A 57,176-nucleotide genomic window follows, 5' to 3' on the forward strand; every position below is an offset into this window, starting at 1 on the left:
AAGGATGATGAATAAATACAAGGCGCGGGACGCCTTTAGATGGACCAGAAAAGAGTCACAGGAGGAATTATAAATGGCTGAAATTGCTCCATTACACGGGCTGAGATACGTTGAAAAAAAAGCCGGAGACATTGAGGACCTGGTAACACCACCCTATGATGTGATTGATCCCAAGGCACAGGAACAATATTACGAGCGAAACCCGTATAATATCATCCGCCTGGAGTACGGCTTAAAATATCCTGAGGACGATGAAGCAAATAACCGTTATACCAGGGCCGCCAAGTTTTTTAGCCAGTGGCAGGAGGAAGGGATCCTTCAGGCGGAGGAAAAACCAGCCATCTACCTGTACCGGCAGGAGTTTGGCGTCGATGGTAAAACCCTTATCCGCAGCGGCATTATCTGCAGAGTCAAACTGGAACCATACGAAAAGGGAGTTGTTTTACCTCACGAGGAAACCATGCCCAAACATAAAGCCGACCGTTATGCTCTAATGACAGCCTGCGGCGCCAATTTCAGCCCTGTTTTCGGCATTTACAGCGACCGCCGGCGGTCAATCGACCTAATGCTTGACGAGTTCACCAGGGGTACCCCGCCAAGCGTGAGATTTACTGATGAATGGGGGCACGGCCACAGCCTTTGGGTAATAGACAGCCCTGATGCAGTGCAAAAAGTTCAAAAACAAATGGAACCCCGGCAGATATTCATTGCTGATGGACACCACCGCTATGAAACAGCCCTAAAGTTTGCCCGGGATAATCCCAATATTGCCGGGGCGGGTTTTTTGATGATGACCCTGGTAAACCTGTACGATCCGGGCCTGGTTATCCTGCCGACACACAGGCTGGTAACTAAAAGTAATTTGGATCAGAGTCAATTAATTGCCGCCCTGCAGGAAGATTTTTTGGTTGATAAAGTTCAAACGAAGGATGCGGCGTTTATTGCCGGGCTGTTGTCAGAAATGGCCAATCTTAATGAGGATGAGGGCACCAAGGGAGGCCAGGTTTTCGGGCTTTACCTGGGAAACGGATTGCTGTACAGTTTAAAACTACGCGATTCGAGTATAATCGACAGCAAAATGCCCGCCGGGCGTTCCAAAGCCTGGCGGGCACTGGATGTATCGGTTTTGCAAAAATTAATCTTTGAAAACATATTGGGCATTGGCATGGAAGAGCTGGCCGGAGGGGAAATTATCCATTATACCCGCGACGCCGCTGAAGCAATGTCAAAAGTTGATGGAGGCTCCCATGAACTGGCATTTATAATGAATCCGACCTTGATTTCAGAAGTCATCGAAGTTGCCACCAACGGAGAAAAGATGCCGCAAAAATCAACTTTCTTTTACCCCAAGCTGATCACCGGTCTGGTAATCAACAAATTTATGTAGGAGCGGACATGGTCGTCCGCCCCTACGGGCCCCCCCGGCAACTCCTTATTCATCCCCTGCTGGTGCCTCTTCCAGCGACATTGTGGTCTATACGCAGTATTTATAATGCTGTATTTATATTAAGGAAGCATTCCTTGCTTCCCTTATTTCAAAGTATTAATCCTTTCCCGCTGTGATACTATGCTGGTAATTTTTACTCCAAAGTTTTCATTTACAACTACAACTTCCCCCTTGGCCACCAGTTTTCCGTTCACCAGCACATCCACAGGTTCATCAACCAGTGTTTCCAATTCCGCTATAGCTCCAGGCGTCATTGAAAGCACGTCTTTAATGCTTTTCTTAGTCCGCCCCAGTACCACTGAAACCCTCAACGGTATATCCAGCAGCAGATTTAATTTTTCCGGATCCACCTTCTCCAGCTCCGGGTAGCGCGGCGGCACAGGCTGAGAGTAAGTATCGGACTGGGGCGGCGTTGGTGCAGCCGGCGCCTTCTGTTGGGCATATTGATCATATTTTTGATCAAGAATTGAATCAAGACCAGTACCAGTGTCACCAGAGAAAATATTTTGTTCAGAGTTCGTATCTTTAACAAACTGATCTACCGGTTCAGGAATGAAACCCTGATCATAGTGTCCCTCTTCTTCTACCACAGGTTCTTCGGAAATCATCCCAAAACTTTGCAACAGCAGCCTGGCTTGTTCCTTGGCCCCCTGCAAGTCCATAATTTGCATTATCCTGGTATCAAGCAAACCTTCTATATTCATTTTAAAGGATGTAATTACAATGGGGTCACTAAAAGGAAGTTTTACATCCATTTTTTCCGACTCTTGAACAACAATAGCCTCCGGGGGGGCTATATTTACACTTTTGTTCATTAAATCGGCCAGTGAAGTTGATGCCGTACCGATCATTTGGTTCATGGCTTCAGCAGCGGCGCTGATTTCTATTTCAGAAATTTCGTCCGTTAGGTCTGTGCCGTCTCCTCCCATCATTAAATTAGCCATCACTATGGCATCATGGAGTTTAATTACCAGTACATTATGGCCGCTGATACCCTGAATAAATTCTACTTTTATAATCAAAAACGGTACATTAAACCCGCCTAAAAACTCATGTAAACTGGTAACAACTACTTCCGGGCTGGTAATGATTACCCGTTTGTTCAACAGTTGAGACAAAGTGGTTGCTGCCGAACCCATTGAGATATTACCTATTTCCCCAAGCGCATCTTTTTCCTCGGGCTTTAGGTCCTCATATACCACAGCACCAGCACCCACACCTTCACCAGGGGCTTCCGGCTCATTTAAAGGGGTATCTTTATTGCCGGGCTGAGCAAGGTCAAAAGGATTATCACCACCGACAACATTTTTTGCGATGTCTTCCTCCTGAGAGCTCGGCCCGCTATCCGGGCTGCCGCCGGCGCTCTTTAACAAAGCATCAATTTCATCCTGCTGAAGCAGTTTATTATCTGTCATCATTACCTTCCCCTTCAAAAAGTGAAACGACCTGGATGGCTAACTTATCGCCCACGGAGCCAACCTGGGCGCCGAATTTTAATTTATCCCCTATATATACATCCAGGTCACTGTTGACATTCCGATCAAGGACCACAACATCCCCCACCTGGATCTGCAGGAAATCCTCCACCTGTATTTCAGCCTCACCGATAACTGCAGTAATTTCAACCGTACAATAGCCCAGCCAGTGCAGCAGCTTATCATAATCATCCTTGCTTGCAGAAGAAAACTGCCGGACAAACTGCTGCCTGACCGACAACATGGAAACAACTTCATCCAAAACCATATAGGGTAGGCAAAGATTCATCATTCCCTGGTCATTTTCCCCCATGGTAATGGTAAAAGTCAATAAGGCAACCACTTCGTTGGGGGAGTACAGCTGTTGCAAACGGGGATTTGTTTCAACGGAACGAACCTCCGGTTTAATTTCGATAACGTCTTTCCAGGTAGGCTCCAGGTGATCAAGGATGCGGCTCATGATTTTTTTCGTCACCTGGATTTCAATATCCGTCAGTTCCCTGTTTAACTCGGTAACCGACCCTTTCCCACCAAACATCAGGTCTATAACGGGAAATATGAAATTAGTATTGGCCTCTAAAATTGCCGGCCCTTTTAACGGCTGTAGTTCAAAAATAGTCAGTATGGTCGGTGTGGGAATCGACCTGATAAACTCATCAAAGATAATCTGTCCTACGGAAGCAAGCTCAATATTAATATTAGTGCTGAGGTAACCGGACAGAAAGCTGGATAAATGCCGGGCATAATGCTGGTGCAGCATCTCCAGGGTCCGCAGGTGCTCTTTGGAAAACTTGTTCGGCCTGCGAAAATCATAACTTTTTAATTTTGTAGATGTATCTTCAGAATGCCTTAACTCCTGCACGGGAATATTGCCCGTATTTAACGCCTGCAGCAGCGAGTCTATTTCACTTTGTGATAAGACTTCTTGCATATTTGCCTCCCGGTTATCTGCTCATTACCCTTTCAATAGCCTGAAGTATTCTTTCCTGCTTAAAAGGTTTGACTATGAAATCCATGGCCCCGGCTTGAATAGCCTCCATGACCATGGCCTGCTGGCCCATAGCGCTGCACATGATTATTCTGGCGCCGGGGTCGATTTGTTTAATGGCCTTAACACTCTCAATCCCGTCCATTTCCGGCATGGTTATATCCATAGTAACCAGGTCTGGTTTTAATTCAGAATACAATTTAACTGCTTCACTACCGTTTTCAGCTTCTCCCACAACCTCAAACCCGCTTTTGGTAACAATATTTTTAATCATCATGCGCATAAAAGTTGCGTCGTCAACAATTAATATTCTAATTGACATATTCTCCCTCCGTTCTGTTTATGCTTCTATTCCTAAAGCGGAAAATAGTCTATGTATTGATTCCGGTTCTGCGAGCAGGAAAAAGTGCCCGTTAACTTGTTTATCCTCCCGGAAAAAATTTGTTTCAATAGACATTACACTGTCATCATCCGGCCTGCCCATGGCAACAACCAGCGTGGTAAAAATAGCTGCCAGCATGTCAAAGGCAAAAATGGGGACCGAGGTATTTATACGCAGCTGGGTAAAATCACTTATAGCCGAAACAAAAGCGCCCGTTAAAATATTACCTATTTCGTTGATTATAGAGGTTGCCATTTCATCCAGTTCCACAGTTGTACCTTCTTCAAGGCCCATTAACATGTCCACCAGGCGGTAAGTGCTTGATTCATTAAATATATAAAAAACCAGTCCGTTAATATCACCATCCAGTTCGAGACTAACACAGGACACCAGTTCCTCGTATCCTCCAATGAGTTCGATTACTTTCTCTAAGGATACAAAGTCGGCATGTGGAACACCCATATCAATTTTCCTGTCCAGCATTTCAGCCAGTGAGGTTGCAGCATGGCCCAATCCGATATTGCTGATTTCCTGTAAGGCATCGATTTGCAATTCGGAAAAACTCTTATCTTTCATTTAATCAACCCTTTCATAGACCAACCTCTTTCAATTTGTTTTTTTGTAAAAACATGGTGAAAGCTTTTCGTAACCCAATTCCTTATAGTTAAATATCATCTCACTGCCTCCAATGAATAATATCCCGTTGGGATTCAACGACAGGTGAAATTTTTTATAGATCAAGTCCTGTGCTTCTCTTGTAAAATATATGGTTACATTACGGCAGACAATCAAATCATAATTTTTTGGATACTCATCATGTAGCAAATCATGGTAACGGAAAGAAACCTTCTTTTTAATTATGTCCTTTAACGCATATAAATCACCTTGCGCATCAAAAAAACGCAGCAGTCTTTCAGGACTGACATTTTTTAAACCGTCGCGGTTATATTTTGCCTGCATAGCTTTGTTTAGAATTTGCCGGTCAATATCTGTGGCATCGATGCTGCTCTTTCCTGAAAGCCCCATCTCTTCAAGCATAATGGCAATGGAATAGGGCTCGGAACCGTTGGAACAGGCGGCGCTCCATATTCTAACCAGTTGCCGGTCTTTAAACAAATCTTTGAGATGCTGCTGCAGTTCGATAAAACGGTGGGGGTCCCTGAAAAATTCAGAAACGTTTATCGTCAAGTGATCCAAAAGTTTTTCGTATTCATCACGCTTTTGGGTAATTTGGCGAAACAGTTCTTCGTAATCTTTTAATTTAAGCTTGACTATGTAGGCATCCAGCCTTCGTTTTAGTTGTTTTTCCTTATAGCTGTTCAAGTCCAACCGAAAAGCCGCCATAACTTTTGCTTTAAATTCCTCAAAATGCAATCAGATCACCTTAATGTCCTTTCCTATTGTCCGGATCAAAACTTCGCCAGTTGCCGTATTCAGGTACATCGTTCTACCTTTATTGCCGCCGACCTCTTCAGCTGCAATCCTAATGGTTATTTCCTTTAAAATTTTACGGGACATTTCGATATTCCTTTCCCCAATGTTAAATAACTGTTTTTTATCAGCACCGGTGAACATCTGTGCCCCTCCCACCAGTTTGGCGATTAACCTGCTTTGTCCCGCCCCCTGTCTGACCAGGTCCTTGATGATTAAAGGTATCCCCAGGTCGGCATACTTTTCCGGTTTGACCACCTTGGTAAATTCCCTGCTGTTGGGCAGCATTATATGCAAGAGGCCGCCTATTTTAGTTATTGGATCCCAAAGGCTCACTCCGACGCAGGATCCCAATCCAAGTGTCACCAAACGGTAGGGACTTAAAGCGATTTTGTACTCTCCAATTCCCACATGTATGTCGCTGACACTTCTTGATAAATCCATTCGATCACCTAACTTCGCTTACTTTTGCAAATTGTTGGCAATACTCCACATTTGATCGGCTGTATTAATAGATTTGGCGTTTAGCTGAAAAGACCTTTGTCCCTCGATCAGAGATTGCACTTCCAAGACAAGGTCGACATTGGAACCTTCCAGGTAGCTCTGCAAAATTCTATTTGGATTATTGTCGCCAGGCGTTATAGTTTCCGGTTCCCCGCTGGCATCAGATTGTTTAAACATATTATTGCCAGATGCTTCCAGCAGTTCAGGTCTGGGAAACACCGCCAGTTCAATTTGGCCTATTTCCTGCTTGTTTCCTTCCCTGTCCTTGCAAGTAACCAGACCTGTTTCGTCGATGACAAGGTCCGTAAATCCCGCCGGCAGTTCATTATCCAGCAGCACATAGCCCTCGCTGCTTTTGATTTTGCCATCCGAGTCAAGCTTAAAACTTCCGTCCCGGGTATAAAATACTTCCCCGTCTGCACGGGTCAACTTAAAAAAGCCGTCACCTTCTATAGCCAGGTCTAAATCTCTTCCCGTACTAATCATATTACCCTGGGAAAAACTGCGATTTATTGAGCTAATTTTGGCTCCGCCGCCCTGGTTTGATTGTGCTGCAGCATCCGGCACAACAGGCATACCCTGCGCCGTCACCTGCTGTCTTAATAATTCATTAAAGCTGGCGGTTTGACACTTGTAACCTATAGTGTCGAGGTTGGCGATATTGTTTCCGGTAACATCCATTTTCTGCATCTGGGCGGCCATCCCGGTCATTCCGTTGTACAGTGCTTTAATCAACAACTATCCCTCCCAATGGGCTTATAATTCTTAATGTTAGGTAACTATTCAGCTAAACGGGCGGACAGGGTCGTCCGCCCCTATGATCTCACCAATCTTCCAAAGCAAGTATGTTTACTGAGTGACCTTCGACCTTAGACTGAATAGCTACAATGCTATTTTACAACGCCGACTTTGCTGATAGCCATTCCCAACATGCTGTCCTGGGCCTGGATAATTTTCTGCCCGGTTTCGTATGCCCTGGCCGCGGTAACCATATCAACAGTTTCTTGAACCGGATCCACGTTGGCACTTTCCAAAGAACGCTGTACCAACCCCGGATTAACATCTATTGCCGGCTCTATATCATTAGCCTGATAAAGGTTTCCACCCACCCGGTCAAGTTTTGACCGGTCACTAAATGTAGCTATCGAAAAATTATCGATCACTTGCCCATTCTCAGTAATTGCCCCAAGCTCGTCAACACTCATTTTATCAATGGAATTTATCTGAATTGGACCACCCTCGCCCATAACCCTGTACCCTTCACCGGTGACAAGGTAGCCTTCTTGATCCAGCTTAAAATTACCGTTCCTGGTATAATAAATCTTGCTTTCATCATTTGGATCCACTACAGTGAAAAAGCCGTCACCCTTTAAGGCAAAATCCGTTGGAGTTCCGGTTTCGCGAATCGTACCTGCTGTAAAGTCTTTTACCACCTGTTGAACAGCCACTCCCTGGTTGGATTCCCCCAATACCGACCTCCCGGACATGCCGGGTAAAGGACCGTCCTGCCGGGTACTTAGCTGAATTAAGCTGGGAAAGGGTACCGCTAAAACTTTATCTTTTTTATATCCGGGCACACTGATATTAGCAAGGTTATTAGAGGTGGTATCCAAGCGGAGCATTTGCAGATTCATACCTGCCGCAGTAGAGTATATCCCCCTGATCATACCCTAACTCCTTTCTTGTTTATGGCATCGCCATTAATTTTTAAAAGTGTATCCCTTAATTTTTGCAGGGCCTTGGCATGTAACTGGCAAACCCTTGATTCCGTAACATCTAAAACACAGCCGATTTCCTTTAAAGTCATTTCTTCCTGGTAATAAAGGGCAAGCACCAGGCGGTCTCTTTCCGGCAGCTGCTTAATTGCTTCAACCAGTGTTTCTTGCTCATTTCTTTCAGTTATAACAGCCAGCGGGTCGGGGCTGTTGGGGTCGCTGATAGTATCAGCCAAAACCGACTCATTTTCTTTTCCGGCAGGATCGTCAAGTGAAACAGGGAATGCACTGTAATATTCCGCAGCAAGTTTTCGGATGTCCGCGTGCTCCATTCCCATTACCCGGGCTAAGTCACCTTCATCGTTGTTAGTGCCATTTTGCTGCAGTTTTTCCCTGGCCTGGTTCAACTTGCTGAACTTTTGCCACTTACTCCTGGGTACCCAGTTTTGTTTTCTAATTTCATCCAAGATAGCCCCCCGGATCCTGGTGTAAGCATAATTCTTAAAAGCAGTCCCCAGCTTTTGATCAAATTTATCAATAGCGTCAAGCAAGCCGATAACCCCGTATCCTTCCAGGTCCTCCTGGGTCATGAACGGCGGCGCTGCCATAATCAGCCTACCGGCGAGATATTTTACCAAGCCCAGGTGTTTAATGATCAGTTTATCTCTGTCTGCGGGATCACGCGTTTTGTTATAACGTTCCCATAAATCCTGGCCTGCCAATTGATCACCCCGCTAACGAAGGCGTTTTTGCCGGGCCATTTTTTCAAAAACAAAGCGTACTATTTTATCTTCCTGGCTGAGGCTGATATCTTCAAATTTAATCCCTAAATGATAAACCTCTCGGTTAGGATCTACTTTAACACACCTGACCACCACTGATTTAATCTCCAACAACTCCGGCCGGTTTTTTAAAGGTAAAGAAATCACCAGCAAAATCTTGGTGCCCGGCTCAATTTTCTCGCGCGTCAGCAGCTTCATCCCACCGCCACTTAAATCCACGGTAGTTGTTTTTTTATATGCGGCCTTTTTATTTTTTTCTTTCTCTTCCTCTTCAAGTACAGCGTACTCAACATCAATGATCACCGGCAGGCGAACGTGGCTCCGCTGTTGCACCCTGTTTATTTTTTGCGGGTAATCAAGCCGGTAAAGCTTGATGTTGTCATTTATTTCACCTACCACGTTTGTATCAAAGATAAAACTTGAGTTTTCTGAAAAAAAACGGACAGCAACTTGTTCATTTCTACGTAGCACCAGCGGGATTTCTTTTAAAAAAGGCATAATTATATGTATATAACCGGCGCGAATATCCTGAATGCCCGAATTATACCACTCTTTGCCGTCTTTTCTTCTAACCTGAATCTTTTGGCCTATCTTTAGAGGTATTTTTTCAGCCAACAATACACCCTCCCAAATTATCTAAACAACCTGCTCAACTTGCTGATAAAACCCCGCAATCCTCTTTCCTCCGCAGCCGGCAGTTCCCTGTTCAACAGTGATAAAGCTATTTTCTTAACTGCTTCCGACGCGGGGGAATAAGGATTGGCCAGTATAAAAGGCTTTTGGTTTTTAACTGATTTAATGACAAATTTATCATAAACTATATCACCCAAATAATTGGCCTTAATATTTAAATACTTATCCACAACAGTCTTTAACCTGTAAGCAGTATCAGATGTCTCACTTTCGTTATTTGACTGGTTGACCACAAAATAAACATCCCTATGTAAATTAAACTTATCCAGCACTTTGATCAGCCCATAAGCATCAGTCAACGAGGTCGGCTCCGGGGTAACCACGACCAAAACATCATCGGCGGAAGCGCAGAAAGCAAGCACTTCTTTGGCTATACCAGCCCCGGTATCGATAATGACAAAATCGGCCATCCGGTCCAATTGTTCAAGTCCGTTTACCAACCTGGAATGCTGTTCAGCGGTAAGATTAGCCAGCTCAAGAAAGCCTGACCCGCCCGGTATAATTTTTATCCCACCCGGCCCGGGAAAAAGTATCTTTTCCATGGCCCGATTGTTAAATATGTGGTCATAAAGGGTTACCGCCGGTGCTATTCCCAGCAAAATTTCCACATTGGCCAGGCCCAGGTCGGCATCAAAAACAATTACCCGCTGCCCCAGCTGAGCCAGAGCAATAGCTAAGTTAACCGATATATTAGTTTTGCCCACACCGCCTTTACCGCTGGTTACGGCAATTATCCGAGCTCCGGGCCCGGCACTTGGCGTTGGAGCCTCAAACGGCGGGTCTCCGAACTGTTTGAAAGTATTACGCTTGAAAATCCTCATCAAGTACAACGCTCCCAAGGATTATTTCCGCAAAACGCCTGGGGTTTATGCGCTCAATGTCGTCTGGAACATTTTGCCCGTTGCTTGTAAAAGCGACAGGTACGCCGGTGTTGCAAACAATATTTAACATGGATCCATAGGAATCGGTTTCATCAATTTTGGTCATGATAATTTTGTTGTAACCCAAGGTTTTAAAATCACTGGCTATTCTAATAAGATCACGATTCTTTGTTGCCGAGCTCAGTACTAAATATATATTCTGTAGCTCCTTTACAGCGCCAAGAAATGTTTGCAGCTCCAGAACCTGGCTTCTCACTCTTGAAGGGCGGCCTTCCGTATCTATAAAAATGTAATCCTTATCTTTATGTGACTCTACTGCACGAGCCAACTCAGCCGGAGTCATCACTACATCAACCGGCACATTTAAAATATTACCATAAAAATTTAATTTTTCCATAGCTCCAAATCGTTGATTAAAACCAGCTATTAAGGCGACTTCTTTTTTCTCTATAATTTTGTATCTGGTTGCCAGCTTGACCAAAGAAAGCGTTTTTCCCACTCCTGTCGGTCCGATAAATGAAAAAACTTTAGCTCTGTTTTCTGTGTTATATGCCGGCTTTAACAAATCAATTAATTTTGCTTTTAAGTGGACTTTAAAAATTTCTTCGTTAGTAACCTCATCGCTTTTTAGATCAAAATCCTCAAAAATCAACTCGGTGATAGTATCATTAATTTCCATCCGGCGAAATATCTTTTTCCATTTTCCAATTAAACCGTTATCCAATTCCTCGCCCCCCTTTTCCAGTTCCTGACGCAGGATAATTTTAAACCATGCATTATCTTCTTCATTATATACAGGCAAAATCGGCTCCGGTAATTTGGAGGGAACAATATTGCCGGGAATCACTCTTTGGGGCATAGTACTTTCATTTTGTGGTTTAAAGGAAATTGTTCGCACCGTGCTATCAGATATAAATTTTGGCTGGCTATCTTCTATTTCGTTTTTATATTCAGTAAAGTTTACCGGTATATCATCAACTGCCGCGGTAACTTCAACTTTCCGGTGGCCAAACAACTGCTTAACATTTCTTATCGGTTCCTTGGCGGCATTAATGATTACAGCATCCTCACCAAATTCCAACCTGATTTGCTCCATTGCCTGCTGCATATCATCGGCTAAAAATTTCTTAACTTTCATCCATGACCACCGTCCCCACCGCTTCAATTTCTATCTCGGGAATAATTTCGTTTAAGGACAAAACAGCAGTTGAAGGCATTTGCCTGGCTAGAAACCGCTTGAGCGGCAGCCGCAAGCGTGGTGAGCATAATAATACCGGTGTGTAACCTTTACCAACCGCCTTATCCACGGTATCTGCGATTTTTTCCAGCACCCGCCGGGCCAACTGCGGTTCCAGCACAGGGTAAGGTCCCAACTGGGTGGGCTGAACTGAGTCGGCCATCATCTTTTCCAGCTTTGGGTGCAGGGTTATTACCTGAAGCTTGTTATCTGCATTGAGCAAGCTCCGGCAAATGCTCCTGGCCAGTGCTGCCCGCACATGTTCGATTAAGAAGTCGGGGTCTTTGTTAATCCGGGCTCCGTCGCCCAAAGCTTCAAGGATGGATATAATATCCCGGATATTGACATTCTCTTTTAGTAAACTTTGTAAAACCTTCTGCACTTCACCCACCGACATCAAATCCGGCACCAGTTCTTCCACCACAGCGGGGTTGCTTTGCTTAACCACGTCCAGCAGTTCTTTAACGTCTTGGCGGCCAAGCAATTCGTGGGAATATTTTTTTATAAACTCGGTCAGGTGGGTAACCAGAACCGTTGAGCAATCAACCACAGTCAGCCCGTCCATTTCCGCCTGCTCCCGTTTATCCTCGGTAATCCACCAGGCGGGGAGTCCGAAGGTGGGTTCGGTGGTTGGTATACCTGATATAACCACATCCTGACCGGTTGGATTTAACGCCAATAAGTGGGAAGGCATTAATTCTCCACCGTCGATTTCCTCACCACGTATTTTAAACACATACCTGTTCGGCGGCAGCTGCAGGTTATCCCTGATGCGTATTGGTCTTACATACAAGCCCAATTCTGATGCTGTTTGACGGCGAACAACAGTCAGCCTCTGTAAAAGGTCACCGCCTGATTTATCATCAGCCATAGTAATTAAGTTGTAGCCGATTTCTATCTGCAGCGGGTCCGTCTCCAGCAGTTGCAGCACATTTTCAGGTTCGCGCTGCTCCTGGACTTGTTTTTTGGCTTCTTCTTCCCGGGACTGAATTATCTTTTGTTGTTGCTCTTTCAATAAACTGTAACCAAGAAAACCGGCGCAACCGGACAGGGTAAAAAACACCAAACCGGGCATTGCCGGAATGAAACCAATAATTAACAAGATGCCGGCTACGATAAACAATATCTTGGGGAAATTCAAAAATTGCCTGGTCAGGTCGGTACCGAAGCTTGCATCGGTGGTGGCCCTGGTTACAAGAATACCTGATGCAGTGGATATGAGTACCGCCGGGATTTGCGAAACCAAACCGTCCCCAATCGTCAGGATAGTGTAGGTTTGCAGGGATTCGGTAACTCCCATGCCTTTTTGCAGCACCCCGATGGTTATCCCGCCGATGATATTGATAACGCAAATAACAATGCCGGCAATGGCATCCCCCCGCACGAACTTGCTGGCACCGTCCATGGCTCCGAAAAAATCAGCTTCCCGCTGCAGTTTACGGCGCCGTTCCCGGGCCTCTTCCTCGCTGATCAGACCACTGTTAAATTCGGCATCGATACTCATCTGCTTACCCGGCATAGCGTCCAAGGTAAAGCGGGCACTCACTTCCGAAACCCTGCCGGAACCGCTGGTAATAACTACGAATTGGATAACCGTAATAATAATAAAAACAATCGCGCCGACAACATAGTTGCCACCCACCACAAACTGGCCGAAGGCATTGATAATCTTGCCGGCCTGGGCTTCACCCAGTATCAGCCGGGTGGAAGAAATATTTAAAGAAAGCCTGTAAAGTGTGGTAACAAGCAGTAACGACGGGAATACCGAAAATTGCAGCGGCTCGGTGGTAAACATGGTAATGAGAATTATCAACAGTGAAACAGTGATGCTGACAGTTAGAAAAAGATCAAGCGCCAGCGGCGGCAATGGGATAATAATCAGCAGCACTATACCCAAGATGGCGGCCGCCACCAATAAATCCGTATTCTTTTTAAACTGACGCCCCACTTCTGCCCTGGTAAAAGAAGCCACTGTTCTCTCCTCTTTCGTAAGGAAATTAATAACTATTTATCCGGCAGCCTTACCCTTCAGTTTGTATACCAGGGCAATAATCTCTGCAATAGCCTGGTATAATTCAACCGGTATTTCGCTGCCAATTTCAATATTATGGTACAGTATCCTGGCCACCGGAGGGTTTTCAATAACGGGCACATTGTTTTGCTTGGCCAACCGCTTAATTACCCGGACCAGTTCACCTGCGCCCTTGGCAGTAACTACAGGAGCGTGCATTGATTTATCTTCGTATTTAACGGCAACCGCCACGTGGGTCGGGTTGGTTATCACAACGGTGGCCCGGGGCACCTCCTGCCTGATCGAATTCATTACAATTTCCCGTTGCCGGCGGCGCAGCCAAGATTTAACCATCGGGTCGCCTTCGGTTTGTTTATATTCGTCCTTTACTTCCTGCTTGGTCATGCGCAAATTTTTATAGTGTTCAAAACGCTGGTATAAAAGATCTAAAAAAGAAATGACCAGAAATGCCCCGCCCCCGGCAAAGGCAGCAACCATCATCAAATTTGCAATTTGGTCCAACAGCTCTGCCGGCGCCTTAAAATAAAACAGCAGCATTTCCGGGAGCCTGGCCCTGACGACTAAATAAACAACCCAGGCGACAATGATTATTTTCAGCAGGTTTTTTGCCAGTTCAAACAAGCTGCGCAGGCTAAAAATTCTCTTCAAACCTTCAGCCGGGTTCAGTCGTTCAAGCTTGGGCTGAAGCACCGGGGGGGCGAACAATATGCCGACCTGGGCTATATTTGAGGCCGCAGCCGCTATTAAAATAATGATAAAAACCGGCAGTAATACAAGGAACATGCGTATTACAAAACCAATCAAATAAAAGGGGAGGTTTTCCGGAGGCATATCAATGATGAAACCTGCCCGGTAGTAGTCCAGCAGCATGCGCTGCATGGAAAATAGAATCGTATCCTTTAAAAAAGCAATTGCGGCCAGCGCAGCCAATAAGATAACCGCCGCATTAAAATCACGACTCTTGGGAACCTGACCCTTTTTTCGCGCCTCACTTAACCGTCGCGGTGACGGGGCTTCAGTTTTTTGCTGGGAGGAACTATTCTCAGCCATCAGGTCATTCCCCTCATTAAAGTCAACATATCTTGCTCAATTGTCGAAAACAGCGAGTAAATGATCCGAACCATAACCGGTACCATCACACTAAGCGTTAATAATCCAAATATGATTTTTATTGGAAACCCCAGCATAAAAACATTGATCTGGGGTGCCGTGCGCGCAAGCAATCCCAGTGTTACGTCCACGATAAGCATTACAGCTATCAGGGGAGCTGCTATCTGCACACCGATAAGAATCATTTGGGCAAAAACTTTAATCAAAAATAATGCTGATGCCGCGCTAACTTTAGCGGAATTAACAGGTACCACTTGATAACTTCGGACCAATGCAGCAATTATAATATGGTGGCCGTTAAACCCGAGCAGCACCGCCAGACCCAAGAGATGTAAAAATTTAGAAATAATGCCCGCCATGGAACCGGACATAGGGTCGAAAATGCTGCTCATAAAAAAGCCAATATGCAGGTCAATCAGGCTCCCGGCAAATATAAGCGCATTAAAAACCAGAGTGGCGACATATCCCAAAGCCAGTCCAAACAACACTTCCCGTAGCAGCGCAAATACATACTCCCAGCTATCCATGGCGTAATTAACGGTGTTTGCACTAACAGATGGGAAAACAATAACCGCCAGGGTGAATGACAGCCCAATTTTCACCAGACCCGGAATATTTGGCATGGAAAACACGGGTCCGGCCGCAAAAAAGGCGGAAATCCTGGCCAGAACCAGAAAGAATATGGCAATTTGGCCGGCTTCAAACAATTTAAATTACCCCTTACCTGAGCAAGTCCGGAATCCTGTTGTAAATTTGGTTGGTAAAAGAAACCAAAACCCGGACGGTCCAGGGAGCCATTACCGCCAGGGTTACAAAAACCGCAACGATCTTTGGCACAAAGGTAAGGGACTGTTCCTGTATCTGAGTTGTAGCCTGCAGAATACTGATAACCAGTCCTACAATTAATGAGACTATCAGGGGGGGCAAGGCAATGATACAGACCATAAAGATAGCTTCCCTCACCAACTCGATGATAAAAGATTCGGACATGTTAATTCCCCCGTACGTGCAGGCCTAGAAACTTTCCACCAGAGTTTTAACCACCAGGTACCAGCCGTCCACCATAACAAACAGTAATATTTTAAAAGGCAAAGAAATCATCACCGGCGGCAGCATGAACATACCCATGGACATCAGCGTACTGGCGACAACCATATCTATAACCAAAAAGGGCACATAAATCATAAATCCGATTTGAAAGGCCGTTTTAAGTTCACTAATGACAAAGGCCGGTATCATAACGTTGGCAGGCAGGTCCTGCAGGTTCCTGGGCTTGTCCATGCCGGAAAGTGTTATAAACAGCGCAATATCCTTTTCCCGTGTTTGCTTGGCCATAAATTTTCGTAAAGGTTCATATGCTTTATCCCAGGCTTGCTGCTGGCTGATTTGATTAGCCAGGTAAGGCTGCACAGCCTGATCGTTAACTTGTTTGAATACCGGCGACATAATAAATATAGTCAGAAAAAGCGCCAGCCCTATGATCACTTGATTGGGCGGTGCCTGCTGGGTGCCAATGGCGCTGCGCAAAAGCGAAAGGACTACTACGATACGGGTAAAGCTGGTCATCATTAATAAAAATGCCGGCACCAGGGAAAGCAGCGTCAGCATGATCAGAATTTTGATACTGTTTACCACCTGAGCTGGATTGTCTGTCGGCTGTACGTTTAGATCAATGCCCGGAAGAGGTTGGGCTTGCGCAGGCCCGGCAAAGACCAGAATAAATAAGCCTAATATTAAAAAAAACCATTTACTTTTTATGTATCGTTTAACAGCTGCCGGATTCATATATTTACCCCGCTTTAATCGTTGTCAGATACAATTTTGCTGTAGCCTTTAATCAGGGGAACTATTTTCCTGGTCGCCCACCAAAAAGATTTATGCCTTTAATAACCTGGCTCAAGCTTTTCCATTCCGGCAGATTATTTTCCAATTCATCAGGTAATTGATCCATTTCCTTAACCACAATGATACTTCCTTCCTGGTGAGCTAAAAGCAAATACTTATCACCCACCTGCACCAAAGACAACCCGCTTTTGGGTCCAAGCGAAACCTGCTCCAACAGGCGCATTCTTTTTTTACCGGTGAGGCTAACCCGCCTGACCTGTCCCAAACCGTATTTTATCGTAAGATAAGCAAGCGCGCAGATAACGGGAAGCAATATCACCAGTCGAACCAGTGCTGCTATCATTTCCTTATCCATTTTAACCTGCATCCTTATCCTTAGTTTGTTTGGTATCGTAAATACGGTCCACCCTGATGCCCAGGTTGCTGCCGATAATGATAACTTCACCGCGGGCAAATTCACGCCCGTTAACTTTAAGGTTGACTGTATCACCGGCTGCTTTTTCCAATTCTATTACTGAATCTTCTTTTAAATTGAGGATCTCCCTAACAGTTAAAGTAGCTTCCCCCAACTCGGCCCAGATGTCCAAGGTAACATCATGTAAAAACTCAACCGGCACCCTTGCTCCGGTCAGGTTGGTCTGAGCGCTTAAAGCAGGATAATTTATTTTTTTTACTGTTGTTTTTCGTGCATTAAAACTACCCAAAAAATCATCCAGTTCCTGTTGAGAAAGCATGGCTGCAACTCCCATTAATTAAATTGTTAAAATTATTGAACTATGTACTCGGTAAAATACAATTCTTTTACTACACTCGCGTTCAGCCGGCTGTTGATGGCTTTTATCAGCTCAGTTTTTAATTTATCTGTTGCACCGGGCGGGCTGACATCCGCAAAAGTTTTCTTGCGCAGGGTGAGCAATACCTCCTCAATGACCTGGCTTTTTTTCTCGTCCATCAATTGGTCGTTTTCCTTGGTTTGAATATATCCCAACGTAATTTTGGTTTTCAAGAATCTGCTTTGGTCCTGGTCAGCCAGGTTAACCACCATGTCGCCCAAATCAAAATTAGCCAGAACGGTAACCTTCTCTTTTTTCGGCTGCTTATTATTAGCCTGCGCGGCAGGCCCGAAAAAATTATAATACCCGATAACCATACCGGCGCCGACCATAAAAACCACCAGCATCATTACAAACATTATTAATAAATTGCCTCCCCCGGCACCGGTTTTCTTTTCAGCCTGATCTGCTTTTTTCTGCTTATCTTTATCTTTCTTCGGTTTTCTAAATGCCAATTTGCTCACCCTAACTGTTTTGTTGTGATATGTTTAACTGCTTTAAAAAACTTCGGCAAGCGTTGGGACATACCTCGAAGAGGTGTGTCCCAACGCCGCGTCGTTTCACGCCTCGCTATGACATTGATTTAGGTTAAATTACTTACCGTTTGAGGTTCAGCAATTCCTCCAGCATGGTGTCCGATACGGTTATCATCCTTGCACTGGCCTGATAACCCCTTTGCGTGGTGATCATGGTGGAAAACTCGTCTGTCAAGTCGACATTGGACATTTCCAAATAACCGGAAACAATGGTGCCATACCCGGTGCTGCCGGACATACCCTCCTGTTCCTTACCGCTGCTCACACTGGTTGTAAAAATGTTTTTATCCACTCTTTCCAAACCGTCCTGGTTGGGGAATGTATACAATTTTATCATGGTTGAATCATATTTATTACCTTGTTCATCCGTCCACTGCAAGCTATTCCCATTTTGGTCATAACCGATAACAGTGCCGTCATCTAAAAACTGTATGCTGCCGACGGGAATGCTGCCGGGGTCAATTTGCAGCGCCCTTTGGCCATATTCTGCATTGGTTTTATCGAATTTATTATCACCCGATGCTAGCCCCAGATCTGTTAATACCTGACCCGTTGACGTGGCATCTATACTAAACCCGTCCAAAGAATTTAACTCAGACGATAATACCAGTTTTCCTGAAGCGTCTTTACTGGCCACAACCCCTGTGGAATTGGTTTTTTCATTGATTTTTTCAATAACCTGATCTATGGTCATTCCAGCCGTTAGGCTAATTTTCACCAATGGTGTTGTCCGTGGAAGTGCTTCTGACAGCGTACCGGGGTCCGTTTTAATTTTTTGCAGCACCAGGTCTCCATCCGCTGTGATGTTTGCGGCAGGATTTGTGCCAGTAACTGATACCCTTTTCCACTGGTAGGCAACAAGCTGCAAACCGTTCGAATTTACTATACTGCCATTGTTATTTATATATAGGGTACCTTCACGGCCATATAACTGATTGCTTGGATCATCCAAACTCTTTTTAGGATCAGTAAATCTGAAAAAACCATCCCCGTTGATCGCTAAATCAAGATTCCTGCCGGTTGACTGCAGGCCACCCGAATTCATATCCGATGTAATACTTGCTATTGCTGTACCTAAACCAGCCTGGGCCGGGTTTGAGGTTTTGCTGGAACTTTTAATGGTCTGGTACAGTGTATCTTCGAAGTTGACCCGGCCCCTTTTAAACCCTACCGTATTAACATTGGCGATATTATTACCAATCACGTCCATGCGGATTTGGTGGTTCTTCATGCCGGACACTCCGGAGAAGAGTGAACGAATCATAATGTCGCCTCCTTATCGTTTTAATTGAATAATATCCTGCAAAACTTCGTCGGCGGTTGTAAATACTTTGGCGTTGGCTTGATACCCTCTCTGGGTTGATATCAATTGCGCCAATTCTTCAATAATATCAAGATTTGAACCTTCCAAGTAACCGGAATTGATGGTTCCAAAGCCATCATTTCCGTCCTCGTTGGAGTACCTTTCACCGGTCCTGTCATTTTCAAGGAATAAATTATCCCCGGTTTTGGTTAACGCTGAAACATTTTGAAAGTTAAACAAACCAATTTGGTCCAAATCTGTTTGGATTGGTTCCATAGTGGCAGGGTCTACATCTACTTTGTAGATCAGTCCGGTCTCCGAAATTTGAACCTTCTCACGATCTTTTAGTTCAGGCACATTAATGGGCTCACCGTCAGGCCGGACAACATTTAACCCGGAAGAATTTCTTAAAAAACCATCTTTATCAAAGAAAAAAGATCCATCCCTGGTGAATTTTAGTTTACCGGAACTATCGGTCACGCCGAAAAAACCAGCGCCTTGAATAGCAACGTCCAGTGTTCTTCCTGTTGGTTCCAATGTTCCCTGACCGAAGTTATTGCTGATATCCGAAATATCCACACCGGTTCCGACCTGTTGAGAACCGCCGCTTCCCATAGCCTGGTACAAAGCGTCTTTAAAAGTGGCACGGGACGATTTATAGCCAGTTGTATTCTCGTTGGAAATATTGTTGCCGATGACGTCCATCCGGTATTGGTGATTAATCATCCCGGATACGCCTGAAGACATTAAACGGATCATTTTCTTGCCTCCTGTTCAAAACACAATTGACAACCATGTTATATTGGGTCGCGTCATTCGGTCGGCGACCCGCAGCTTCCCGGAGGTCCGGCTGCTTACTTGACGATTACGGCACTGTCAATATTGGTAAATACATGTTCTTTCATTTGTGAATCATCCATGGCTGAAATTACCGTACGGTTTTTCACACTTACTATTAATGCCACATCCCGGTGAATCAGCAGTGAATTTACGGCACCTTTGGCTTCCGCCCTGGTAATGGCGTTGTTAATTTTAGCCCAATCGTTTTGATTAAGCGTTATATTTCTGTCGGCCAGCCGCTGTTGAGCGTGGGCGGAAACTTTAACTTGCTTTGTATTGGCCTGTTCCCGAAACAAAATATCCTGGAAACTTTCCGCCTGGCTATGATTTTGTTTTATTTTGGGAGCACTGCCGCCGGGTATGTTTTTGGGGATTACCGGTTCCGGCAGATAATTCAGGTTTTTAATCTCCAATTTGCTCACCTAGCTTTACAGCTATAATACAGGAGCAGCAGCGGGAGTTGTTTCAGGTTCACTTGTACCCCCTGTCCCATTATCCATTGTTCCGGTTGCAGGCGGATTCGATATTTCCAAAATATTACTGATACTGTATGTTTTACCGTTTATTTGAATCGCGGCCCCACCGTTATTAAAAAGCACCTTCTCAACAACACCTGTAACTTCTCCATTTTCATCCCCGGCTTTTACGGTCTTGCCAACAATTGTGAGGTAAGGCAGGATATCAATATAAGCAGACCCGGCTACACCCTTGACTTGATCCAATGAGTATTTATTTCCGTCCGGCGCTCCGGCCAGGTAAAAGTACGGTTTATCATCAACCATTACAACTCCGCCGACAGTACCGGTAACTAAATTATCACCTTGCGATAAAGTTACTTGCTGCCCGATCAGTTCATAATAGCGGGACATTTCATATTTAGAAGCAAGGTTGTTCATACTGGTGCTGACATTGTTCATTTGTTCCATGGTGGCCAATTGCGTCAGCTGGGTGATAAATGCATTACTGTCTGATGGTTCCATTGGGTTCTGGTATTGCATTTGAGCCACTAATATTTTCAGAAAAGTGTTGGGGTCGGATAATCCCCCGGACTTTTCATTGATATAATTGGTCTTTTCTGGAAGATAGTAGTCCTGGTTTGATTTAATCGCATCTACCATTTCCCCACCTCCTGTTATGCATAGTAATTGAGTTGGCCTTGACGATCTGCGTCACTTTGGACCTCTTCATTTTCATCTTTAAATTGACTTCGACGGTTGCTGTGATTTCCTCCCCGGTTCCATTCCCCTCCCCACCTGCCGCCGCTGTCACCGCCAACTGTTACCGAGGCGTTTTGCAGGTTAAGCTGAAAATTGGCCAGGGTTTCGCGTAACTGGGGCAGTGAATTCTCGATGATTTGTTTTGCATGCTCAGTTGTGGCCTCAAATTGCGTTGATATATTCCCATCCTTAAACACCAACTTTATGATCACCTGGCCCAGGTTTTCCGGCTGCAATTGCAGCTTGACGTGGGCCCGCCCGGCCGAATCTCTGCTCACTTGTCCTTTGATAATGTCAGCCAGCCCGGATAAAAAAGAGCTGTCATGCACACGCAGCTGCTGCATGACCCCTTGGGTAGAAGGGGTTGCCGAAAAAGCTTCTGTCAGCGCGGCAGAAGTTTGATCACCAGGGTTTTGCTGCATAAAATGTTGTCCTGCATGTTTAGCACCTGAATCAGCCGTATCGGTAACGGGTGCAACAGCGGTATTGCTTTGCTGCAACGAAGCTCCTGTCAATATGAAGTCATTTTTAGTCTTGATGGGTAAAGCATTAGTGTCCAGTCCATGAACATTTTGTGCCAAGCTCGAAACTTTACCTTGGGGTAGTAATGCCCCCAAAGTTATCGTTTCAGTTTTGGGGTTGAACTGCACAGGGTCCAACGCGGGTGCGGTATTATCTTCAGCAGTGCCGGCAGCAACACCGAATACCGGCAAACCGTCAACCATTTTTCCCGGCCCGCCTTTTGGAGTAAGTTGTACAGCGTTAATAACCGCAGCCTGGCCAGTAACATTAACTGGCTGTGGTAATGCTCCCCCAACAACCGGTTCAGTTTTTATTAACCCATCCGATGCTAATTTGCCTGTTGCTTCGTTAATTATTTGAGCTGCCAATGTTTTACCGTCAGCCTCAAACGTACCCGTTAAAGAGTTTTCCAATGCCATGGCCGTTGCAGGATCGATGAAAATCCAATTGTTTTCGCCAACAGCTGCATCCATCTGTAATGACTTTGGCATATCAACTGATTCAGAATCCTGGTATAAGATTTGATTAACATCATGCCGGCTGGCACCGTTATCATTTTGTTCAGCTTCCATAGATGGTAACATCTGAAACAACAGCATCATTTCGGGGTTAATATATGATGTAACACTTTTGTCAACCAATATGCAGTTTTCTGGTGAAATATTGTTATCCCGAGCATCAGCCTTCTGCATATGAGAATTGTCAAGCGAAAAAACATCAATATTTAGCGGCGGTTGAAGATTGGCCATATCCCAACCGGCATAGCCCGGGCCTGCATCCTGCCCTGCCGATTCTTGATTGCCGGCCAGCAATTGCAGCAACAGCATAAAATCCATGATTTGACCCTGAATAGACACCGGTTTTGCCGCGTTGTTACTGTTCAGGTTCGGTTTGTCCCGGGCTCCGGCGGCTGCAACTTGCGATATAATCTGCATTTTCCACTCATCACCCCCTTATAATCACTTATTCTTACGTATAATTAGTTAAACAGGGCTTTTGCAGCCTCACCCCCTCATTTCATAATTGTTTAGGAATACCGGTGGGATTTTTTCCACATGGTATTATCTTGGTTTAAAATAAATGTACTGCCTGTTTGCTATTTCATCTGTCTCTCTTTGGTCGATTAAGTTTATTTCGTGGTCATAATTCCGCCGGTCTTTTTGTTTGAGCTTTTCCATTATGGTCCTGTTCTGCATGGCTTGAATCACATTTTTTTTACACTGCTCCAGTTTAGCCCTGGATTTTGCCAGCGTGGCTTCCCGTTTGCTTAGTTCAACGGCGGCCGAATCACAGTAAAAAACTTGATTCATCAGGTCAAACGGGTCGAACAGATCAACCGGCGCCTGAGCCGACGCAAGTTTATCCCTTGCATCGCAATACCTGTTATAAACCAGCTTGTACTCTTCATATGCACGGGCCTGTTCTCTGGCGGCTTTTTCTTCATGTGCTTCGCGCAGCTTCAATACCTGCTCCAAGCGGAAGCTGTAACGGCGCATTTTTTATCACTCCCGTAAAAACATCATTTTTTCAAGAGTTTCCGTAAAAGCGCTGTTCTCATTTACTTCCTGGCGCAAAAAAGAGATTATTTGATCGTAATATTTAATAGCTTCATCGATGGCCGGGTTGGAACCCCGGTCATACGCGCCTACATTGATCAGGTCTTCCGATTGTTTATAGGTGGCCAATAAATGCCTCATTCTAGTTGCCGCCGCCAGGTGATTGTTGTCAGCCAGTTCAGGCATGAGCCTGCTGACGCTGTTTAAAACATCTATAGCGGGATAATGGCCGCGGGCCGCCAGCTCCCTTGACAGTACAATGTGCCCGTCTAAAATACCCCGCACTGTATCGGCAATAGGCTCGTTCATATCGTCCGCCTCCACCAGTACAGTGTAAAACGCAGTGATGGAGCCGCATTGTGAATTGCCGGATCGTTCCAACAGCTTGGGCAGCAGGCTGAAAACCGAAGGAGTATAGCCCCTGGTTGCGGGCGGTTCTCCCACAGCCAGTCCAACTTCCCGCTGGGCCATGGCAAATCTGGTCACTGAGTCCATAAACAGCATTACATCCTTACCCTGGTCCCTAAAATATTCCGCTATGGCCGTGGCGACAAGCGCGCCTTTTAGTCTGATCAGGGCAGGTTGATCGGAAGTGGCCGCGATTACCACCGAGCGGGCCAGGCCTTCCGGCCCCAGGTCATTTTCAATGAAGTCCAAGACTTCCCGGCCCCGTTCCCCGATTAAAGCGATTACATTTAAATCCGCGTTACAGAACCGGGCGACCATACCCAGCAAAGTGCTTTTCCCCACGCCGCTTCCGGCAAATATCCCTATGCGCTGCCCCTTGCCACAGGTTAAAAGCGCGTCAACCGACTTTATGCCGGTAACCAGCACTTCCTTAACCCGCTTTCGTTGAAGAGGGTCCGGAGGGGCATTATTTACTGTATATTTTTCGTGGTTAACCAATGGTTTTCCGTCCAGCGGGCGCCCCAGGCCGTCCAAAATCCTGCCCAATAGATTTTCACCAACATGAGTTTTAAAGGTTTCGCCTTTGGGCGCCACGCGGCACCCGGGGTAGATGCCCTTCAGCTCCCCCAGGGGCATCAATATGGACGAGTCACCCTGGAAACCGACAACTTCAGCTTTTACCGGAATACTCTCCCCCGGCACAAATATATCGCAAACTTCGCCTATGCCGGCTGAAAGGCCCTTGGCTTCAACTGTCAACCCAATTACCTTGGTTACCTTGCCGGTTGAGTAAATCAATTTGGACTGGCGAACTGCTGTGCGCCAATTTTCAAAGTTTGATAACAGATTCTGTTGCCTGATCAAACCGCCTCTCCTTTTAACACCGCCAGTAAATTTTCCCACCTTGCCGCTAACGTAGCGTCCACTTTACCGAAGTCAGTCTCAACAATACAGCCGCCTCTTTTAATAGTTTCGTCGGTTATAATTTGCAGTTTCGCCTTGGGCGGCAAAGCAGCCATTAAGTTGTCCTTATTGTTATCACAAACATCCAAATCATCCGGATGCACCCACAATACTACATATTGCCGGTTGCTAACCAGTTGAATGGCCTCCCTGGCAATATCCAGCACTGCACCGGGAAGTAATTCCAGGTGCCGGTTAACCAGCTTTTCCGCTATTTCAATAGATAAATTTAATATTTCATCTTTTAGCCGGTTAATTTGTCCGGCCCTGGCCTTTTCAGACTGTGCCAGCACTTCTTTGGCCTGCTCCCTGATGGTTTGAGCTTCTGCAGCGGCCGCGTCCAGTGCCGACCGGTATCCTTGTTCGTAGCCTTCCTTATATGCATCCGCCTTTATTTTCTCAGCTTCAACAGACGCCTGGGCCCGGGCTTTCTCCAAGATAACCGCAGCTTCATTTTGGGCCTTTTGAATCATATCCCCGGACTGTTTTTTAGCTTCCGCCAAAATTTCCGCAGGTAATTTAACCAATTCCTGATCAGAATGGACTTCCGAAATGTTTTCAAACCCATTAAGTTTAATTGGGAAATCATGCCTTAAATGTAAATTATACATATCTATTGAGCCATTGGAGCCGTTTTCCCCATACCTGATAATCCTATGTGATAATGGCATCTTCGCCACCTCTTGCAATCACAATTTCCCCGGCTTCATCCAACCGCCTGATTATCTGTACAATTTTTTGCTGTGATTCTTCTACATCCCTGAGACGTATCGGCCCCATGTATTTAATTTCATCACGCAGCATGTCGGATGCCCGCTTGGACATGTTTTTGAAAATACGCTCCTGGACATCTTCGTTCGTGCCGCGCATGGCCCTGGCCAGGTCTTTGGGATCAACTTCCCTGAGCACACGCTGAATCGAGGAGTCCGGCAGCTTGACAATATCCTCAAAAACAAATAACAATTTGCGTATTTCTTCGGTTAGCGCAGGATCGGTAATTTCAAGTTCCTCAAGAATGGTTTTCTCGGTGCTCCGGTCCACCCTGTTCAGAACATCAACCAGAGCCTTAACACCGCCGGCTGTTTGCTCGCTGTGTTCAAGCACCGACAGCTTTCTTTCCAATATGTTCTCAACCTCACGGATCATTTCAGGAGACACGCGGTCGGTAAGCGCCACCCGCCGGGCAATATCGCTTTGCTGTTCGGGATTAAGGGCGGACAGGATCAGTGCAGCTTGATCCGGGCTTAAATAGTTCAGGATCAAAGCAATTACCTGGGGATGTTCATCTCTTATAAATGTGACCAAATGCCTGGGGTCTGTTTTGCGCAGCGCACTAAAAGGCTTGTTTTTAATAGTGAGCATGACCTTTTCCAATATTGAATCAGCTTTTTGCTCACCCAGCGCCTTTTGCAGCATCTCCTTGGCGTATTCCATGCCGCCCATCATCAGAAATTCGCGGGCTTGAAGCATCTCGGCAAACTCCATTAACACCTCTTCTTGAACATCCCGCGGTACGGCATCCATCATAGCTATTTGCTGGGTAATTTTTTCGATATCATCATTGTGAAAATAAGTTTTCAAAATGTTCGCGGATATGTCGGCGCCAAGGGTTATTAATAATATCGCCGTTTTTTGTAGTCCGTTAAGTTTAGAAGCAGCAGGCATGTTCTACTCCCTCAACCAAATTTTTAATATTTCCGCAATCACCCCGGGCTTTTCCGTGGCCATACCCTGTATTTTAGCCCGGTAACCCGGTTTTGGTTCTTCAAAAACCATTTTCTCATCCATTTCCCGTTCTTGAGCCAGTCTCAGGCGCTCCTCTTCTTCAGCCTGCAACTGCAGCAGCATTTCTTTGCGCCTGCGGGCGCGCCGCCTGAGCAATAAAATTACAGCAAGCAAAATCAACAAGCCTGCAGCCGCACCGGCCGGCAACAGATAGACGCGGGAAAGTAATGTCGTCTTTTGTGTTTGATTTGCAGCCGGCTCATTAAAGACTGAAAGTAAATCATTATTGAAAGGCATGCTGGAAACGGTCAACTGGTCGCCCCGGGCTGCATCATAACCGACGGCGGCCGCCACGATCTGCTGTATTGAGTCCAATTTAGCCTGTGTATAATCACCATCCACCACCACCGACACCGAGAGCCTTTTAACGCCACCGGCAGCCTTGACAGTGGTCTGCTGAGTGGTGTCCACCTCGTAGTTGGTGGTTTGCTGTTCCTTGGTATATTGGGAGCCGGTGCCTGTGTCGGCGAAGGGCATGGAATTGCCGGGCATCTGGGAATCCGTTCCGGGCACGCCGCCTGGTGATGTGCCGGAACCGCCTTCTTTTGCCGTCTCCTGGCTCAAAACCGCACCCGGCCCGTGTTCGGTCCTTACTGTTTGCTGCTGGTCAAAATCCAATTCAGCAACCACCATGGCAACAGCCCGTCCGGGTCCAAGGACCCTGTTCAACATTTGTTGTACGCGGGTTTCCAGTTCCTTTTCATATTTTTTTTGGATATCGAACCTTTCCAGCGAAGCCGCTGAAAGTCGGTCCCCGCTGTTGGAGGCCAGCGAGTCATTCAGAACCTTGCCCTGCGTATCAATAATATGTATATTTTCAGGCGTTAAACCCTGTACACTGCCCATCACAAGACTTTGAACAGCTTTAACCTTCTCCGGGTCAAGCTCGACGTTGTTCTTTAATTTCAAAGCTATGGCGGCAGAAGGGGTAACTTTTTCATCCAAAAATAAGCTTTCCTTGGGTAACACCAGGTGGACGCGCGCATCTTCAACCTCGTCAAGCTGGACAATTGTGCGCCTCAGTTCCTCCTGCAACGCCCGCTGGTACCCAACCTGCTGCTCAAAATCCGTAATGCCGAATTTTTTTTGATCAAACAGTTCAAACCCAACCCCGCTGTCATTAAAAACACCGGCACTGGCCATATCAATGCGCAATTTGTACACCTGGTCTTCCGGCACCTCTATATTTTTCCCGTTATTGGTAAGACGGTACGGTGTTTTTGTGCTTTCCAGCTGTTCAATAATCTTTGCTGCATCTTTGGGTTCCAGCTCGGTGAACAACGGTGCGTAAGTCGGGCGCATCATAACTTGACCCAAAATGCCAATGGTAATTAAAATCCCCAAGCACCCAACCGCAAACAGTATTTTTTGGGGTTGTTTAAGGGATTGCCACCACTGGCGGAACTTGGCCAGTATTCCGTCACTCATCCATCCACGCCTCTGTTATATGGTAATATTTGTTATACTTGCATCCTGGAGATTTCCTGGTAAGCCTCAACCAGCTTATTGCGCACTTCAACCGCCAATTGCATGCCAAGCTTGGCCTCTTCCATGGCAATAACAACGGTATGAACATCTTGAATCTCGCCTGTTAAAAATTTTTTTACGGTATCCTCAACTTTTAACTGATTATCATTTAAGTTTTTTATAGCATTGTCGAATATATCTTTAAAGGAGGATTTCGAGTTATTACCGGTGTTTGTTTGTTGAACCTGGGACACACCCTGAATAGGTGTTGCAATTGGTACTATGTTCACTTTTTTCACCCTTTGCTGTTTACTATCTACCCATGTCAATTGCAGCGACAGCCATGGTTTTTGAAGCTTCCAGCGCTGTCACGTTGGCTTCATAGGCCCTGGTGGCAGCGATTAGATTAACCATTTCGTTTAAAATATTTATATTTGGATAAGCTACATAGCCTGTCTGGGGATCGGCATCCGGGTGGTCAGGTTCATAAACCATACGGGGCTCTTTGTTGTCCCGGACAAGTTGAGTTACTGTTACACCACGGCCTGAAGCGGTGGAACCATTTGAGGGGCCCAACTGCTTTTGCAATATCTCCCCAAAAACGGGCACCTCGCGCCGGTACGGCTGTTTATTGGGGTCGCCCGGTTTCCCGGTACTGTTGACATTGGCAATATTATTTGAGATAAGGTCCGCCCAAAACCTGTTGGCGGTCATACCTGAAGCGCTGATGCCGAAGCTGTCAAATAAACCCATTGATTACCTGCCTCCTTTGATCACATAACTCATTAAATTAACCCTGTCGCTGTTGATTCTGGTTGCCAACCTGTATACAAGCGTGTTGGCTGCAAGATTCACCATTTCTTCATCTATATCCACATTGTTTTTAGCTGCGCTCATAGAGGTATCTTCAACCTGCACAACCTCCGGCTCAAGCTGCTGCAGGTTATTGGCCGCCCCAATGTGTCTTTGATTGGTAACCCTAAGTCCAACCTCGCTGTTATTAAGAGCAGCCATCAACTGCTGCTGAAAATTAACTTCCGACTTTTTAAACCCGGGGGTGTTAATATTGGCTATATTATTGGCAATTACACGCTGGCGCAGGGTGCAGGCATCCATTTGCTTCACCAAAAGGCTGGAAAGACCATCATTAAACAGTTTCATAAATATCCTCCAATTTGCAAAAGAAGACAATTTTTTTGTAAATGTTTTCTACAGTATATAAATTTTTTCCTGCAAAAAAACTAAACCTGTAGAATTTTATGAAATTTTTTATAAATAAATAATAAATTTTAATGATTGATAAAAAACTAACGGAAGGATAAAATAATCCCCCCGTTTTTTATTTTCTGCAGCCTGGCAATCTTGGCGAATCGCTTTAGACCCATGGCTTTGCGTCCCTGCCTTTCGGTCGGTTTGCCCAACATTGTTTAATTGTAACTGTAGGTCGAATTAATAACTACAATGTCAATTTATACAAATATTTATTTAATGTCAATACTTTTTTGCAGCAACCGGCCCAATCCATAGAAGCCAGGCAGGTGTTATTAGTTTATGTTATTAATTAGTTTATAAAGAATAAACTCGCCCAAACCGGCGAGTTGTCTTTTTGAATTTATATTAATTTATCAACAATGATACCGAGCAATTCTTTAAAATAAGCTACCATGTCCAAAACTTTTTTGGGAGGTATTTCACGGATCACCGTGCCGTCGCTCTCATTTAAAACTTTAATCATATATTCGCCGCTTTTTTCATGCAGCTCAAATTTTATATCCGTCTTATAGGTTTCCATGGTCTTATTTAAAGCATCAACCGATTGTTTTAATTGCTGCGATGTATACTTCTGGTTTTGCTCTTCATTATTCGCACTATCATCTGTCTTTGCCATTTCTTTTGGTGCGATTTTACCCTGGGACGGGGCAACGTAGTTATCCAACCCGTTCAGGGGCACCTGCTCTACTACGCTAACTTTCACCGCCAAAAACACCTCCCGGGATCTATTTCTTTTTGTCGAGAAAATAACCTTGAACCTGAGCGGCTTTCCGGTAGTAGCTTTTAACCGTCCGCCTACCCAGGCGCAGTTCCGTCATTGATTTAACCATTTTTTGGGCCAGCCGTTCCATGCCATTTCCAACCTCTGCATCAAGCCCTTTTGCCTGCACCAATTGATCATGTATTTGCTGTTTCAAATCCATGTGGCGGCCCCGGCCGGATAAAGATTTTTCCCCAATCAGCAGCTCATAATTAAATATTCTCTCATTTATCTCGTCGACTGCATTAATTATTTGCTCTTTTTTCTGAATTAAACTGTTTAACTCGTTGATGTTTTCATCCAGTACGGCTTTTAGCTGCAGGTAAGTCAAATGGTTAAAATCCTCAAGTTTCTTTAATTTTTGTTCCAAAGATGCTATTAAATTCCGGTAGTTGTCAGGACAAAGCTCTTCTTTCAACGTTTATATACCTACCCCCTGGCCATTTCCATGGCCATTTTCCACGTATCGCGCAGGTCCTCGGCCAACTCAAGTATTTGTTTTAGAATAGCCGGATCTTTTTTTATATTGGCCCGCGTTATTTGTTCAACGATAAAATCATATAACTTTTTCAGGTTGGCCGACAATTCAATTTCCGTATTGAGGGTTTCAGAAAGATGCACATATATTTCCTGTGCCCTGACCAGGGCTTTGTGAGCAGCTTCCATGTTTTTTTCTTCAATATACTTGATACCTTGTTTGATAAATTTTACCCCGCCGTTGTACAACATATGCGTAAGCTCCTCCGGAGCCGCACTTGTCACCGAGTTCTGTTGGTACTTTTGATAGGGATTACTTAAAGCCATAATTACTCCTCCTAAAAACTACTGGCTGTTTCCGCCGAACTGCTGCATCAACCAGGCACTTTGCTGGTTCAACTGCTGGATGGCCTGCTCCATGGCGTTGAACCGGCGGTAATAACGGTCTTCAATCTGCTGCAGGCGGTCATCCCAATCAGCCAAACGGGAATCGATATCTTTGATCTCCTTGCCGATAAAGCTGTTGTCAACCAAGTTATAATCGCTGGAGGAGCCGGCCTGGTTGAAAATTTTATCCATAGCATTGTTAACATCCGTGTATAAACGCAGGGCTATACCCATCTGGTCATACTCACCGGAAGACTTGGTAAATAAACTCATTACCCCCTCGGGGTCTTTCTCCACTGCAGCCCGCAACTGGTCTTCATTTACCTCCAGCTTGGCGGACATGTAATCAGCAGTTGTAGTAATTCCAATTTTCGACAAGCGGTCGGTGTAGACGGTTTGACCATTGTCAACATAGCCGCCGGAAACCCCCGGAACCACAGCGGACATGGTCATGCGTACATTACTGACAATACCGGACAAAATAGTATCGTTGCGGAGCAAACCGCTCTTGGCCTTTTTTGTCCATTGATCAATTTGATCATCCGTTAATTTTCCCCGTTGCTCATCCGTTAGGGGCAAATATTCTGAATACCGCTTTTCGTACAATTTATTTGCTATGGTCTCAACTGTTGAATTATACTTATCTATGAATTCAGTTATAGCTTCAACCACGGCATCGGTATCGTTATTGACTGTTACAGTTGTGGGTATGGCATTGTTGTAAGCGTCTTTGGCGCTGGCCCCTTTGATGTTGAAAGTAATGCCGTTAATGGTGGTTGTATTGGAAGTTGAAGAATATTGCACGCCGTTGAAATAATAGACGGCATTTTGGCCGCTGATTGTTGTTTCTGAATTACCCGTGGATATTTTCAATGCATCTGCCAGTGTGCCCGTATCAACAGTAATATTTCCATCACCGGTTTCAGTGCTGATTAAAAATACCCTGTCCAAATTGGCATCATAGGAAGCCTTAACCTTCCAGGTGCCGCTGGCGGGCACATAATTATTAATACTATTGATCAGATCATATATACTCTTGGAACTTGTATCGATAGTGAAAGTATTGGTTACAGTCTGACCATTCAGCGTTTGGCTTATAGTAATGCTCTGCTCACCCGAAATGCCTGATAATTGTGTGCCAAGTGTGGACTTATCAATGTTAGAACCAATCACTTTGCCTGTTATACTGGCCCCGACAGCCATTTTATCCACGGCAAAGGTATAAGTCCCGGCAACGGCGCTGCTGCCCGCGGTCACCGTGGCAATATTTCCATCAGCGATAGTGGTTTTTTTAGTCAGGTAGGTCGACTGTAATTTCATTTGAAAAACAGTGTCGCGGAAGGTGCGCAAAGTATTATTAATGTCCCTGTAATCCTCCTGCCGCCATTCCAGTATTTGTCTATCCTGTTGAAGTTTGATTGCAGGGGCCCGCTGGGCATCCATCAACTGCTTGATCATGGATTCATAATCTATCCCCGATGCCAGCCCGCTGACGCGTAAAAGTGACGACATGATCAATCACTGCCTTTCATTGAGCAGTCAATTTATTTTTAAATCTCACTATAATATCGGAAAAAATAACTAAAACTTTACTGTATCTGCATATTTTTTATCGTCGACTCAACTTTTCAGTGTGGCAAATTCAAGTCAATTGCACCGGTATATCTCCCATGGTATAATAAGGAAAATAGTGATTCTTGTAGCAACCCGGGGGATGGTGGTAAATGTTGCACAATCAAACCCAAAATTTTAACATTAACCATGATCTAATTCAAGAAAAGTTATCTGATATTGAAAAATCTGTCGCCTTAATAAAAAGAATTTCTTCAGTAGGAATTGATAATTTTATAAAAGATGAAATAATTTCATCAGGAGCTAAATACCAGTTGATATTGGCAATTGAAGCAGCTCAAAGCATTTGCAACCATCTGGCTGCAAGAGTAGCCAAAGTGGCACCTACCAGTTATGCCGACTGTTTCCGGATTATGCAAGAAAACAAAATCATCTCCGGCCAGCTCACACCTAAATTAGTAGCCATGGCCAAATTTCGCAATCTGCTGGTGCATCAATACGGTAAAATTAATGATGAAACAGTATATAACATACTGACAAAAGACGTTGAAGATCTTTTAAAATACGCCAATGAGCTTAAAACTTTTTTACGCTTAAGGAATAATTAAAAAATGAACAAAAATAAACACTTGCTAAACGAACAGGAAAAACAGAAAATTACAGGGTTGCTGGAAAAAGAATTATCCAAGCGTAACGAAATCATATTTGCCTACCTGCATGGCTCTTTTATACTGCCTGTTCCCTGCGGGGATATTGATATTGCCGTATATCTTCAAGATTCCTCGGTTGTCCCCGGTTATTGGGAATACGAAGCAAAGTTATCTATGCTGCTAGACCGTCTGGTGGGCTTACCTGTAGATATACTCACATTAAACTGCGCCCCGGTCACCATACGCTACCATGCCACTTGCGGCAAAGTATTGATCAGTAAAAATGAAGAAACCAGATTAACTTTTCTTGAAGCAACCTGGCGAGAATATTTTGATTACCAACCATATCTAAAAGCTTATTATCATGATTTATTAAATAGTTGAGGTTTGGCAATAATATCCCTTCACCAGATTAACCGCCATTAGCAAAATATTATCAAAATAATATAATAATTCAAGCCTGACCCCGCCAGAAAAGATAGTAGTATGATGCAGTGTGATTTTGACAAATATCTGACCGGGCACTTAAAGCAGATTGCCCGGGAAGAAGAGGATTTGCGCCGTATTACCAAGATGGCTTTGGAAAAGGCATGTGAAATAGCCTCTAATCTGGCAGTAAAATACAATGTTAACAGGATATATCTTTTTGGCTCACTGGCCCGGGGTGACTTTCAGCTGTCCTCTGACATTGACTTGGCCGTGGAAGGGGTCTCCGAAGAACTTTACTTAAAAGCATACGGCCTGGCCGAGAGTATTGCTGCACCTTTCAAAGTAGATTTGGTACTGCTGGAAGGCGCCAAAACGTCATTAAGGAAATGTGTCTTAAGGGAGGGAAAGCTGCTTTATGACTTCCAGGGAAAAAAAATAATCAGGCTGAAAAAACTGTTGGCTGATATTAATTTTGGTGCCTGGCACTGCACTCTGTTGCGCCCCGAACTATAATTGTTGCCTCATTTATACTATTGGCGGTGTAGATTTTATTAATAATTTCATCCAGAATTATCACATCCTTAATTTCCTTAACCAGCGCCTGTAAATCCCGGGATGCTTCGGAAAATCTAGCATCAAGGTACTTACAAATGGATGTCTGAGCCATTTCTACTTTACCTTTTTCCAACCCTTTTTCTAAACCTTTTTCCAAACCTTCGGCCAAACCTTCTGCTTTGGCACCGGCCACCATCGAAATTTCATCCCTAACAGCCTTTTCCCTAAGCTCATACAATCTTCGTTCTTTTTGGTTCTTATAGAACATCTGTTCGATGGACATAGCCTTACGAATACCGGGGTTTCCCATCGCAATTTCCTCCATTTCTTCCCCCTGCAGGTTATTGAAGTAAAGCAACCATTCTTCCAGTGTATTTTGGGGTCTGCGCCGTAGTCTTTTTATTTTATCCAACTCAAGAAAATGAATCTCAAGGTCATCGTTTAATAATTCGCCAGTTTCGTCTTCTCTAATATGGAAGGTATGGTGGTATTTATTTTTTCCACTTAACCAATTGTAGCCAAGGATGTTTATTGTTATTGTTTTCCTGAGGTAGATGAAATTCTGTCCGCTGGTCAGTTGCCCGTGATAAAGTCCAGCCCAATAGAATATTGTGCGCTTGTCGATGTTATATTTGTTTACTATTTGAACTTCCACATTGACCAGTGTACCGGTGGCTGTTCTGGCTAGAATATCAAGGCGAGCAGCTTTATCCAGGAGATATTTAGGGTCTAATTCCCGATCCAATAGTTCGACTGAGGTTAGTTCCTGACCCGTTGATGGTTTCAGTACGGCGTTTAAAAAACTGATTAGCGCATCTTTACCTTCTTCCGATCCGAGTATTCTTTTAAAGGCGTAATCGTTGATCCGGTTAATAGCCTTAAATTCCGGCAACTCATCACTCCTTTCCAATTGCTCGCTTGTTACTATTGCCAACATTATACCAGATTCTAATTCATTTCTTAATATCCAACTTTCGTGATAGTAATAGGCTAATAAGAAGCATTGTTGTTATAATGATTTAATAAATTTTACCAACAGAAGAATGATGCGATTGTCAAGAAAGAAGGTTTTGAGAATGGCGCCAGGCCAGGCCCAAAACCGACCCGAGCAATGAAATCTGAAATAAGTTAATAAGTTTGGTGCCTGGCACCACCACCCTTGTTTCTTTCAGGAAGTGCTCAAAGCAGCTCAGACTGTTGACAGCTTTATTGATCGTGGACGGTTTGAAGCCCAGGCGGACCAGCTCCGAGAAGAATGCCGTGGCGTCTGCCCGGCCAATTTCGGCAATTCTTTTGGGACCATTTCCGTTGAGGTGGCGAAAGAATTTCTCAACATCCCCGGTGTAGGATTCCACCGTCCTTGGTGACTTGCCGTCGTCCTCAAGGGAACATCTGAAGCCTTGCAGTACTTTGTTTTGCTATTCTGTGAACGTAACTTTTCCCTTCATTTCTCAATCATCTCCTTGGGGGGGTTTTTTGTTTTGAAATTGCAAAAAAGGCCAGCCCGACCTGTTCGTTGGTCAAGCTGGCCGCGGTGGCTAATTCGCTGCCAAATTTGAATTAGGCAGTCAGTTTCATTTAGGGATTGGTGACGTCTCATCTTGATTTTCCTGAATATTCTGTTCCTTTAGGTTCTGGTCCAGTTTTTTGCAGCGAATCGCCTGGATTTTTGCAGTGAGCAGCCGATGTTTTTTTTTGCGGAGCTGGCAGCCGGTTTTTTCTCCTGGGCTTTCAGGGCAAAAATTTGCGACCTGTAAAAAGCATCGTTTACCCGGTCTCTCCCAGGCCCCGCCGCCCTCGCGCTACGAGGCGACGAACGGCCGCAGGCACCTCTCCAGCTCTTCCCGCCAGCGCCGGTAGCCCAGGACGAGCACGAACTGCGCGTACTCCAGGGACTTGCCCGCGCTGCCGCCCTCATGGGCCGACACCACCAGGCCGAAAGCCCCGCGCAGTTTGCCGGTCAGTTCGGGGAGCCGGTTCTCCGGCAGGCCCGGCAGCAACGGCCGCAGCCATCCCCTCCGCCTTCTTGTCCAGCATCTGCTCCACCTGGTCGCCGTCTGCTCCGCTGCGTCCATGACTATCTTCATCACGGCCAGGCTCACCTGCTGTTGCAGCTGCCCGAGGATCTTCGCCATCGGCAGCGCCGCCATGTCCAATCGTGGCACCCCCGTTTCGGAATTCAGTTCGCCGGCTTGTTGTGGAAATCCCAGTAGTCCAGAAAGCCACGGAGGGCCAATCCGGCGATTTCCGCCTGACCGTCCAGGTCATCTTCCTCCATGCAGGCCAGCATCCGGTTCATGCAGCGGTTTAGGCCTTTGATCTAGTGGCCGAAGATGTAGTCTTTGTTCTGCCGGAGGAATTCGTCAAAAAGCACTGTGAAGCGGGCGATTTCCCGCATAACGGCTGGGTGGTCGCCCGCGTCTGCGCAAACGGCAATATTGCCGATCACTTCTCTCAACCGGTTAATCAAGGCAAACACCGCCTTACTTGCCGGATTCCATATTTATCTACATTGAGATTACATCTTTGTTGCATGTCCCATTGTTAACTGGGTTGAGGCTGTTGGCCAAAATACCGTCAGCATGGATTGTTCGGTTCTGGAACCCAGGCCCATCCTGAGCAGGGTTGCCGCTCATACCCTGGTATTACGAGTATGTCTAGGCAAAGTCACCTAACTGACAGTTGTTTTAGCATACATTCGCACAATTGTAAATCAATCTCGGTATACACGTCCAGAGAATGCTCGGGGGGCATGATAAAGGCCGTTGTTTCATCGCTCAAAAAAGTGCGCTTTTCCAAAAGCCAGCCGCAACGGGCAACATAGACGGCGCCGTTTAGCGCATATACCGGCGGCAATTCCTGGCGGCGGTCCGGTATTTCGTCCTGGACAAACAGCGGGCGCAAAAAGCCTTCCGGCGACAGACGATACATCCAGTAAGGGTTATCCGCGGGCTCGGTTACCGAAACACAGGCGGGAGATCCCCTTTCAATGCACATGTCGATACAGCCGTCAATGTCCTCCACCAAGCGCAGAGGGGAGGTGGGCTGCAGCAAGACAACATGATCGTACCTCTTCGGCAGTATCTGCAGAGCATGCAGTACCGGTTCTATGCCCGGCGTGTCATCCTGCGCCAGTCCGGCCGGGCGAACAAAGGGCACCTCGCAGCCCAGAGAAAGAGCTACGGAGATAATTTACCTGTCTTCGGAAGAAAGGATTAAGCGGTCTATATAGCGCGATTTTTTCGCCTCGGCCACCGTCCAGGCCAAAAGCGGCCTGCCGGCCAGCATACGAATATTTTTGCGCGGTACGCCTTTGGAACCGCCGCGGGCTGGAGTTATTGCCAAAAAAGACTTATCACCGTACACCGGCGATTCCCCCCGCACCAAAAATAGCCTCATATTCGCCGTTTGCCCGTTCGTAGTCGCTCAGCCGGCCAATGTCCAGCCAGTATTCGCGCACGGGAAACACGGCAGTTTCCCGTCCATGTTTTACCAGGTGGGTAAATAGGTCGGGCATATCGTAACAGGCTGCGCGCGGGATTAGTTCCAGAACAGAAGGTTGTAGAACATATATACCGGCGTTGACAAAAAAGCGCTGCACCGGCTTTTCATCAATGCCAAGCAGGCGGTGCCCGTCTATTTTCACCACGCCGTAAGGTACTTGCAAATCAAACTCGCGCACACACATAGTAGCCAGCACCCGGCTGTCCAGGTGAAATTGCAAAAGCTGGTCAAAGTTGACCCTGGTGAGCAGGTCACCGTTCATTACCAAAAGCGGCAGGTCGGTTTTTTCCGGCAAAAGGCTTAAGGGTCCGGCCGTTCCAAGGAGCTTTTCTTCTTCTAAATATTCAATGCGGACACTCCAGCGGCTGCCGTCACCGAAATATTTTTTGATCATATCGGCTTTATAGTTAACTGAAATATAAAAGCGTTCAAATCCATATTCAATGAAGTTATGTAAAATGGTCTCCAAAATGGGCCGGCTACCCACCCGCAAAAGGGGCTTGGGGCATTCCTGAGTAAGAGGCCGCAAGCGGCTGCCCAAACCGCCAGCCATCAGCACCACCAGGTTGTCCTTACGCCCGCCTTTGAGCAATTTTTCCAGTATTTCTATGCCTACCACCCGGCCGGTCTCGTCCAGCACCGGTATCTGGCGCAGGTTTTTGGCCTTCATAACTGCCAGAATCTCCCGGCGGTCCTCATTGACCAGGACCACAGTGGGCGCGGGGTTCATGGCCCCGGCCACCGGTTCGGTAAGAGACAGTCCTTTTAATATGGCCCGACGGATATCCCCGTCGGTCACTGTGCCCAGCAGCCGGCCGTCGCTATCCACCACCAGGGCTATTTGTAAAGCAACGGAATCAATAACTTGAATCGTTTCCAGAATTGATGTACTGGGAGAAACTAAAACCTCGCGCCAGTTTTTCATTTTTGCACCACCCTTGCCGGTACCCCCACTACTGTGACATTATCAGGCACATCCCGCACCACAACAGCTCCCGCTGCCACAATACTGTTATTGCCAATAGAAATTCCCTGGATAACCGTGGCACCGGCACCAATATACGCTTTATTACCTATTTTTACTCCGCCTGCCAGAATTGCCCCAGGCGCAATGTGCACATGCCTGCCAATAATACAATCATGGTCAATTGAGGCGCGTGTATTAATAACGGAATTTTCACCAATCCGGCAACCAACCTGAACTACCGCACCGGCCATTACTTGCACTCCTTCAGCCATATGCACCATTTGCGACAATACAGCAGAAGGATGTACTAACACTTCAAAATAGTAACCTTTTTCTTTAAAAAAATCATAAATTTGCGCACGTTTTCCTGCCGTTCCCGCAAAACCCAAACCATTCACCAACATTATTTCATTTGCAGAGTAGTCTAAAATAACATCGTCTTCACCAATTACTGGCACACTAAACAAGACTGCAGGTTTTTCTTTCTCGGTAACTCCAATAACCGGAATACCGCATAGCAACAAAACATCAAGCAGGACTCTGGCATGGCCACCGCCGCCTATTAATATTACCGGTAATTTTTTATTCATATCTGCTCATCGGGCAGGTAGTTCTTAACCGCCCTCTTTCCCAAGCAATCCCAATATAACATGGGCGACGCACCTGTGCCCGGCCTTTTAACTGCCAGATTGGCTAAAGTAAATTGTTCACCCTTATTTATTGCCCTACTGGCCACCAGGCTGCGGCGGGCCACCAGCATATTTTTTATTTCTGACGGGGCAGGCGCTTTGATCCCATTGCCCAGAGCCTGCTCCACCTGGCGGACGGCCTGCACCATCTGTTTCAACTCATCCGGTTCCAAAGAGGCGCGGTGATCCGGTCCCGGCAGCTTGCGGTCCAGGGTAAAGTGCTTTTCGATGACCGTTGCCCCGCGGGCGACAGCAGCAACGGGCACGGCTATGCCGGGCGTGTGATCGGAATACCCCATCGGCAGGCCAAAAGCAGCGCGCAAAGTGTCCATGGCCCGCAGGTTGACATCGGTAAAATGGGCCGGGTACTCCGTGGTGCAGTGTAAAAGCGTAACTTTTTGCTGCAATGCCTGTTGTCCCTCCGCTGAAGCGTAAGCTGCCTGAAATGCCGCCAGGGAAGGTTCTTCCTCCGGCCTGGTATAACCGAAGGCCAGCACGCTCAAAGCCGTTTCCACTTCGCCCAGGGCGCTCATGCCGGTGGACAGCAATACCGGCTTGCCGGTACGGGCAATGTGCAGCAAAAGCGGCCCGTTGGTAATTTCCCCGGAAGGTATTTTAAGAAGAGGAAGGTCAAAACGGCAAGACAGCAGGTCAACGCTTTCTTGATCAAAAGGGGTGGACAAAAACTGGATGCCTTTTTGACGGCAGTATCCCACCAGTTCGGCATGTTGTTCAGCAGAAAGCTCCAGCTTGCGCACCATCTCCAGCTGGGATTCGCCCGCACCGGTAGTGCGGCACTGGTATTCCGCTTTGGGAGCAAAACAGCTGACCACTTTTTCGGCCTGGAAGGTCTGAAATTTCACCGCATCCGCCCCGGCCGCAACGGCCACATCCACCAGCTGTTTGGCCAGTTTTAGTGAGCCGTTGTGGTTCACCCCGGCTTCGGCAATGATAAATGTATTCTGCCTGCTCACCCTAAAACACCTCATAGAAGCACTTTTTAAGCAAGGAACGGTAGCAAGAAAAGCTTTTTAATACATTGACTATCTGCCGGGAACTATCTCCTGTACCATAAGGATTAATCACATTTGAACAATCCAGGGCAAAAGCCTGTAAAATGGCCTCTTTTATATCCTCCGCCCGTGGCTGGCAGTTAATTACAGAAGAAGCCATCAGGCGGCCTTTTTGTCTGTCACCAATATTCACTGTAGGCTTATTAAATGAAGGCACCTCGTAGATTCCACTGGAGGAATTGCCTACAACTGCGTCCACATAACGAATAGCACTTAAATAAGCCACTTGTCCTAAAGAAGTGTGTAAAACTGCATTAGCACAACCGGCCACAAATTCACTGATTAAACCGTTTAATGCTCTACCTGCCGGGTCGGCGTTAGAGCCGGTGAAAACAAAGCCTATATTACCTGCCATTTCGCCCGACAATCCCTCTAAAGCTGCAAAAAGCTCCTGCAATTGCTGCTCGGAAGGAATTTCTTCCAGTGTTACCGGGTGAAAGGTAATAAGCAAATTTTTGCTTCTTAATTTAAAGCTCAACTTATCTTCCAGTTGATTTTTATCCAATAATGGTAGCCGCTTTATATTGTCAATGGCCGGGCTCCCTACATTGTTTATGCAAGCCGGGTTTTCTCCCATTTGCCGCACTCTTTGGGCCGCCAGTTCATTAGTAACAAAGTGCAGGTGTGACATTTTAGTTATACTGTGCCTGATGGCATCATCAAAGGCCCCTTCTGTTACGTCCCCACCCGCTATATGCGCCACAGGCACTCTGGCCACCAGTGCCGCCTGGGCGGCGGCAAGAATTTCAAAGCGGTCACCCAGCAGGACTAAAATGTCGGGCTTGAGCCTGTCCAGGGCGTCGGCAAAGCCGATGGTAGCCAGTCCAATGGATTTGGCAATGCCCACCGGCGTATCGCTGGAAAGCAGCATTTCTATTTTATCGTTAATTACAAAGCCGTCTTCTCCAATCACTTTATATGTGAGGCCAAACTCGGGAGATAAATGCATACCGGTAGCAATAATTTGCAGTTCCAGTTCCGGGTCGGCCTGGATTTCTTTCATCAACCAGTAGAGCAGGCCGTATTCGGCTCTGGTGCCGGTAACCACACAAATTTTGCGCTTTTTTGCCACAGGTGTCACCGCTTCCCAAATTATATAGAACAGGCTCTATACCAGTACAGCACTGCTGGGTATGTTAATTACCCGCCTCGCCAGGCTCTGCGCCACGACAAGTTCCATAGCCGGACAGTCTCCGTACATGGGCAGTTCCGGCATCAGCCGCCATGCCGGCCTGGTCTGGATGCCCCAGCGGTTGGATTCCTCCAGGAGCATGTCCCGCAAACCGGCACGGGCTTCGTCCAGCAGCAGGGCGTTGAGCCAGTAGTTGCTGCGGGCAAAGGGTGGTTCGGTAAAGAAGCTGACTCCCCGCAGCCCGGCAAAGGCTCTGCTGTATCTTTCGGCCAGCTCGCGTTTTTTATTTATGAACTCCGGCAGCTTTTCCAGCTGAGCGCAGCCCAGGGCGGCGTTAATGTTGGGCAGGCGGTAGTTGTAGCCCAACCGGTCATGGACAAACTCCCAAAGGTGGGGCAGCTTGGCCGTTGTGGTTATATGTTTGGCCAGGCAGGCCAGTCCGGCATCGCCGGTGAGAACGGCCCCGCCCCCGCCGGTGGTGATGATTTTATTGCCATTAAAACTTAAAGCAGCCAATCTGCCAAAGTTACCCACATGCCGTCCCTTGTAAAGGGTGCCCAAAGCTTCGGCAGCGTCCTCCACCAGCACCAGGCGGTAGAACCGGCAGATTTCCAGCAGCGCATCCAGGTCCACGGGGTGGCCGAAGGTGTGTACGGGCAGCAGCACAGATATACGCCGGCCGGTGATACGGTTATAGCAGTTGCCGTCTCTTAATTCGGCTATATCCTGCAGATAATCAGCCAGTTTACTCGGGTCCACACCCAGGGTATCGGGCGCGCTATCCACAAAATGGGGCACGCCGCCGCAGTAGCTGACGGCGTTGGCCGTCGCCACAAAGGTAAGGGCGGGCAGCAACACTTCATCGCCCGGCTTCACGCCGGCAAGGAGCAGGCAGGTGTGCAGGGCAGCCGTACCGTTGACCGTGGCCACGGCGTAAGCTGCGCCGGTGAATTCGGCCAGCATTTGTTCGAATTTGGTTACATAGCTGCCCAAGGAGGAGACCCAGCCGCTGTCCAGGCAGCCTTTGAGGTAGGCCCATTCATTGCCAGCAAAGCAGGGCTCGTGCAAGCCAATTTGCTTTTTGGCCGGCAGGACAGATTTTATGGCGCTAACAATTTGATCAAGCAGTCTGTTGCTGTCCATTGTCCACCAGATTCCTAAATATTATACAATTCCACCTTATAGCGGAGCAAGTTGGCAGGATCGGTAAACCAGCGGATGGTCTCCGCCAGCCCCCTAGCCAGACCTTCCCAACCGGCGTAAAGCGGCTGCCAGCCCAAAAGCCGCCGGGCCTTGCTATTATCTGCACAGAGGCGCTCCACTTCACTTTTAAACGGGCGCAGGCGGACTTCATCGGTGACGATCTCCAGGTCGTCCACACCCATCAGTTCGGCAATCAGGCGGGCGGTTTCAGCAATAGATATTTCAAACCCGCTGCCGATGTTAATTACCTCGCCGGCGCAGCCCGCCGCTTCCAGGGCGGCGATAAAACCGTTCACCGTATCCTTGATATAGTTAAAATCTCGCGTGGGATGGAGCGATCCCAGTTTTATACGGCGCAGCCCGGCCGCCAGCTGGGTGATGATGGTGGGAATGACCGCGCGGGCCGACTGCCGGGTACCGTAAGTGTTAAAAGGTCGAATAATTGTCACCGGCAGGCCGAAAGATAAATAAAAGGACAAAGCCAACTGGTCGGCGGCTATTTTGGTGGCAGCATAGGGCGACTGGGCTTGCAAGGGGTGCTCTTCATTAATAGGAATAAAACGGGCAGTGCCGTAGACTTCGCTGGTGGAGGTGTGGATAACCCTTTCTACCTCCAACTCCCGCGCCGCCTGCAGGACGTTAAGAGTACCTTTGATATTGGTATCCACATAAGTGTCCGGTGAATGGTAAGAATAAGGAATGGCAATCAGCGCGGCCAGGTGCAAGACGGCCCGGCAGCCCTGCAAAGCTTTTTTGACACCATGCGGGTCGCGAATATCGCCAGAAAAAACCTCCACCTGGCGCAGCACCTCAGGAGATATAGCGTCCAGCCAACCCCAGGAATTAAAAGAATTATAATAAATAAAAGCCCGCACATTGTAGCCCCAGCAAACCAATGCTTCTACCAGGTGGGAACCAATAAAACCATCGGCCCCGGTGACCAATATTTTTTTATTCTCCAAAGTAATACACCTCACCAGATCGTCCAGCCACCATCTACAATGATATTTTGGCCCGTCATATAGCTTGAGGCGGGCGAAGCCAAAAAAATCACGGCGCCGGTAATCTCATGCCTGTGGGCCATGCGGCCCAAGGGGACTCTTGCGCTGTAATTTTCTAAGAAGGTTTTATTTTGACCGCTGTAAACTCCCCCCGGAGTAATACAATTAACCCTGATGCCGTCTGCAGCAAAATAAGCAGCCAAGTAGCGGGTCATCTGAACAATGGCCCCTTTAGTTGCGGAATAAGCCAGTGGAGTGTTGATCTGGTTGCCCCGGTATTCTGCCCCCCGGTAAATGCGCTGGTCTGGCGCTACCACTCCGTAAATGGAGGAAACATTGATAATATTGCCCTGCTTACGCTTTTTCATATGAGGTGAAATGTATTTAACCATTAAGAACACGGCCGTCATATTTACGTCAAGAACTTTTTGCCAGGTAGAGAGAGGATAATCGCAGAGTGAAGCAAAAAAACCGGGGGGCTGCACGGCGGCATTATTGATTAAAATGTCAACAGAGGAGAAGTCATTCAGCAAATCCTCCGCCAGCTTGTTAACCTGGTCTTCCTGTGTGATATCACAACAATAGCCTTTAGCCTTAATATTAAATTCGCTGGCAAGTTCCTGGGCTGAGTTTTGACACTTATCCTTATCAATATCCACCAGGGCAATATTGGCGCCGTAACTGGCCACGCCCCCGGCAAATTCAGAGCCCAGCATGCCTGCTCCACCGGTAATCACCGCAGTACAGTTCCTTAAATTAAAGATGTTTTTATAATCACCCATTGGAATCACCTGAAAAGTTTTAGTTATACTTTCTAAATACCGGCTTAACCGGTCTACCTGTCAGATACTTGTTCAGACCGTCCGATAAAGATTTTTTATAAACTATCAAAGCTTTTTCCACGGCTGCCAGAGTAGCAGAAAGTTCGCATTCGCCGTGAGCATAAGATACCGCGATATATGGCATCAACACCCCTCCGGCAATTGTCTCCTGCAGGAAAAGTGTCCTGAACGGCAGGGACGCATTACCTTCCTGATCCTTAAATTCCAGCACAGGACTGCAGGGATAGCCGTATGCCCGGATATATTGACTGAGATTCATAGAAGCGGCTATGTCATTTATGCCGTCAATCAGTTTTTGGCCGATGCCGGCAATGTATAGTGGCACATCATTCTTCTTTAATTCATTAATGGTAGCTATACCTGCCGCCAAAGCGTGGGTTTCTGCCCCGTTGGTGGCGGAGAGCAAAAATACCTTTGGTTTATCATGATGGATGCCCCCCAACTCCATTATTTCTCTTTTTCCTGCAAGTACCGCCAGTGAAAAGCCGTTGGCAATGGCCTTTCCGAAAGTGGCCAAATCGGGTTTGACATTAAAAAGTTTTTGGGCACCCTGGATATCCATGCGGAAACCTGTGATCATCTCATCCAGGATCATGACGGTACCGTTTTGGTCGCACAGTTGCCTTACCCGTTGAAGAAAGTTTTCCCTGGGGGGGGCGGCCTGGACAGGTTCCATGATTACAGCGGCGATTTGTCCGGGGTAGCTGTCAAAAAGTTCTTCAAGGCTGGCAATGTTGTTATAGCTGAATTTTAGGGTTAGCTGCTTAATCTCCTCCGGGATGCCGGCATCCACCGGTGTGCTGCCAATAAACCAGTCATAAAAGCTGAAAAAGGGATGCTCCCGGCAAATGGCAATATATTTTCTACCGGTGTAGGCGCGTGCCAGCCTGACGGCAGCAGCGGTTACGTCCGAGCCGTTCTTGGCGTATTTCACCATCTGGGCGCTGGGAATGGTGTCCACCAGTATTTCGGCCAGTTCAACTTCAATAGGAGATGGCCGGGTAAAGTTTGAGCCCAATTCCAGTTGTTCTCGGACCATACTCAAAACCGGCTCGTAGGCATGACCTAGAATAACTGAACGCAGCCCCATACCCCAGTCGATATACTGGTTGCCGTCAAGGTCCCACACGTAAGCGCCCTTGCCGCGGACAATGAAGCCCGGAGAGAGTTCCGGAAACTGGTCGTCAGCTTTAGAGTAAGTGTGGGCGCCCGCCGGGATCAGTTGGTGGGCCCTTTGCTGCAGCGCTATGGATCTGGAAAAATTGGTTATACGCATATTTTTTCTCCCTTAACAACCGGCTTCCATTTGCTCAAGCCATTTTAAGACCTGGTAATCCCGATCAAGTGTATTGGGAAAAGGGCTTTTATTCTCGAGTGCATCTAAAAAAGCCCGCAGTTCTTTAATGTACATCTCTTCAGTAATTTTGAGATTATATCCTTTCGCCGCCTCCAAAGCATAATAAGGTATTATTTTCCATTTTTTTTCTGAGGCCAGGTACAATTTAAGGCAGTCTTCATTCCAGTTCCATTCCAGGGTGACCATGTCACCCACCAGGCGGAAAGACCGCACCGCGTCCCTGGTCACTACATCCACCAGCAAGTGTCCCAGCAATCCTGAATTAAATCTTACCAGGCACTGATAAACATCGTCAATATCGGCGTTAATATGTGAGAGGTGTCCTTTATATCCTTTTATGTCAGCTATGCTTCCGAAAATATGGGTTAACCAGGTCAGTTCAAAGGGAACAATCTCCCGGCAACCGCTTGTCTCCCGCTTTGAGACATAAAAATCGCCGATATCTTCCCAGGGGTGCCAGTCCGGCAGGTACTGGCCGCTGTGGTAGGTGAAAGAGCAGAGGTTGCCCAACTGACCGCTTACGACTATCTCATAGATTTTTTCCACAGCCGGGTGAAACAACATGGTACAGGATGGTGCTGCTAAAGTATTATTATTTTTAACCAGCTTAATTAAGTCGTTCATTCCTTTCGAAATCACACTGGCTTCAATGAAAAAAGGGATATTATTTCGCGCACACGGCATGGCGTATTTGATATGCTGGTCAGGGGGCGTGGAGATGATCACCGCATCCATCCGTGGGAGTACCTGGGACCAATCGTCACACGCGTGTACCGAAAAGAGAGCTTTGGCCTCGCGGCGGCGTTCAGCTTTAATATCGTAGCCGTATATACTGTATGCGGCATTGATGTACTGCAGGTTTCTGATTCTGCGTTTACCCATAGAGCCCAGCCCAATTACAAGTATGTTCATAATGTAACTTCTCCCTTGAGTTTAATTGAACTGTACTTTTCTTTAAAGTTTTGCCAGTATATCTCTTCCAGGTGAGAGTTGATCTGAATAATTTCAGGAAATTCCAGGCAGATTTTTATAATATCTTCAATTAAGATATCTCTAACTGGTTTATTTATCTTATCGACTAAAACTTGCACAAGCTTAATATCTTCAGGGTAATCAATGGTCAGCCTTAATCCTGGGCTATACCTTTCTGGTTTATTTTTTACATTGCCCAGCTTAAAACCGGGTACCTGCTCGAAGTATCTGCCGAATCCTTCAGTCTGCAGATCATCCTTAAGCCGGCATATTTTTTCCATGGCTTTTACCTTTATGCCGTAAGCGTAGGTTCCAATTACAAAGCCGTTCGGTTTAATGTAATCAGAGCCTGTCTGAATAAAATAATCAAGCAGCTTTTTGTAACAGTAATGATCAGAAAATAAATCGTCACCATCAGCCGTGACGTAGAAATCTAATTCATACTGTCTTGCGGCATCCAGTTGCCTCTGCATGATATCGGTAGGGTGGCCGTAATAAATACCTATCCCGTACCTGTCTGCTACCTCACCGAAAGCCTTGTCTTCCGGCCGGCCGGTGGTAGCGATAACCACCTGGTGGTATCCCTTTATTTGTTTAACCCTTTCTATAAGGTGGCAGATCAGGGGCTTGCCCTGAATCTCGTGCCAGGCCTTGCTGGGCAGGCGGGTGGAAGCCGAGCGGACGGTAATAATTATACCATAACCAGACATAGTGTTTAACTCTCCGTATGGCTTGATGTTGTTAGTAAATCTTTAATCACATCTTCTATATTTTCTTTAATTTTATCTAAAACCAGCTGGCACATATAAATAAAATTCATCCTTTGCTTTTTATCCGCCAGGTACAGCTTAACACCATTTATTTTAAAACTGTGCACTATCTGCCAGATCTTATTGACAATCAGTTTGCCTTCCCGGTCATATAAAATATCTTCTGCCAACTGCAATGTTTCCTTTTCGTTTTTACCTTTACGGCAGCTTTTCAGTCGGTTCTCAAACCTGGTTATTTCGGCCAAGAGTTTATCAGCCAAGACCATGCTGTCTTTTGGTTCTGGAGATATAGTCTTTATTTGCGACTTCACGTAATCAAGATCAAGCTTTTGTGCTCTTTTTTTAAACTGTACGGCCAGTTCGCCTAGATTTTTGTATGGCGCTCCTTCAATTACTGCGCCGCGGTAGGCGGCGTTGTAAATACTTACACCCCTTAGGCTCTGTGCCCATTGGGAAATGAAAAACCTGGCGGGACTGTAGTCGTGCGGCGAAAACACTTTTTCTCCGGCATAGTTCAAAACCCATTCTCCGGCATGCAGAGGGTCTCTTTCCATTTTGTGATCTGCCAGCGTATCAGAAGCGTATCGCTGGCCGTCATTCCGGTAGGCATAGTCATTTCCCACCAGAACGATGGGATTACAGCCTAACTTCAAGGCCAGTACGAATAAAAAAGTGGAAACCGAAGCCGCCGCGGATATGGGTTCTCCTGTTTGCCAGCAAGCAGCATAGATGTTGGCCCAGGGGCTGGAGCTGCTGTAGGCCCAGGCCCGGTCGCCCTCAAAATCGCGTAAAATCCAGGGATGTGTGATGATGTCATAGAGAAGTATGGTTTCCCGGTGGAATTCCCGGTAGGCCCGGACATTGATAAGTTCCCAGTTCAGTTCACTGGCATCCACCGTGCCCAAAAAATGAGGGTTAATCCCATGCTTGACCAGAGCGGGGTAAGCAGTTCCCGCCGCAATAAGCAGGGCGGATTTTTCGGTATATATTTGCTTAAGATAATCAATATTTTCCATTAAAGACGGTCCGGCTCCGATAATGACGGCCGGACATCCTGCAAAAAGAGCCGGGCAATTATTCAGCAGCGGGTCTCTTAAGGCAAATTTCAAGTTTGTCAAACTGTTGTTGTACCAGATCTCCGTTGTGCCCAGCACCGTTGTCAGACCCCCGGAAAAACCGGAAATAGACATGCGCACGCCCTGCAACAGGTCTGACCACCCCTCCACAAACTGCTCGAAGGCGGGGTGAACATAAACCTTTATCCCCTTGATCGCCCCGTGACCGTGCAATTCGCTGAAAACCCTAAGTAAAGCAAAGCGGACGTTGTCCCGGTCACCGCCGACCAGCGCCAGAAAGAAGCGGGCAGATGCAAGGTAAGACAAATTCATATTGCGGACGGCTAATTCCCAAACAGAAGCATGCGGTTCCAATACAACAATTTTTGCTCCCGGCCGTTGTTTCAAAAGCTCTTCGACGTGGTAGCCCAGGCCGAAACCAATAAAAATTACCAGGTCCGACTCTTCAATGGAGGGCAATTTATTCTGCCAGTAAACTTCGGCTTCTTTGGCCGGGTAAAAGGTGCTGTGCAGGTGAACCGGCCCCCTGGCCGTGTTAATTGCCAGAGTCGGGAAACCGGCCTGCCCATCAAACAGGGCGGCATTGGGTGCACAGTTTACCGTATCAGGCAGAAAAACTACTTTATTTGCTAATACTTTACTGTTGTCAGGCAATTTAATTCACAACCCCTGAATTTTTGATAAGATGAGAGCACAGCCGGCAGTCCGTATTCCAGCAAGTCAGCCAGCAGGACGGCGTCGTTATTCTGCATGGCAGTCAATATATCCTGCATAACCTTGTTATACCCGGCAAGACATTGCCCGGGTAAGGTTGCTGCTAAGTCGCTTAAATCCTTAATCAGCTTATCCATTAAGTTTCGGTGAAGAAAACCTGAATACCCTTCAACCCGCAAGCAAATAATGATCTCCCGAATGGAATTTTCCAGCATTATTAATCACCTTGTTAATGAAAGACCAGGGGAGAACCCCTGGTCCCTCGGTATTGAAATCTTTAACGGAGCAGTTGCAGTACCCCCTGGGGCTGCTGGTTGGCCTGGGCCAGCATGGCCTGGGCCGCCTGGGTGAGAATGTTCATCTTGGTATACTCCATCATCTCTTTGGCCATGTCGACGTCCCTGATGCGCGATTCTGAGGCGCTGAGGTTTTCCGAAGCGGTGCCCAGGTTGTTGACGGTGTGCTCCAGCCTGTTCTGATAGGCGCCCAGCTTGGAGCGTTCCGCTGATACCATTTCAATGGCCCGGTTCACCTGGGTAACTGCAGCTGTGGCATTGTATGCGTTGTCTACTTTGACGGTGCTTACCCCCAAAGCGGCAGCGCGCATATCGTTAATACCGATACTGATGGTTTGACCGGAGTTGGCGCCGATTTGGGAAGTTACGGCGTCTTTAATGCCAGTAGCCACTGCAGCGGATTTAAACTGGATGGTTACAGTTTCGCCGACCGCAATAGAGGTCAGGTTGGTTAAACTAATGGTGAACCCAGCAACAACAACATTATCTAATGTACCACCAAGGGCAACAGTTAAGCTGGCAGGGTTGCCGATAACAAAATCGGCAGTTCCATAAGTTGCTGTAGCTTGAAGTTTGGTGATGGTAATAGCGCCGTTGAGGCTGAATGCATCGAGAGATACTGACGCATCAATGCTTGCAGTAAATGCTGTTGTGATTTTACTTACGTCAATGCTCCCGTTTACGGTGGAGGTAATCGCTTTTTTGTCACCGTTTAACAGCTTCTGGGTGTTGAATTCGGTGGTGTTGCCGATGCGGTCTATTTCCGAGATCAGCTGATCGATTTCCTTCTGGATCTCGTTGCGGTCCACCGTGGTGTTGGTATCGTTGCCTGCCTGGGCAGCCAGCTCCCGCATGCGCTGCAGGATTGAGTGGGTTTCATTCAGCGCGCCCTCAGCGGTCTGAATCAGGGAAATTGTGTCCTGGGCGTTGCGGGAAGCCTGGTCGAGCCCCCTAATCTGGCCGCGCATTTTTTCGCTGATGGCCAGGCCCGCCGCGTCATCGCCGGCCCGGTTGATGCGCAGGCCAGAGGACAATTTCTCCAGTGATTTGGCGCCGATGGCGTTGTTGTTACTCAACTGACGATACGTGTTAAGCGCCGCAATGTTGTGATTAATGATCATTTACTTAATTCTCCTCCTTGAAAGTTATTTTGCATCCCTGCAATTTTTTCCGGGTGGCCACCCTCGGAATTGTCTTTCCTATTTTTATAATCGGTAAATAGTTTTCATTCTTTAGGGCTTTTTTCAGTCTTTAATAAATTTTTAATCGCCAACGCCGAAGCCATATCATTGGTTAAAACGCTCATGTTCTCCCTCTTTACGTCTTCATAGAGTTCGGAACGCAAAACGGTGATGCTTTTGGGTGCCGCAATGCCGATACTGACAGCGTCATCCCTGGTTTCTAAAACTGTGATGACTATATTGTCGCCGATCATAATGCTCTGATTTTTCTTTCGGGTGAGGACCAGCATGATTATTTTCCCTCCCCGCCGGATGCCTTTTGATTTTCCCTATGGGGCCCCTTTTTATTTATTCCCTGAAACAGCAGGTGCTTGGTTTGATAGGGCGAACCGGACATAATCACCTGTTTGGCCAGGTTCAGCCGGGTGTTGATCACAATGGGGGCGACAAGGTTGGTTGTCGTTTGGGCGGGATTATCACGTGGTATGGTGATTGTGGTCAATATCAGCGCTTCGCCGGGCGCTTCCAATTCCAGTTCCGCGATGTCGGGTTCGGGTATGGCACAGGCATAGCCGTTGACAAATTTAAACGGGTCGATCACCATCAAAGCAATCCCGGGTGATTCCACTGACTGAAGCCAGTGGATATCTTCCGTACCTTCAACGGGGATGATTATAAATTGGTGCAGGTTTTCAAAGCCAGGTATCCCTTTAGGAAAGGTGATTATTTTTTCGCTGTCTATTTCCAGTTCGCCAAAACGGGTGGTGCTGACGATCATATTTTGGACCCCCCTTTTTCTGAAATGGTAATATAATAAAATCAAGGTGGCGCTGGAGGCCACCTGGATGCGTATTTCAGATATAAAAATCAATTTTTTTGGTCCTGCGGTCATGCTGCTGTTTCCGGTTGTCCCTTTGTTTTTGCTCTTTTGGTTCCTCCCGCCGGGTAACTTTTTGATTATAGACTTCGCTGTTTTTCAATGTTTTATCAACCGGCCGCCTGGTAACCTGCTCTTTTACTTTGTCCTGCCCCGCAATTTGGCTTGCCGCCAACGCCTCGTCGTGGCCCGGCTTGTTGCGCACCGGGTCGACTTCGCGAAACTTGACGGCATCCTCGATTATTTGGGACTGCAAACCACCCGCGCCTATTTTCACCGGTTTCACCCCCGCCGGGATATTTTTGCCATATTTTAAACTATCTCAAATAATTCAACAAAGACACCTGCAGTATTTGCGCGCCGGCCGCCAGTGAGGCGTTATATACCATCTGGTGCTGGGAGAGCTCGATAGACACCTTCGCTATATCCACGTCCTCCAGGTTGCTCTCGACCTGATTTAAGCGCTGTACCTGGTCAAGCAATTGATTTTGCACCGATTCAAAGTGGCTTTCCCGGGCACCGACGCGCACACGGTAACGCAGCACTTCGTCGTGCCGGTTATTCAAATCCCCTATGTATTGATTCAGGTTTTGAGCATTACCGGCCAACAGGTCATTCTTCAGTTTGATGAGCGTGTCAAAAATCCCGCTGAACAGGCCCGGCTTAACATCGCTGGTGCTCTGTCCATCTATTAAATTGCCTCCGCCATCCAGATTTTCAATTTTCAATTTTGCATCGGCGCCGAAAAATGCTCTCTGAATGGTTAAGGTTTTGTTTTGTTTGTCAAATTTGGCGGCGTAGTTAGCCAAGTCATTGATTTTGCTGACGATGCCGTCGTAACTTTCACCGGCCGCATAACTGACGGTTTTAGTATCTGTTACATTGGATGCGCCGTCGTACACTTTAAAAACCAGGGAACCGCCGGCGTCGGCCTTGCCGTCGCCATCGGCGTCCACCACATTTATTGTCGCCCCGGCGTGATTGACGCTGTCGACGTTAACTTCATAATAGGCATGGTCAAGTATTTCCCTGCTCACCGCATCAAAATTGCCGCCAAATGTAATAGTGTTGGCGTCAACACGCTCAAAGGGCGGGCGGGAGTTTTGGGTGCCGGCAAAAATGTATTTGCCGCCCACAGTGGTGTTGCCTATATCCTTCATTTCGTCAATAATTTGATCAATCTGGCGGCCGATAGCCTTGAGGTCATCCGGCGCCATTCCCCCGTTGGCGGCCTGCAGAGTATATTCCAGGGTTTTTTGCAAAAGGCTGCCGGCGGTGCCGAAAGCGGTGTCGGCGGCCTCCAGGTAGCTCATACCGTCTTTGATGTTCCGCACGTACTGTTCATTCATGCTCAGGCTGCTTTTGACCAGCAGGAGTTGGTTGATGGCGCCGGGGTCGTCACTGAGGTTGATGATGCTCCGCTGGGTGGACATCATTTCCTGGGTCCTGGTCAGCTTTTGCAGCCCCTGTTGAATATAATTCTGGGTGTTGTAGGTAATGATCCGGTTGGTAACGCGCATTTATTTTTCCCCCTTGGCGGGCATTATACTTACCCGGTGCGGTTGATCAGGTAATCTATCATTGCATCAATTGTGCTCATCACCCTGGCCGAGGCCTGGTAGCCGTACTGGAACTGGATCAGCAGCGAAAGCTCTTCATCCAGGCTTACACCCGCCGCCGACTCGCGCAAATTATTAACCTGCTGGTTGATTGCGGTTTGATTTTCGGCCATGTTCGCTGTTGAGGCGGAACCGGCGCCTATTTGGGACAGTAGCCCGTTGAAATATTCATTGAAGGTCATATTCCCCAAATCCGCTATGCCGGCATTGTACAGCCTGGCCACATCTATGGCCTTGGTCCCGGCTTCCGGGTCGCCGGTTATATCATCGTTGACCCGGAATTTATCATTGGGGTCGCCGAGTGAGCCGCTGAACATAGTGGAAGGGCTGATCAGGTTGTTGATTTCTTTTTTCAGCGCTTCGGCAAAATCACTCAGTTTTTCCCGGTAGCCGTCAACTTGATTGGAGATGCTGCCGCGCACTTTTTCCAAGCCGGCCAGCCTGCCGGGTGCACCGGACAGGGAAACGTCCAAGCCGTTGATAGTCAAACTTACCTCATCCGCAACCGGCGGCGTTGCGGTGTTATCCCCGGGGCGATACTTTAACGTCATGCTTTCGGTGTCTATCTGCGCCAGGTCAAAATTGAAAAACTCTATTTTAATATTTTCATTATTTTCAACGGAACCGGAGCCGGCAACCGGCGCATTGTTGATTACATTGACGGGCCCGTATTCCGCCAGCCGGTCGATCAACAAATCCCTTTTGTCCAACAGGTCGTTTGGTTGGTTGCCCTGCATTCGGATCTTTGCAATCGCCTTGTTGACGTCTTGAATCTGGGTAATGATATCTTTGACGTTTGCCAAATCGTTAATCATCTGCCCCCCGGACACATTGCCGCCGGCATCCGGCTTGCAAATGCTGTCGCCGACCAGGCCTAACTGCATGTAGGCCTCGTTCAGCATATTGGCCAACTCGCCGCCCACCTCCACCACGGCGGACTTGACACCGGGGTCCTGCGGGTTATTGTTCAAATCGTGCCAGGTGCGGAAAAAGTTGGTCAGGGTATCACCGATGCCCTTGGAGCCGGGCTCCGCGAAAATGGCTTCCACCCGGGTATAAATTTCTTCCTGGGTACTCCAGTAATTCAATGACGATATGCTTTCACGCACCTGCCCGTCCAGGTAATCGTTGCGGATGCGCCTGATCTCATTGATTTCCACGCCGGTGCCCAACTGCCCCGGATTTAGTTTACTCATTAAAGTCGGGTTGGCATAGGGCGCACTGGCCACATGCACCGCCTGCTGGCGCGAATAGCCCGGGGTGTTGGCGTTGGCGATATTGTGCCCGGTGGTTTCCAGCGATTTCTGGTGCGCCTGCAGGCCCCGCCGGGATGTTTCAATGCCTAAAAAGGTGCTGGGCATTTGTTTTACCTCGCTTCAAATGTTTTGGCCGGTTCTCTCATTCCGGCTCCTGACTTCTAATTTTATACCGATTTATTTAATGCCGCCCCGAAGCCTGCACCATCCTTTAATTGGCCGCTGTTGCCGTAGGTGGCGCCGGCAGCCTGGCGGAAAATCCCGAGCATCATATTGTTAAAACGCATGGCGTTGCGGGTCAACAGGTTGTTGAACTCCACCTGTTCTTTTAATTCTTCCAGGCAGCGGCGGATTTCCCGTCTTAAATACAACAGCCGGAAGGATAAGTCTTCGGGCGCCCGGGCTGCTATTTCAGTTAATTTTACGTCCGGTGACAGGTTGATCTGCTCTGCCAGCCGGACGGTGATTTCCTCCCGGTTTTGGTCCAGTTCCCTCATTTTTAAACCCAGTTGCTCCAAACCGGCCACGCATGCATTTATTGCCGCCAAATCGTTCTTGCGCAGGGCCTGGTTTTGTTTTTGGGCTTCTTTGAGTACCAGCGCCGCCAGATCATATTGCTGCTGCATGGTTTTTTCCAGGTCATAATAAAGCCGGATCATGTCAGTTTCTCCCCGCATCTAAATTTGGGTTCTTTCCCGGATCAGTCCCTCTGCTATTTTTTCCGCAGACGGCCGGTAGGTGCCGTCTTTTAGTTGTGCTTTGAGTTCATCAACCCTGTCCTGCCTGACACCGGGCATATCCCTCAATTTGGCCCGGTAGTTGATAATCTCCTGGGCCCTGGTGGATATTTCCGCCCGGTCGTGTTCCGGGTTGATCTGTTTTTTTGCTGCGGTATTATTTTTTTTGTTTTGTGCTTTATAGGCGTCTATTAGGTTGCGATCAACAGAATTAATCTTCATGGCGACCACCGCCTTGTTGCTTTTCTATTCTATATAGGTAGTATCGGCTGTTATGATGAATAACTTTAGTGGATTTTTATTTAATCTGTTGGGTATTTATGATGGGAATCATGCGGGCGGACAGGGTCGCCCGCCCCTACATACAATGAGATGCCGCGCTGCGCTCAATAACAGCAACTGGATTATACCAGTCTGATTATTTCGGCGGCTATTTGGTGCAGGGGGAGAATTTTTTCGGCGGCGTCCAGCTCGGCCGCGGCCCTGGGCATGCCGTACACCACACAGGTGCTCTCGTCCTGGGCGATGGTGCGCCCGCCGCGCCGGCGTATAGCCAGCATGCCCCGGGCCCCGTCCCGGCCCATTCCTGTGAGCAATACGGCCAGGGTGTTATTCCCTACCACCTCGGCGGCGGAGTTCATTACCACATCCACGGACGGGCGGAAGCCTCCCGGGGGAACCGGCTTGTTGCCTTTATCCAGCGCTACGCTGAGCCGGTCGCCGTATTTGCGCAAATACAAGTCGTAGCCGGCCGGTGCCACCAGCACCCGGCCAGGCATAACCCTGTCTCCGTGCCCGGCGTGCTTTACTTCCATTTTGCACTTGCGGTTTAAGTGTTCCGACATGGGGCCGCTGAAGCCCACAGGGATATGTTGGACAACTATTACCCCGCAGGGAAAATTGGCAGGCAGAGAAGGCAGTAAAGTTTGCAGGGCGGCGGGACCGCCGGTGGACGAGCCGATCACCACCAGCTCTATTTTGGAGGAAGCAATTTTATCATCGGTATCGAAAATAGTTGCCCCGGTTTTTGGTTTGGGTTTGTAATCGCTGACCCGGCTTTCAGCCGGGTCAGCCTGGCACCTGCCAATTGACGCCCGCCTGGCCACCCTGATTTTCCTGGTCAAGTCGGCGGCCATTTTTTCCGCATCGCCGGCTTTGGTTGGTTTGGGCACAAAATCCACCGCGCCGGCAGCCAGCGCCTCCATGGTCACACTTGTTCCTTCCATGGTGTAGGCGCTTAACATAATCACCGGCACAGGGCACTGCTGCATCAGTCTTTTGACGGTTTCCACACCGTTCAAGCCGGGCATCTCAACATCCATGGTCACCACGTCGGGCCGGTGCAGCTTGACCTTTCTGATCGCATCTTCACCGTCGACGGCAGTATCCACCACCTGGATGTCGGACTGCATTTCCAGCATGCGGGTGACGATACGGCGCATCAGCGCCGAATCATCAACCACCAGTACTTTAATTTGACGCAGCATATGCGATAGCCTCCTCGGCCCCGGCATGGCGCAACAAGCCCCGGACATCCACAATCAGCGAAACTTTGCCGTCACCCAGAATGGCCGCCCCGGAAAGCCCTTCCACTTGGCCCAGATAGCCTCCCAGGGATTTAATCACTATTTCCTGTTCCCCGATCAGTTTATCCACTACAACACCGAGCTTTCTCTGGCCGCTTCCCACGATAACCACATATATTTTCCGGTCGTTTTCACCGCCGGAAGCATGATTGAAAATATCGCCCAGCCGCTTTAACTGGTATACCTGGCCGCGCACCACGATAACTTCGGAGTGCCGGATGTTTTTAATATCCTTGCTGTTGACGTTTAAAGTTTCCACCACATAAGTCA

General features: G+C 47.2%; 70 protein-coding genes and 1 riboswitch (2 of these 71 cut by a window edge). Of the genes, 5 read left to right on the top strand and 65 right to left on the bottom strand.

From position 1 onward, the window contains the following. Together H569_RS0100285 and H569_RS0100290 are read left to right on the top strand one after the other, a co-directional pair. Positions 1–73: the 3' portion of a nucleotide pyrophosphohydrolase gene (locus H569_RS0100285; protein WP_027363301.1), read on the top strand. 260 nt of this gene lie to the left of the window's left edge; 73 of the gene's 333 nt are visible here — the last part of the coding sequence; the start codon falls outside the window, past its left edge; it ends in the stop codon at positions 71–73. Continuing rightward, the gene (locus tag H569_RS0100290; protein WP_027363302.1) at positions 74–1,387 is read left to right on the top strand and encodes a DUF1015 domain-containing protein; all 1,314 of its coding nucleotides are present in this window, start codon (positions 74–76) and stop codon (positions 1,385–1,387) included. A gap of 143 nt (positions 1,388–1,530) precedes the next feature. Here H569_RS0100290 and fliY read toward each other — a convergent pair whose 3' ends face one another. From fliY to fliD, 37 genes are all read right to left on the bottom strand, one after another. Further along, positions 1,531–2,865, bottom strand: a complete 1,335-nt coding sequence (gene fliY, locus H569_RS0100295; protein ID WP_238492432.1) for a flagellar motor switch phosphatase FliY — start codon at positions 2,863–2,865, stop codon at positions 1,531–1,533. Then, positions 2,852–3,853 (bottom strand): flagellar motor switch protein FliM, encoded by a 1,002-nt coding sequence (gene fliM, locus H569_RS0100300; RefSeq protein WP_027363304.1) that lies wholly within the window; start codon positions 3,851–3,853, stop codon positions 2,852–2,854. The genes fliY and fliM overlap by 14 nt, the downstream gene beginning before the upstream one ends. A 13-nt stretch (positions 3,854–3,866) precedes the next feature. Beyond that, positions 3,867–4,232, bottom strand: a complete 366-nt coding sequence (locus H569_RS0100305; protein ID WP_027363305.1) for a response regulator — start codon at positions 4,230–4,232, stop codon at positions 3,867–3,869. An 18-nt stretch (positions 4,233–4,250) separates the two neighbouring features. Next, positions 4,251–4,868: a chemotaxis protein CheC gene (locus tag H569_RS0100310; protein ID WP_027363306.1), complete on the bottom strand. Its 618-nt coding sequence runs from the start codon at positions 4,866–4,868 to the stop codon at positions 4,251–4,253. Between the two features lie 30 nt (positions 4,869–4,898). Beyond that, complete coding sequence (locus H569_RS0100315; protein WP_027363307.1) at positions 4,899–5,666, bottom strand: CheR family methyltransferase; 768 nt, start codon at positions 5,664–5,666, stop codon at positions 4,899–4,901. Next, a complete protein-coding gene (locus H569_RS0100320; RefSeq protein ID WP_027363308.1) occupies positions 5,667–6,167 on the bottom strand; it encodes a chemotaxis protein CheD in 501 nt (166 codons plus the stop codon). 18 nt (positions 6,168–6,185) lie between these two features. After that, positions 6,186–6,962, bottom strand: a complete 777-nt coding sequence (locus tag H569_RS0100325; RefSeq protein WP_027363309.1) for a flagellar hook-basal body protein — start codon at positions 6,960–6,962, stop codon at positions 6,186–6,188. A gap of 155 nt (positions 6,963–7,117) precedes the next feature. Beyond that, positions 7,118–7,894, bottom strand: coding sequence for a flagellar basal-body rod protein FlgF (gene flgF, locus H569_RS0100330; RefSeq protein ID WP_027363310.1), 777 nt, complete (start codon positions 7,892–7,894; stop codon positions 7,118–7,120). Continuing rightward, entirely contained in the window at positions 7,891–8,664 is a 774-nt protein-coding gene (locus tag H569_RS0100335; RefSeq protein WP_027363311.1) for a sigma-70 family RNA polymerase sigma factor, read from the bottom strand. Before H569_RS0100335 ends, flgF begins: the two co-directional genes overlap by 4 nt. 12 nt (positions 8,665–8,676) lie before the next feature. Beyond that, positions 8,677–9,339, bottom strand: a complete 663-nt coding sequence (locus tag H569_RS0100340; protein WP_027363312.1) for a flagellar brake protein — start codon at positions 9,337–9,339, stop codon at positions 8,677–8,679. A gap of 17 nt (positions 9,340–9,356) precedes the next feature. Then, the gene (locus H569_RS0100345) at positions 9,357–10,238 is read right to left on the bottom strand and encodes a MinD/ParA family protein (protein WP_027363313.1); all 882 of its coding nucleotides are present in this window, start codon (positions 10,236–10,238) and stop codon (positions 9,357–9,359) included. Further along, on the bottom strand, positions 10,219–11,436 hold the full coding sequence (locus H569_RS0100350) for a flagellar biosynthesis protein FlhF (RefSeq protein ID WP_027363314.1): 1,218 nt from the start codon (positions 11,434–11,436) through the stop codon (positions 10,219–10,221). Before H569_RS0100350 ends, H569_RS0100345 begins: the two co-directional genes overlap by 20 nt. Then, a complete protein-coding gene (gene flhA / locus H569_RS0100355; protein WP_238492433.1) occupies positions 11,426–13,507 on the bottom strand; it encodes a flagellar biosynthesis protein FlhA in 2,082 nt (693 codons plus the stop codon). The genes H569_RS0100350 and flhA overlap by 11 nt, the downstream gene beginning before the upstream one ends. A 36-nt stretch (positions 13,508–13,543) precedes the next feature. Then, positions 13,544–14,617, bottom strand: coding sequence for a flagellar biosynthesis protein FlhB (gene flhB, locus H569_RS0100360; protein ID WP_027363316.1), 1,074 nt, complete (start codon positions 14,615–14,617; stop codon positions 13,544–13,546). After that, positions 14,617–15,384: a flagellar biosynthetic protein FliR gene (fliR, locus tag H569_RS0100365; RefSeq protein ID WP_027363317.1), complete on the bottom strand. Its 768-nt coding sequence runs from the start codon at positions 15,382–15,384 to the stop codon at positions 14,617–14,619. The genes flhB and fliR overlap by 1 nt, the downstream gene beginning before the upstream one ends. Positions 15,385–15,397: 13 nt before the next feature. Beyond that, positions 15,398–15,667, bottom strand: coding sequence for a flagellar biosynthesis protein FliQ (gene fliQ, locus H569_RS0100370; protein ID WP_027363318.1), 270 nt, complete (start codon positions 15,665–15,667; stop codon positions 15,398–15,400). 24 nt (positions 15,668–15,691) lie between these two features. Then, on the bottom strand, positions 15,692–16,462 hold the full coding sequence (gene fliP / locus H569_RS0100375; RefSeq protein WP_034629032.1) for a flagellar type III secretion system pore protein FliP: 771 nt from the start codon (positions 16,460–16,462) through the stop codon (positions 15,692–15,694). Between the two features lie 61 nt (positions 16,463–16,523). Beyond that, positions 16,524–16,877 carry a flagellar biosynthetic protein FliO gene (gene fliO, locus H569_RS18800; RefSeq protein WP_051273082.1) on the bottom strand — a complete coding sequence of 118 codons (354 nt, stop codon included), beginning with the start codon at positions 16,875–16,877 and terminating at the stop codon, positions 16,524–16,526. A 1-nt stretch (position 16,878) separates the two neighbouring features. Continuing rightward, positions 16,879–17,256, bottom strand: coding sequence for a FliM/FliN family flagellar motor switch protein (locus H569_RS0100385; protein ID WP_157833441.1), 378 nt, complete (start codon positions 17,254–17,256; stop codon positions 16,879–16,881). A 32-nt stretch (positions 17,257–17,288) separates the two neighbouring features. Continuing rightward, entirely contained in the window at positions 17,289–17,810 is a 522-nt protein-coding gene (locus H569_RS0100390; RefSeq protein ID WP_027363321.1) for a flagellar basal body-associated FliL family protein, read from the bottom strand. 142 nt (positions 17,811–17,952) lie between these two features. Beyond that, positions 17,953–19,155, bottom strand: a complete 1,203-nt coding sequence (locus tag H569_RS0100395) for a flagellar hook-basal body complex protein (RefSeq protein WP_027363322.1) — start codon at positions 19,153–19,155, stop codon at positions 17,953–17,955. 12 nt (positions 19,156–19,167) lie between these two features. Next, positions 19,168–19,953, bottom strand: a complete 786-nt coding sequence (locus H569_RS0100400; protein ID WP_027363323.1) for a flagellar hook-basal body protein — start codon at positions 19,951–19,953, stop codon at positions 19,168–19,170. 95 nt (positions 19,954–20,048) lie between these two features. After that, positions 20,049–20,456, bottom strand: coding sequence for a TIGR02530 family flagellar biosynthesis protein (locus H569_RS0100405; protein WP_238492434.1), 408 nt, complete (start codon positions 20,454–20,456; stop codon positions 20,049–20,051). A gap of 12 nt (positions 20,457–20,468) precedes the next feature. Further along, positions 20,469–21,152, bottom strand: a complete 684-nt coding sequence (locus H569_RS21105; protein ID WP_027363325.1) for a flagellar hook assembly protein FlgD — start codon at positions 21,150–21,152, stop codon at positions 20,469–20,471. Between the two features lie 14 nt (positions 21,153–21,166). Next, the gene (locus tag H569_RS0100415; protein ID WP_027363326.1) at positions 21,167–22,708 is read right to left on the bottom strand and encodes a flagellar hook-length control protein FliK; all 1,542 of its coding nucleotides are present in this window, start codon (positions 22,706–22,708) and stop codon (positions 21,167–21,169) included. A 126-nt stretch (positions 22,709–22,834) separates the two neighbouring features. Beyond that, positions 22,835–23,269: a flagellar export protein FliJ gene (locus H569_RS0100420; RefSeq protein ID WP_027363327.1), complete on the bottom strand. Its 435-nt coding sequence runs from the start codon at positions 23,267–23,269 to the stop codon at positions 22,835–22,837. A 6-nt stretch (positions 23,270–23,275) separates the two neighbouring features. After that, positions 23,276–24,598 carry a flagellar protein export ATPase FliI gene (fliI, locus tag H569_RS0100425; RefSeq protein ID WP_081410829.1) on the bottom strand — a complete coding sequence of 441 codons (1,323 nt, stop codon included), beginning with the start codon at positions 24,596–24,598 and terminating at the stop codon, positions 23,276–23,278. Next, positions 24,598–25,371 (bottom strand): FliH/SctL family protein, encoded by a 774-nt coding sequence (locus tag H569_RS0100430; protein WP_027363329.1) that lies wholly within the window; start codon positions 25,369–25,371, stop codon positions 24,598–24,600. Before H569_RS0100430 ends, fliI begins: the two co-directional genes overlap by 1 nt. Continuing rightward, complete coding sequence (gene fliG, locus H569_RS0100435; protein WP_027363330.1) at positions 25,355–26,365, bottom strand: flagellar motor switch protein FliG; 1,011 nt, start codon at positions 26,363–26,365, stop codon at positions 25,355–25,357. The genes H569_RS0100430 and fliG overlap by 17 nt, the downstream gene beginning before the upstream one ends. Positions 26,366–26,368: 3 nt before the next feature. After that, on the bottom strand, positions 26,369–27,913 hold the full coding sequence (gene fliF, locus H569_RS0100440; RefSeq protein ID WP_027363331.1) for a flagellar basal-body MS-ring/collar protein FliF: 1,545 nt from the start codon (positions 27,911–27,913) through the stop codon (positions 26,369–26,371). Between the two features lie 32 nt (positions 27,914–27,945). Then, the gene (gene fliE, locus H569_RS0100445; RefSeq protein WP_027363332.1) at positions 27,946–28,242 is read right to left on the bottom strand and encodes a flagellar hook-basal body complex protein FliE; all 297 of its coding nucleotides are present in this window, start codon (positions 28,240–28,242) and stop codon (positions 27,946–27,948) included. 22 nt (positions 28,243–28,264) lie between these two features. After that, positions 28,265–28,705 (bottom strand): flagellar basal body rod protein FlgC, encoded by a 441-nt coding sequence (gene flgC / locus H569_RS0100450; protein WP_027363333.1) that lies wholly within the window; start codon positions 28,703–28,705, stop codon positions 28,265–28,267. 3 nt (positions 28,706–28,708) lie between these two features. Beyond that, positions 28,709–29,113: a flagellar basal body rod protein FlgB gene (gene flgB, locus H569_RS0100455; protein WP_034629033.1), complete on the bottom strand. Its 405-nt coding sequence runs from the start codon at positions 29,111–29,113 to the stop codon at positions 28,709–28,711. A 183-nt stretch (positions 29,114–29,296) separates the two neighbouring features. Beyond that, positions 29,297–29,380, bottom strand: a riboswitch (cyclic di-GMP riboswitch). Positions 29,381–29,564: 184 nt separating this feature from the next. After that, positions 29,565–29,927 carry a flagellar protein FlaG gene (locus H569_RS18810; protein WP_238492438.1) on the bottom strand — a complete coding sequence of 121 codons (363 nt, stop codon included), beginning with the start codon at positions 29,925–29,927 and terminating at the stop codon, positions 29,565–29,567. Positions 29,928–29,949: 22 nt separating this feature from the next. Next, a complete protein-coding gene (locus tag H569_RS0100465; RefSeq protein WP_027363335.1) occupies positions 29,950–30,402 on the bottom strand; it encodes a hypothetical protein in 453 nt (150 codons plus the stop codon). Between the two features lie 11 nt (positions 30,403–30,413). Beyond that, entirely contained in the window at positions 30,414–30,788 is a 375-nt protein-coding gene (gene fliS, locus H569_RS0100470; RefSeq protein ID WP_027363336.1) for a flagellar export chaperone FliS, read from the bottom strand. Between the two features lie 18 nt (positions 30,789–30,806). Further along, a complete protein-coding gene (fliD, locus tag H569_RS0100475) occupies positions 30,807–32,360 on the bottom strand; it encodes a flagellar filament capping protein FliD (RefSeq protein ID WP_027363337.1) in 1,554 nt (517 codons plus the stop codon). Between the two features lie 212 nt (positions 32,361–32,572). Here fliD and hepT point away from each other — a divergent pair, with 212 nt between their 5' ends. The 3 genes from hepT (at position 32,573) to H569_RS18815 (ending at position 34,012) form a co-directional block, all read left to right on the top strand. Further along, a complete protein-coding gene (gene hepT / locus H569_RS0100480) occupies positions 32,573–33,028 on the top strand; it encodes a type VII toxin-antitoxin system HepT family RNase toxin (protein WP_027363338.1) in 456 nt (151 codons plus the stop codon). Between the two features lie 3 nt (positions 33,029–33,031). Next, entirely contained in the window at positions 33,032–33,454 is a 423-nt protein-coding gene (locus H569_RS0100485; RefSeq protein ID WP_027363339.1) for a nucleotidyltransferase domain-containing protein, read from the top strand. 102 nt (positions 33,455–33,556) lie between these two features. Beyond that, complete coding sequence (locus H569_RS18815; RefSeq protein ID WP_051273086.1) at positions 33,557–34,012, top strand: nucleotidyltransferase family protein; 456 nt, start codon at positions 33,557–33,559, stop codon at positions 34,010–34,012. Here the strand turns inward: H569_RS18815 and H569_RS0100495 are convergent. From H569_RS0100495 to H569_RS0100630, 28 genes are all read right to left on the bottom strand, one after another. Next, positions 33,966–34,946, bottom strand: coding sequence for an Rpn family recombination-promoting nuclease/putative transposase (locus tag H569_RS0100495; RefSeq protein WP_027363340.1), 981 nt, complete (start codon positions 34,944–34,946; stop codon positions 33,966–33,968). The two genes, H569_RS18815 and H569_RS0100495, sit on opposite strands and share 47 nt — an antisense overlap. Positions 34,947–35,109: 163 nt before the next feature. Beyond that, complete coding sequence (locus H569_RS0100500; protein WP_081410819.1) at positions 35,110–35,460, bottom strand: phage integrase N-terminal SAM-like domain-containing protein; 351 nt, start codon at positions 35,458–35,460, stop codon at positions 35,110–35,112. A gap of 396 nt (positions 35,461–35,856) precedes the next feature. After that, positions 35,857–36,210, bottom strand: a complete 354-nt coding sequence (locus tag H569_RS0100505) for a YjfB family protein (RefSeq protein ID WP_027363342.1) — start codon at positions 36,208–36,210, stop codon at positions 35,857–35,859. 164 nt (positions 36,211–36,374) lie between these two features. After that, positions 36,375–36,524, bottom strand: a complete 150-nt coding sequence (locus H569_RS22380) for a hypothetical protein (protein WP_157833442.1) — start codon at positions 36,522–36,524, stop codon at positions 36,375–36,377. 197 nt (positions 36,525–36,721) lie between these two features. Then, a complete protein-coding gene (locus H569_RS18820) occupies positions 36,722–37,213 on the bottom strand; it encodes an acylneuraminate cytidylyltransferase family protein (RefSeq protein ID WP_207637505.1) in 492 nt (163 codons plus the stop codon). Positions 37,214–37,246: 33 nt separating this feature from the next. Next, complete coding sequence (locus H569_RS22855; RefSeq protein WP_207637506.1) at positions 37,247–37,420, bottom strand: cytidylyltransferase domain-containing protein; 174 nt, start codon at positions 37,418–37,420, stop codon at positions 37,247–37,249. Further along, positions 37,410–38,483 carry a nucleotidyltransferase family protein gene (locus H569_RS0100525; RefSeq protein ID WP_027363343.1) on the bottom strand — a complete coding sequence of 358 codons (1,074 nt, stop codon included), beginning with the start codon at positions 38,481–38,483 and terminating at the stop codon, positions 37,410–37,412. The genes H569_RS22855 and H569_RS0100525 overlap by 11 nt, the downstream gene beginning before the upstream one ends. Beyond that, entirely contained in the window at positions 38,480–39,115 is a 636-nt protein-coding gene (locus tag H569_RS0100530) for an acetyltransferase (RefSeq protein WP_027363344.1), read from the bottom strand. The genes H569_RS0100525 and H569_RS0100530 overlap by 4 nt, the downstream gene beginning before the upstream one ends. Next, positions 39,112–40,203, bottom strand: coding sequence for an N-acetylneuraminate synthase (gene neuB / locus H569_RS0100535; RefSeq protein WP_034629036.1), 1,092 nt, complete (start codon positions 40,201–40,203; stop codon positions 39,112–39,114). Before neuB ends, H569_RS0100530 begins: the two co-directional genes overlap by 4 nt. Then, positions 40,190–41,359: a UDP-N-acetylglucosamine 2-epimerase gene (gene neuC / locus H569_RS0100540; RefSeq protein ID WP_034629038.1), complete on the bottom strand. Its 1,170-nt coding sequence runs from the start codon at positions 41,357–41,359 to the stop codon at positions 40,190–40,192. The genes neuB and neuC overlap by 14 nt, the downstream gene beginning before the upstream one ends. Positions 41,360–41,395: 36 nt before the next feature. Further along, positions 41,396–42,562, bottom strand: a complete 1,167-nt coding sequence (locus H569_RS0100545) for a LegC family aminotransferase (RefSeq protein ID WP_027363347.1) — start codon at positions 42,560–42,562, stop codon at positions 41,396–41,398. Positions 42,563–42,576: 14 nt separating this feature from the next. Beyond that, a complete protein-coding gene (locus H569_RS0100550) occupies positions 42,577–43,590 on the bottom strand; it encodes an NAD-dependent 4,6-dehydratase LegB (protein ID WP_027363348.1) in 1,014 nt (337 codons plus the stop codon). 5 nt (positions 43,591–43,595) lie between these two features. Beyond that, on the bottom strand, positions 43,596–44,405 hold the full coding sequence (locus tag H569_RS0100555) for an SDR family oxidoreductase (RefSeq protein ID WP_027363349.1): 810 nt from the start codon (positions 44,403–44,405) through the stop codon (positions 43,596–43,598). A gap of 19 nt (positions 44,406–44,424) precedes the next feature. Further along, entirely contained in the window at positions 44,425–45,741 is a 1,317-nt protein-coding gene (locus H569_RS0100560) for a glutamate-1-semialdehyde 2,1-aminomutase (RefSeq protein WP_034629040.1), read from the bottom strand. 12 nt (positions 45,742–45,753) lie between these two features. Then, complete coding sequence (locus H569_RS18825; protein ID WP_034629043.1) at positions 45,754–46,734, bottom strand: Gfo/Idh/MocA family protein; 981 nt, start codon at positions 46,732–46,734, stop codon at positions 45,754–45,756. Beyond that, entirely contained in the window at positions 46,731–47,504 is a 774-nt protein-coding gene (locus H569_RS0100570) for a cytidylyltransferase domain-containing protein (RefSeq protein WP_027363351.1), read from the bottom strand. Before H569_RS0100570 ends, H569_RS18825 begins: the two co-directional genes overlap by 4 nt. Before the next feature lie 5 nt (positions 47,505–47,509). After that, positions 47,510–49,294, bottom strand: coding sequence for a motility associated factor glycosyltransferase family protein (locus H569_RS0100575; RefSeq protein ID WP_027363352.1), 1,785 nt, complete (start codon positions 49,292–49,294; stop codon positions 47,510–47,512). After that, entirely contained in the window at positions 49,270–49,569 is a 300-nt protein-coding gene (locus tag H569_RS0100580; RefSeq protein ID WP_027363353.1) for a hypothetical protein, read from the bottom strand. Before H569_RS0100580 ends, H569_RS0100575 begins: the two co-directional genes overlap by 25 nt. Before the next feature lie 62 nt (positions 49,570–49,631). Then, complete coding sequence (locus H569_RS23780) at positions 49,632–50,771, bottom strand: flagellin N-terminal helical domain-containing protein (RefSeq protein WP_027363354.1); 1,140 nt, start codon at positions 50,769–50,771, stop codon at positions 49,632–49,634. A 104-nt stretch (positions 50,772–50,875) separates the two neighbouring features. Beyond that, complete coding sequence (gene csrA / locus H569_RS0100590) at positions 50,876–51,121, bottom strand: carbon storage regulator CsrA (RefSeq protein WP_027363355.1); 246 nt, start codon at positions 51,119–51,121, stop codon at positions 50,876–50,878. A 2-nt stretch (positions 51,122–51,123) separates the two neighbouring features. Further along, complete coding sequence (fliW, locus tag H569_RS0100595) at positions 51,124–51,609, bottom strand: flagellar assembly protein FliW (RefSeq protein WP_027363356.1); 486 nt, start codon at positions 51,607–51,609, stop codon at positions 51,124–51,126. Positions 51,610–51,685: 76 nt separating this feature from the next. Beyond that, positions 51,686–51,985, bottom strand: a complete 300-nt coding sequence (locus tag H569_RS0100600) for a hypothetical protein (RefSeq protein ID WP_027363357.1) — start codon at positions 51,983–51,985, stop codon at positions 51,686–51,688. Positions 51,986–52,025: 40 nt separating this feature from the next. Continuing rightward, positions 52,026–53,228, bottom strand: coding sequence for a flagellar hook-associated protein FlgL (gene flgL / locus H569_RS0100605; protein WP_027363358.1), 1,203 nt, complete (start codon positions 53,226–53,228; stop codon positions 52,026–52,028). Between the two features lie 29 nt (positions 53,229–53,257). After that, on the bottom strand, positions 53,258–54,688 hold the full coding sequence (flgK, locus tag H569_RS0100610; RefSeq protein ID WP_027363359.1) for a flagellar hook-associated protein FlgK: 1,431 nt from the start codon (positions 54,686–54,688) through the stop codon (positions 53,258–53,260). A 62-nt stretch (positions 54,689–54,750) separates the two neighbouring features. After that, entirely contained in the window at positions 54,751–55,242 is a 492-nt protein-coding gene (locus H569_RS0100615) for a flagellar protein FlgN (RefSeq protein ID WP_027363360.1), read from the bottom strand. A gap of 18 nt (positions 55,243–55,260) precedes the next feature. After that, the gene (flgM, locus tag H569_RS21110; RefSeq protein ID WP_051273088.1) at positions 55,261–55,542 is read right to left on the bottom strand and encodes a flagellar biosynthesis anti-sigma factor FlgM; all 282 of its coding nucleotides are present in this window, start codon (positions 55,540–55,542) and stop codon (positions 55,261–55,263) included. A gap of 182 nt (positions 55,543–55,724) precedes the next feature. Next, positions 55,725–56,807, bottom strand: a complete 1,083-nt coding sequence (locus H569_RS0100625; protein ID WP_027363361.1) for a protein-glutamate methylesterase/protein-glutamine glutaminase — start codon at positions 56,805–56,807, stop codon at positions 55,725–55,727. Beyond that, positions 56,791–57,176, bottom strand: partial view of a chemotaxis protein CheA gene (locus H569_RS0100630; RefSeq protein WP_027363362.1) — the end only. 1,786 nt of this gene lie beyond the right edge of the window; 386 of the gene's 2,172 nt are visible here — the last part of the coding sequence; its start codon lies off the right edge, out of view — the gene reads right to left on this strand; its stop codon occupies positions 56,791–56,793. Before H569_RS0100630 ends, H569_RS0100625 begins: the two co-directional genes overlap by 17 nt.

The sequence above is a fragment of the Desulfotruncus alcoholivorax DSM 16058 genome, from assembly GCF_000430885.1.
Classification (GTDB): Bacteria; Bacillota; Desulfotomaculia; order Desulfotomaculales; family Desulfallaceae; genus Desulfotruncus; species Desulfotruncus alcoholivorax.

Coding starts and splice junctions, on each gene's coding strand:
- fliM (WP_027363304.1), bottom strand. CDS start 3,853: ATGCAAGAAGTCTTATCACAAAGTGAAATAGACTCGCTGCTGCAGGCG.
- H569_RS0100305 (WP_027363305.1), bottom strand. CDS start 4,232: ATGTCAATTAGAATATTAATTGTTGACGACGCAACTTTTATGCGCATG.
- H569_RS21105 (WP_027363325.1), bottom strand. CDS start 21,152: ATGGTAGATGCGATTAAATCAAACCAGGACTACTATCTTCCAGAAAAG.
- fliD (WP_027363337.1), bottom strand. CDS start 32,360: ATGTCGTCACTTTTACGCGTCAGCGGGCTGGCATCGGGGATAGATTAT.
- H569_RS23780 (WP_027363354.1), bottom strand. CDS start 50,771: ATGATCATTAATCACAACATTGCGGCGCTTAACACGTATCGTCAGTTG.
- H569_RS0100310 (WP_027363306.1), bottom strand. CDS start 4,868: ATGAAAGATAAGAGTTTTTCCGAATTGCAAATCGATGCCTTACAGGAA.
- flgM (WP_051273088.1), bottom strand. CDS start 55,542: ATGAAGATTAATTCTGTTGATCGCAACCTAATAGACGCCTATAAAGCA.
- flhB (WP_027363316.1), bottom strand. CDS start 14,617: ATGGCTGAGAATAGTTCCTCCCAGCAAAAAACTGAAGCCCCGTCACCG.
- H569_RS0100530 (WP_027363344.1), bottom strand. CDS start 39,115: ATGAATAAAAAATTACCGGTAATATTAATAGGCGGCGGTGGCCATGCC.
- H569_RS18825 (WP_034629043.1), bottom strand. CDS start 46,734: ATGAACATACTTGTAATTGGGCTGGGCTCTATGGGTAAACGCAGAATC.
- flgK (WP_027363359.1), bottom strand. CDS start 54,688: ATGCCCAGCACCTTTTTAGGCATTGAAACATCCCGGCGGGGCCTGCAG.
- flgF (WP_027363310.1), bottom strand. CDS start 7,894: ATGATCAGGGGGATATACTCTACTGCGGCAGGTATGAATCTGCAAATG.
- flgC (WP_027363333.1), bottom strand. CDS start 28,705: ATGGGTTTATTTGACAGCTTCGGCATCAGCGCTTCAGGTATGACCGCC.
- H569_RS0100395 (WP_027363322.1), bottom strand. CDS start 19,155: ATGATTCGTTCACTCTTCTCCGGAGTGTCCGGCATGAAGAACCACCAA.
- H569_RS0100485 (WP_027363339.1), top strand. CDS start 33,032: ATGAACAAAAATAAACACTTGCTAAACGAACAGGAAAAACAGAAAATT.
- csrA (WP_027363355.1), bottom strand. CDS start 51,121: ATGCTGGTCCTCACCCGAAAGAAAAATCAGAGCATTATGATCGGCGAC.
- H569_RS0100625 (WP_027363361.1), bottom strand. CDS start 56,807: ATGCTGCGTCAAATTAAAGTACTGGTGGTTGATGATTCGGCGCTGATG.
- fliQ (WP_027363318.1), bottom strand. CDS start 15,667: ATGTCCGAATCTTTTATCATCGAGTTGGTGAGGGAAGCTATCTTTATG.
- H569_RS0100290 (WP_027363302.1), top strand. CDS start 74: ATGGCTGAAATTGCTCCATTACACGGGCTGAGATACGTTGAAAAAAAA.
- H569_RS0100320 (WP_027363308.1), bottom strand. CDS start 6,167: ATGGATTTATCAAGAAGTGTCAGCGACATACATGTGGGAATTGGAGAG.
- fliW (WP_027363356.1), bottom strand. CDS start 51,609: ATGATCGTCAGCACCACCCGTTTTGGCGAACTGGAAATAGACAGCGAA.
- H569_RS0100420 (WP_027363327.1), bottom strand. CDS start 23,269: ATGCGCCGTTACAGCTTCCGCTTGGAGCAGGTATTGAAGCTGCGCGAA.
- flgL (WP_027363358.1), bottom strand. CDS start 53,228: ATGCGCGTTACCAACCGGATCATTACCTACAACACCCAGAATTATATT.
- H569_RS0100415 (WP_027363326.1), bottom strand. CDS start 22,708: ATGCAGATTATATCGCAAGTTGCAGCCGCCGGAGCCCGGGACAAACCG.
- H569_RS0100430 (WP_027363329.1), bottom strand. CDS start 25,371: ATGCCATTATCACATAGGATTATCAGGTATGGGGAAAACGGCTCCAAT.
- flgB (WP_034629033.1), bottom strand. CDS start 29,113: ATGAAACTGTTTAATGATGGTCTTTCCAGCCTTTTGGTGAAGCAAATG.
- neuB (WP_034629036.1), bottom strand. CDS start 40,203: ATGAGGTGTTTTAGGGTGAGCAGGCAGAATACATTTATCATTGCCGAA.
- H569_RS0100385 (WP_157833441.1), bottom strand. CDS start 17,256: ATGCTTTCTCAACAGGAACTGGATGATTTTTTGGGTAGTTTTAATGCA.
- H569_RS0100525 (WP_027363343.1), bottom strand. CDS start 38,483: ATGAAAAACTGGCGCGAGGTTTTAGTTTCTCCCAGTACATCAATTCTG.
- H569_RS0100545 (WP_027363347.1), bottom strand. CDS start 42,562: ATGGACAGCAACAGACTGCTTGATCAAATTGTTAGCGCCATAAAATCT.
- H569_RS0100615 (WP_027363360.1), bottom strand. CDS start 55,242: ATGATCCGGCTTTATTATGACCTGGAAAAAACCATGCAGCAGCAATAT.
- H569_RS18815 (WP_051273086.1), top strand. CDS start 33,557: ATGATGCAGTGTGATTTTGACAAATATCTGACCGGGCACTTAAAGCAG.
- H569_RS0100555 (WP_027363349.1), bottom strand. CDS start 44,405: ATGGGTGATTATAAAAACATCTTTAATTTAAGGAACTGTACTGCGGTG.
- H569_RS0100580 (WP_027363353.1), bottom strand. CDS start 49,569: ATGCTGGAAAATTCCATTCGGGAGATCATTATTTGCTTGCGGGTTGAA.
- H569_RS0100570 (WP_027363351.1), bottom strand. CDS start 47,504: ATGTCTGGTTATGGTATAATTATTACCGTCCGCTCGGCTTCCACCCGC.
- H569_RS0100350 (WP_027363314.1), bottom strand. CDS start 11,436: ATGAAAGTTAAGAAATTTTTAGCCGATGATATGCAGCAGGCAATGGAG.
- fliG (WP_027363330.1), bottom strand. CDS start 26,365: ATGCCTGCTGCTTCTAAACTTAACGGACTACAAAAAACGGCGATATTA.
- H569_RS0100560 (WP_034629040.1), bottom strand. CDS start 45,741: ATGCGTATAACCAATTTTTCCAGATCCATAGCGCTGCAGCAAAGGGCC.
- fliP (WP_034629032.1), bottom strand. CDS start 16,462: ATGAATCCGGCAGCTGTTAAACGATACATAAAAAGTAAATGGTTTTTT.
- fliO (WP_051273082.1), bottom strand. CDS start 16,877: ATGGATAAGGAAATGATAGCAGCACTGGTTCGACTGGTGATATTGCTT.
- H569_RS0100400 (WP_027363323.1), bottom strand. CDS start 19,953: ATGATCCGTTTAATGTCTTCAGGCGTATCCGGGATGATTAATCACCAA.
- hepT (WP_027363338.1), top strand. CDS start 32,573: ATGTTGCACAATCAAACCCAAAATTTTAACATTAACCATGATCTAATT.
- fliS (WP_027363336.1), bottom strand. CDS start 30,788: ATGGCTTTAAGTAATCCCTATCAAAAGTACCAACAGAACTCGGTGACA.
- fliY (WP_238492432.1), bottom strand. CDS start 2,865: ATGATGACAGATAATAAACTGCTTCAGCAGGATGAAATTGATGCTTTG.
- H569_RS0100345 (WP_027363313.1), bottom strand. CDS start 10,238: ATGAGGATTTTCAAGCGTAATACTTTCAAACAGTTCGGAGACCCGCCG.
- fliF (WP_027363331.1), bottom strand. CDS start 27,913: ATGAGTGACGGAATACTGGCCAAGTTCCGCCAGTGGTGGCAATCCCTT.